We start from the raw sequence: 57018 nt of genomic DNA, 5'->3' as shown, positions 1-57018 counted from the left end.
GTCCTCCAGGCCAATCACCTGCACCTGGAGATTGCCCAGCGGCACGTCATACACCGACTCGAATTTGCTTTCGATCTTCAGCTCGCCGCCTGCCGGGCACACGGCAACACTGGAAGCAAAGTCGGTGTCGGTCAGGCTTACCGACACCTGGGAATCACCGACCCGCAGCACCCGCTCCATGCCCAGCAGCGACGGCAAATCCGTGGCGTGGCTGACCTTGTCCAGGGCCTGCGCGTACCAGCTTGTTACCTGCTGGCGATACAGCGCCAGGCTCTGGTGAAAGCCATCCAGCTCGTATTCGATCAGGTCGATGCGCGATGAATCAGGGGCAGGGGCTGGCATCCATGACGTCTCTGCAAAAGAAAGGCGTCGGAGAATGCCGCAGGAAAAGGGCGCTTGGAGGTGTGGTCTGTTAAATCAGAATGGGCTTACGGACAGGGGGAGTTTTTCAGTTGGAATCGGCGCTTATGCCCACATCAACTAGCGATCAGTCTTAAAGAAAGACACAGGGTTTACGGCTATGGAGCGGCGCGTAATCGCTTGTATAAGGTATTGCGGCTGACCCCCAACTCCCTCGCCAAGTGGGAGATATTGCCGCCGACCGCTGCCAGTCGTTGCTGAAGGTTTTGCCTATCGTCCAGATCGTCCATGACCACCGGCGCGCTGGGTGCGGCTTGCCTCAGGTCGACAAAAAAATCATCCGGCAGGTGCTCCGGGCGAATCGGTTGATCTTCGGCCATGACCAGCGCCACCTGCATTACGCTGCTGACCTGGCGCAGGTTGCCCGGCCAGGGGTGTTGCTCGAATAACGCCAGCACTTCAGCACTGAGCCCGGCCCATTGCGTGGGTTCGCGGTGCTGTTGCCACAGTTGCTTGAACAGCGCCTGCTTGTCACTGCGCTCGCGCAGGGGCGGCAGTTCCAGGGTCAGGCCGCCGATGCGGTAGTACAAATCCTCCCGAAACCGTCCGATCAGCACCTGTTCGCGCAGCGAACGGTTGGTCGCCGAGATAATCCGCAGGTCCACCGGGAACAATTCGCTGCTGCCCACCGGCTGTACGCAGCGCTCCTGCAATACCCGCAGCAGCCGGGCCTGGGTGGGTAAGGGCATGTCACCGATTTCATCGAGAAACAGCGTGCCTTTGTCCGCCTTGCGGATCAGGCCAATGCTGCCTTTTTGATTGGCGCCGGTGAACGCGCCTTTTTCATAGCCAAACAGCTCCGATTCCACCAGCTCCGCCGGAATTGCCGCACAGTTGACCGCGATAAACGCCTGCTGGCTGCGGGAACTGGCCTGGTGCAGGGCTTTGACGAAAACTTCCTTGCCGACACCGGTTTCACCGTGGATCAGCAGCGGAATGTCTTTTTCCAGTAGGCGTTCGGCCTGGCGCACAGCCTTTTCCACGCGGCTGTCGCCAAAGTGCAGGGTCTTGAGGCCGATGGGCGCGGGGGCTGGTTCACTAAAGACCCTGGCCTGCACCGGCGCCTGTTTGGGGCGTTTGAGCAGGCACTGGAAACGGTTGCGCCCCGCAGCCTGCAGGGCAAAGGGCAGGCCTTCGGGCTGGTTGAGCAACTCCAGCAGCGAGACCTTGAACAGGCTGTCGATCATCACCCGCGACAGGCTGATGCCCAGCAAGTTGTCGGCGCGGCGATTGGCTGACAGCACCTGGCCACTTTCATCGAAGATCAGCAGGCCGGCCCATTGGCTGTCGAGGTTGTTCAGGCCGGTGTTGAAGGTCAGTTGGAAGTGTTCGCCACCGAACAGGTTAAGGATCAGCCGGTTTTCCACGGTCTGGCTCATCATCTTGACCATGCCCAGGGTGTGGGAGGGCGGCAGGTAGCTGTCGCTGGACACATCCAGTACCGCAATGATCTCGCGGTTGGCATCAAAGATCGGCGCGGCTGAACCGGTCATAAAACGGTTGGCCTTGAGGAAGTGTTCGTCATGTTCGATATGCACCGCCTGGGCGCAGGCCAGCGCGGTGCCGATGGCGTTGGTGCCGGTGGCGCGCTCCATCCAACTGGCTCCGGCGTTGAAGCCACGGGCCAGCTTGGGGTCGATAAAGCGTTGGGTGCCCCACGAGGTCAGGACCTGGCCCTGATTGTCGGCCAGCATGATCAGGCAGTTGGAATTGCTGAGGATGTTCTCGTAATAAGGCAGTACTTCCTGGTGGGTGGTCTGGACCAGCGCGTGCTGGCTCTCCAGCAGTTGGCTGATGCCCTCGGCGGGCAGTTGGTCGAAGCTGGGTGCGCTCTGGTGATCCAGGCCGAACGCACGGCAGCGGCGCCAGGAGTCCTGGATGATGGTGTCGTGGGGCAAAAGCGGGGCTGGTGCGGCCATGGCGGTGACCTTCTTTTTATTGTTGTTATGAACCCTATGCAATTCCAATGTGCGAGCGGGCTTGCTCAGTGTTGTTCAGAACTGTTCATTGTCAACCTGGAGGTTGTTCAATTGTTCAGTTGTGAATGTTCATTTCTGTTCAGCACTGAGCAGTGGTTTTGCTCAAGTCTTTGGCAAATCGACGGTTTTTATTATTGGCACGAAACTCGCTCTGCCCCTGGAAGAACAATTCCAATAAGAAAAAGGGCGTGTCATGTCATTGACCCTGGAACATGTGACCCGTGTCGTCGAAGGCCAGACCTGGATCGACGACGCCAACCTGCGCTTTGAAGCCGGTTCTTTCAATGTGTTGCTGGGCCGTACGCTGTCCGGCAAGACCAGCCTGATGCGCCTGATGGCCGGCCTGGACAAGCCTGACAGCGGACGCATCCTGATGAACGGCGTCGACGTCACCCATAAGCCGGTGCGCTTGCGCAATGTGTCGATGGTGTACCAGCAGTTCATCAACTACCCGACCATGACCGTGTTCGAGAACATCGCCTCGCCGCTGCGCCAGGCCGGGGCCTCCAACGAACTGATCCACAGCAAAGTGCTGGAAACCGCGAAGATGCTGCGCATCGAGAAGTTCCTGCAACGTCACCCTCTGGAGCTGTCCGGTGGCCAGCAGCAACGCACGGCGATGGCCCGGGCGCTGGTCAAGGATGCCGAGCTGATTCTGTTCGACGAACCCTTGGTCAATCTGGACTACAAACTGCGCGAAGAGCTGCGTCAGGAAATGCGCGAGCTGTTCAAGGCCCGCAACACCATTGCCATCTATGCCACCACCGAGCCCAACGAGGCACTGGCGCTGGGCGGCACCACCACCATTCTCCACGAAGGCCGGGTGATCCAGAGCGGCAAGGCCGCCGAGGTCTATCACCAACCGCAGACCGTGCTGGCGGCCGAACTGTTTTCCGAACCGCCGATCAACCTGATGCCGGGGCGCATCAGCGGCAATGAAGTGAGTTTCGCCAGTGACGTGCACTTTCCGTTGAATGTCGACCTGCGCCCCATCGGCGAGGGCGAATTCCGCTTTGGTGTGCGCCCCAGCCATATCAGCCTGGTGCCCAGCAACGACGATGACCTGGAACTGGCAGTAACCGTGGAAGTGGCGGAGATCAGCGGCTCGGAAACCTTCCTGCACGTGCGCAGCGAGCATTTTTTGCTGGTTTTACACCTGCCGGGAGTACACGAGTACGACGTGGATGCGCCGATCCGCATCTATATTCCGACCCATAAACTGTTTGTGTTCGATGGTCAGGGCCGTTTGGTCCAGGCTCCCGGGCGCCGTGTCGCGAGGGTTGCCTGATGGCCGAGATCCATTTGCAGAACCTGGCACATAGCTACAGCCCTACACCCGCCGGGCCTGAAGACTACGCCATTCGCGAAATGAACCACATCTGGGAGCAGGGCGGTGCCTACGCGTTGCTCGGGCCGTCTGGCTGTGGCAAGTCAACCTTGCTCAACATCATCTCCGGCCTGCTCAGCCCTTCGGAAGGCCAGGTGCTGTTCGACAACAAGGTGGTGAATGAGCTGACCCCGGAAAAGCGCAATATCGCCCAGGTTTTCCAGTTTCCGGTGGTCTACGACACCATGACCGTGTTCGATAACCTGGCATTCCCCCTGCGCAACCAGGGCATGGCCGAGGCCAAAGTGCACAGCAAGGTGCAGGAAATTGCCGAAGTGCTCGACCTGCAGAACCTGCTGGGAAAAAAGGCCCGCAACCTGAGTGCCGATGAAAAGCAAAAGGTCTCGATGGGCCGTGGGCTGGTGCGCGATGACGTCTCGGCGATCCTGTTCGACGAGCCGCTGACGGTAATCGACCCGCACCTGAAGTGGAAACTGCGGCGCAAGCTCAAGCAGATCCATGAGCAGTTCAATATCACCATGGTTTACGTCACCCACGATCAGTTGGAGGCCTCGACCTTTGCCGACAAGATCGCGGTGATGTACGGCGGGCAGATTGTGCAGTTCGGCACGCCGCGGGAATTGTTTGAGCGTCCCAGCCATACCTTTGTCGGCTATTTCATCGGCAGCCCAGGGATGAATCTGATTGAAGTGCGGGCCGAAGCTGGTGGGGTGCGATTTGCCGGGACACATCTGGCGTTGTCCGAGGTGCAGCAGCGGCAGATCGCGGAAAAGGACTACAAAAAACTTCAGGTCGGCATTCGTCCCGAGTTTATCCATGTGTGGGACGAGCCCAATCCTGATGCGTTGCAGGCCGACGTCATGCATATCGAAGACCTGGGCACCTACAAGATCCTGACCCTCAACCTCGACGGCGCGCCGTTGAAAGTACGCCTGGCCGAAGACAAACCGGTACCCGAGGGCCGGGCGTCGATCAGCTTCCCGGCGCAATGGTTGATGGTCTATGCCGATGATTACCTGCTGGAGGCACGGCCATGAACAAGGTGCAGAACAACAAGGCCTGGTGGCTGGTATTGCCGGTGTTCCTGCTGGTGGCGTTCAGCGCGGTGATCCCGATGATGACCGTGGTCAACTACTCGGTGCAGGACATTTTCGACCAGTCCAGCCGCTATTTCGTCGGTGCCGACTGGTACAAGCAAGTGCTGCTGGACCCGCGCCTGCATGACTCGCTGCTGCGCCAGTTCATCTATTCCGCGTGTGTGCTGTTGATCGAGATCCCGCTGGGCATTGCCATTGCCCTGACCATGCCCACCAAAGGCCGCTGGTCGTCCCTGGTGCTGATTGTGATGGCCATCCCGCTGCTGATCCCGTGGAACGTGGTCGGTACCATCTGGCAGATCTTCGGCCGTGCCGATATCGGCCTGCTGGGTTCGAGCCTGAATGCCATGGGCATCAACTACAACTATGCCGCCAACACCATGGACGCCTGGGTCACGGTGCTGGTCATGGATGTGTGGCACTGGACCTCTCTGGTGGCGCTGCTGTGCTACTCCGGGCTGCGGGCCATACCGGATGTGTACTACCAGGCGGCGCGGATTGATCGGGCATCAGCCTGGGCAGTATTCCGACATATCCAGTTGCCCAAGATGAAGAGCGTGCTGCTGATCGCCGTGATGCTGCGCTTCATGGACAGTTTCATGATCTACACCGAGCCGTTTGTCCTGACGGGAGGCGGGCCGGGGAATGCGACGACCTTCCTCAGTCAGACCTTGACCCAGATGGCTATCGGCCAATTCGACCTGGGGCCGGCGGCAGCGTTTTCCCTGGTGTATTTCCTGATCATCCTGTTGGTGTCCTGGCTGTTCTACACCGCCATGACCCACTCCGACGCCAACCGCTGAGGCCGCCAACATGAGCAAGCGCAAGGTCATCCCGCTGCTGATCTACATTCTGTTCCTGCTGGTGCCGATCTACTGGCTGCTGAACATGTCCTTCAAGAGCAACACCGAAATCCTCGGCGGCCTGACGCTGTTTCCGCAGGATTTCACCCTGGCCAACTACAAGGTGATCTTTACCGACCCCAGTTGGTACACCGGGTATCTGAACTCGCTGTACTACGTGAGCCTGAACACCGTGATTTCCCTGACGGTGGCGCTGCCGGCGGCCTACGCGTTTTCGCGCTATCGCTTCCTCGGCGACAAGCACCTGTTCTTCTGGTTGCTGACCAACCGCATGGCGCCGCCGGCGGTGTTCCTGTTGCCGTTTTTCCAGTTGTATTCGTCCATCGGCCTGTTCGACACCCATATCGCTGTGGCTCTGGCCCACTGCCTGTTCAACGTGCCGCTGGCGGTGTGGATCCTGGAAGGCTTTATGTCGGGGGTGCCCAAGGAGATCGACGAAACGGCCTATATCGACGGCTATAGTTTTCCGAAGTTTTTCGTGAAGATCTTTATCCCGCTGATTGGCTCGGGGATCGGTGTCACGGCGTTTTTCTGCTTTATGTTTTCCTGGGTCGAACTGCTGCTGGCGCGCACGCTGACGTCCGTGAATGCCAAACCGATTGCCGCCGTGATGACCCGCACCGTGTCAGCGTCCGGGATTGATTGGGGCGTACTGGCGGCCGCCGGGGTGCTGACCATCCTGCCGGGCATGCTGGTGATCTGGTTTGTTCGCAACCATGTGGCCAAGGGCTTTGCCCTTGGCCGGGTCTGAGGAAACGATGATGGAATGGATGGCCTGGACCACCCCGACTGCACTGTTCTTTGCGGCGATTGCCCTGTTGCTGGCGGGCATGACCACGTGGGAGCTGCGTTCGCCGAGCATTCCCCGGCGCGGGTTGTTACCGATCAGCACCACCCGTGGTGATCGTTTGTTTATCGGTCTTCTCGGGAGCGCCTACCTGCATCTGCTGGTGATTGGCGTAACCGGCTGGAGCATCTGGGTGGCGTCCGCGCTGTCTGTGGTGTGGCTGTTGTCTGTGATGCGTTGGGGATAGCCACAGGCATCCCTTTTGATCCCAACCAGGAGGTCTCTATGTTCGATAAAAACAATAAGCTGCGACATAGCATTTCATTGGCCGCTGTCTTGGCCCTCAGTGGCCTGAGTGCTGCGGCCTGGGCTGATGCCTATGAGGATGCCGCGAAAAAATGGATTGGCAGCGAGTTCAAACCGTCCACTCTCACCGAAGCCCAGCAACTTGAAGAGTTGAAGTGGTTTATCAAGGCCGCCGAGCCGTTTCGTGGGATGAAGATCAATGTGGTGTCGGAAACCCTTACCACCCACGAGTACGAATCCAAGGTGCTGGCCAAGGCCTTCAGTGAAATCACCGGGATCAAGCTGACCCACGATCTGCTGCAGGAAGGCGATGTGGTGGAAAAACTGCAGACCCAGATGCAGTCGGACAAGAATATCTATGACGGCTGGGTCAACGATTCCGACCTGATCGGTACGCACTTTCGCTATGGCAAGACCGAATCCATCACCGACCTTATGGCCAATGAAGGCAAGGACTTCACCTCGCCGACCCTGGACCTCAAGGACTTTATCGGCATCTCCTTTACCACTGCGCCGGATGGCAAGATCTACCAGTTGCCCGACCAGCAATTTGCCAACTTGTACTGGTTCCGCGCCGACTGGTTCGAGCGGGCTGATCTCAAGGCCAAGTTCAAGGAAAAGTACGGCTATGAGTTGGGCGTCCCGGTGAACTGGTCGGCCTATGAAGATATCGCCAAGTTCTTCAGCGAAGACGTCAAGGAAATCGACGGCAAACGCGTGTATGGCCATATGGACTACGGCAAGAAGGATCCGTCCCTGGGCTGGCGTTTTACCGATGCCTGGTTCTCCATGGCCGGGGGCGGCGACAAGGGCCTGCCCAACGGCTTGCCGGTGGACGAGTGGGGCATTCGGGTCGAGGACTGCCACCCGGTGGGTTCCAGCGTGACCCGTGGCGGCGATACCAACGGCCCGGCCGCGGTGTTTGCCACGCAGAAATATGTCGACTGGATGCGCGCCTATGCGCCACCGGAAGCGGCGGGCATGACCTTCTCCGAGTCCGGGCCGGTACCGTCCCAGGGCAACATCGCGCAGCAGATTTTCTGGTACACCGCCTTTACTGCCGATATGACCAAGCCGGGCTTGCCGGTGATGAACGCCGATGGCACGCCGAAGTGGCGCATGGCACCGTCACCACGCGGTCCATATTGGGAGGAGGGTATGAAGCTGGGGTATCAGGACGTGGGCTCCTGGACCTTCCTCAAATCCACGCCTGAGAAGCAAAAACTGGCGGCCTGGCTGTATGCGCAGTTCGTCACCTCGAAAACCGTGTCCTTGAAGAAAACCATCGTCGGCCTGACGCCAATCCGCGAATCGGACATCAACTCCCAGGCCATGACTGACCTGGCACCGAAACTCGGCGGCCTGGTGGAGTTCTATCGCAGCCCGGCGCGGGTGCAATGGACGCCGACCGGCACCAACGTGCCGGATTATCCGCGCCTGGCGCAGCTGTGGTGGAGCCATATCTCGGAAGCCGCCAGCGGCGAGAAAACCCCACAACAGGCGCTGGATGGCCTGGCCAAAGATCAGGACGCCATCATGACGCGCCTGGAGCGCTCCAAGGTGCAGCCGATCTGCGGGCCGAAGATGAACCCCGAGCGCGATGCCCAGTACTGGTTCGACCAGCCGGGTGCACCGAAGCCGAAACTGGCGAACGAAAAGCCCAAGGGTGAAACCGTGAACTATGCCGACTTGCTCAAGTCGTGGGAGGCGGCGCGTAAGTGAGGTAGGGCAGATAGCACAACGGCACCGTGAGGTGCCGTTTTTTGTGGTGTCGCTGCTACCGCCATCGCGGGCAAGCCCGCTCCCACATTGATCCGGTTTCATCATGAGAGCACGGTCATGTGTGGGAGCGGGCTTGCCCGCGATGGCGACAGCGGTGGCACCGCATATCTCCCCCCAGAAACGCAAAACGGCACCCAAGGGTGCCGTTCTGTTTACTGCTTGAGCCTAAGCGATCAACCCGCCATCACCGCATGCTGCACCAGGGTGAGCAACGGTTGTGGGTAGACACCCAGGAAGAACGCCAGCAGGGCAATAGCCAGCAGCATCACGCCACCGGCTTTTTGCTCCCAGTGCAGCTCGGCGTCCACACGGCGCAGGTTTGGCTCGATCAGGTACAGGGTGACCATCACGCGCAGGTAGTAGAACACGCCGATGGCGCTGCCCAGTACCAGGGAGGCTACCAGCCACCATTCGTGGGCTTCAACACCGGTCGCGACGATGTAGAACTTGCCGATAAAGCCGGCGGTCAGCGGGATACCGGCCAGGGACAGCATCATCACGGTCAGCACGGCGGTCAGGTACGGACGGCGCCAGAACAGGCCGCGGTATTCGTACAGGGCGTCGGCGTCACGGCCTTTGTAAGGCGAGGACATCAGGGTGATGACGCCGAACGCACCGAGGCTGGTGATCACGTAGGTGACCAGGTACACGCCGATGGCTTCCACGGCCAGACCCTTGCTCGCCACCAGGGCGATCAGCAGGTAGCCGAAGTGGGCGATGGACGAGTAACCCAGCAGACGCTTGAGGTTGTTCTGGGTCAGGGCCAGCAGGTTACCGAACAGGATCGACGCAATGGCGATCACGGTCAGCACGTCGCTGAGTACGCCGGTGTTGGCGGCAGGGGAGATCTGGAACAGACGCACCATCACCGCAAACACTGCAACCTTCGACGCAGTAGCCAGGAACGCGGCTACCGGCGCCGGGGCGCCTTCGTACACGTCCGGGGTCCACAGGTGGAACGGTACCAGCGACAGCTTGAACGCCAGGCCGATCAGCATCATGGCTAGGCCCAGTTGGGCAAGCGGCGCAGGCATGCTGGTGGTGGCCAGTGCGTGGCCGATACCGCTGAAGCTCAGGCTACCGGCTTCGGCGTAGAGCAGGGCCATACCGAACAACAGGAACGCGGAACCGGCGGCCGACAGCACCATGTACTTGATGCCGGCTTCCAGGGAGCGCTTGTTGAAGAAGGCGTAGGCCACCAGGCCGTAGGTCGGGATCGACAGCAGTTCCAGGCCGATGAACAAACCGGCCAGGTGCTGCGCGCTGACCAGTACGATACCGCCGGCCGCAGCCAGCAGGATCAGCAGGTACAGCTCTTCGCGGTTGCCCGGGTAGCCGGTGCCGCCTTCGCCGAGGTAAGCGTGGGCGAGGGTGACGCAGGCCAGTGTCGCAACCAGGATCAACGCGGTATACAGCAGCGCGAAGTCATCGATCATCACCAGCGGGGTCACCGCCAGTGGGGCGACCTTGAGTGCCGGGATAATCGACAGCAAGGCCAGGTTCAGACCTGCGGTAGACAGCAGGAACGTCTGTGAGTGATTGCGGCGCCAGGCGATTGCCAGCATCACCACCACAATGGTGAGGCTGGTAATCAGCAGCGGCGCAAGCGCGATAAAGTGTTGGATCGTGAATTCCATAGCGCTCTTACCGGGCCGAAGCGAGTTGAGTGAAGGCGGTGCTCAACCACTGCTGCACGCCATGCATCGTGGCGGCAGAGGTGTCGAGGAACGGTTGCGGATACACGCCGATATACACCAGCAATGCCGCAAGGCCGAGCACCATGATCAGTTCGCGAGCATCCATCCCTTTAAGGACAGCGTCCGACTTGGTCGGGCCGAAGTAGGCGCGGTGGATCATGATCAGCGAGTAGACCGAACCGAACACCAGGCCGGAGGTGGCAATCGCGGTGATCCATGGCGCACTGACGAAGCTGCCCATCAGGATCAGGAACTCGCCGACAAAGTTACCGGTGCCCGGCAAGCCCAGGGAGGCGGCTGCAAAGAACAGGCTGATCGCCGGCAGGTAGGCGATACGCGACCAGATGCCGCCCATTTCACGCATGTCACGGGTGTGCAGGCGCTCGTACAGTTGGCCACTGAGGATAAACAGTGCGGCTGCCGAAACACCGTGAGCCAGCATCTGGATCACCGCGCCTTGCAACGCCAGCTGGCTGCCGGAGTAGATGCCGATCAGTACGAAACCCATGTGGGAAACGGACGAGAAGGCAATCAGACGCTTGATGTCGGTTTGTGCGAAGGCCAGGAACGCGCCGTAGAAGATCCCGATCAGACCCAGGGTCATGGCAATCGGCGCGAACTCGGCCGAAGCATTCGGGAACAGCGGCAAGGCGAAACGCAGCAGGCCGTAGGCCGCCGTCTTCAACAGGATACCGGCCAGGTCCACGGAACCTGCGGTGGGTGCCTGGGCGTGAGCGTCAGGCAACCAGGAGTGGAACGGTACCACTGGCAGCTTCACCGCGAAGGCGATGAAGAAACCGAGCATGAGAATGTACTCGGTGGTCATCGACATCTTGGTTTTCAACAGGTCGGCGTAGTTGAAGGTAATCACGCCGGTGTTGTTGAAGTTGACCAGGACCAGGCCCAGGATCGCCACCAACATGATCAGGCCGGAAGCCTGGGTGAAGATGAAGAACTTGGTCGCCGCGTAGATCCGGGTTTTCTTGCCGTCCGAAGAACTGTGACCCCAGAGCGCGATGAGGAAGTACATCGGCACCAGCATCATTTCCCAGAAGAAGAAGAACATGAACAGGTCCAGCGCAAGGAACACGCCGACAACGCCGCCCAGGATCCACATCAGGTTCAGGTGGAAGAAGCCCACGTGACGCTCGATTTCTTTCCAGGAGCAGAGTACCGAGAGGATACCCAGCAGGCCGGTCAGCAGGATCATCAACAGCGACAGGCCATCGAGGGCCAGGTGCACGTTGATGCCGAAGCGTTCGATCCAGACGTGCTTGAATTCAAGCGCGAAGGTTGGATCGACACCCGGTGCCGGAGCAAATGAATAGTCGCCATGGGCCCACAGCCAGAGGCCGAGTGCGAGTTCCAGGGACATGGTCAGCAACGCAATCCAGCGGGGCAGGGTAGCGCCGAAGCGCTCGCCCATCCAGCAGAGCAGGCCGCCGATAAAAGGGATCAGGATTAGCCAGGGCAGAATCATGACGGGCTCGTTTCCTTTCGCAAGTTCGCAAAGTTCATATCAGACCGCTACCACTACGATGGCGCCGATCACCAGCACGGCACCGGCCGCCATGGAAGCTGCATACCAACGCAATTGGCCGGTCTCGGTGCGGCTCAGGGCGGTGTGACCGGCCTTGGCGGCACGCGGGATCAAACCAATGGTCTGGTCGAGCGGGTCTTTGCGCAGTACATGGCTGATCGCAAGGTAAGGCTTGACGAACAGTTTGTCGTAGATCCAGTCGAAGCCCCAGGCAGCGAACCACCAGGCCGAAAGGAAGCGGCCAATGCCACTGTTGGCCACGGCAGTGACGAAGCGACGCTTGCCGAGGAACAACATGGCCGCCAGCAGGATACCGGCGATGGCGATGGCGCCCGAGGCGATTTCCAGGCTGTGCTTGGCGTCGCCGCCGGCATGCCCGACGCTTTGTGGCAGTACGCCAGCCAGTGGCGGGGTGATCATGGCGCCGACGAAGGTCGACAGGATGATCAGCACCGACAGTGGCAGCCAGTGGGAAATGCCGTGACCTGCGTGGGCTTCGGTCTTGGCTTCACCGTGGAACGTGATGAAGATCAGGCGGAAGGTGTACAGCGAGGTCATGAATGCGCCAACCAGACCGGCGTACAGCAGGCCTTGGTTACCGCTGGCAAAGGCTTCCCAGAGGATTTCGTCTTTGGAGTAGAAACCTGCGGTCACCAGTGGCAGGGCTGCAAGCGCCGCGCCGCCGACGATGAAGCTGGCGTAGGCCAATGGCAGTTTCTTCCACAGGCCGCCCATCTTGAAGATGTTCTGCTCGTGGTGGCAGGCAACGATCACCGCACCGGACGCCAGGAACAGCAGGGCCTTGAAGAAGGCGTGGGTCATCAGGTGGAAGATCGCGCCGTCCCAGGCGCCGACGCCCAGGGCCAGGAACATGTAGCCGATCTGGCTCATGGTCGAGTAAGCGAGGATCCGCTTGATGTCGGTCTGCACCAGCGCGGCGAAGCCGGCCAGCACCAGGGTCACGCCACCCACCAGGCCCACCAGGTGCAGGATTTCCGGCGCCAGGGTGAACAGGCCGTGGGTACGGGCGATCAGGTAGACACCGGCGGTCACCATGGTGGCGGCGTGGATCAGTGCCGAAACCGGGGTAGGACCGGCCATGGCGTCTGCCAGCCAGGTTTGCAGTGGCAGTTGTGCCGACTTACCGACAGCGCCGCCCAGCAGCATCAGGGTTGCCAGGGTGATCCAGAAGTCGCCGACCTGGAATTTCTGCGGTGCCAGCACCAGCAGTTCCTGGATATTCAGCGTGCCCACCTGTTGGAACAGGATGAACAGGCCGATGGCCATGAACACGTCGCCGATCCGGGTCACGACAAACGCCTTGAGTGCCGCGTTACCGTTGTTGCGGTTGCTGTAGTAGAAACCGATCAACAGGTACGAGCACAGGCCCACGCCTTCCCAGCCGAAGTACAGGAACAACAGGTTATCGCCCAGCACCAGGAACAGCATGCTGGCGATAAACAGGTTGGTGTAGGCGAAGAAGCGCGAGTAACCGGCCTCACCGCGCATGTACCAGGACGCGAACAGGTGGATCAGGAAGCCCACGCCCACCACCACGCCGAGCATGGTGATCGACAGGCCGTCGACGTAGAGGGCGAAGTCAGGCTTGAAGCCTTCGACCGCCATCCACTGCCACAGCACCAGGGTGTAGTGACCCGCTTCTGGTGGCGCAACGTTGAATTGCCAGATGACGTAGGCGGCGACAATCGCCGACAGGCCAATGGAACCCACGCCGACCAGGGCCGAGAGGTTTTCCGACCAGCGTCCACGGGAGAACGACAGCAGCAGGAAACCGATCAGGGGAAATACGAAAGTCAGAAAGATCATGTTCATCCGCGCATCTCACTGGCAGCGTCGATATCAAGCGTGTGGAAGCGACGGTACAGTTGCAGCAGGATCGCCAGGCCAATACTGGCCTCGGCGGCTGCCAGGCTGATCACCAGGATGAACATCACTTGCCCATCCGGCTGGCCCCAACGCGCACCCGCCACGATGAAGGCCAGTGCAGCAGCGTTCATCATGATTTCCAGGCTCATCAACACGAACAGAATGTTGCGGCGAACCATCAGGCCGACCAGGCCAAGGCAGAACAGGATGCCGGCGACCGCCAGACCATGCTCCAAAGGGATAGCAGGCATCGTCATTGCTCCTTGGCTTCGTTGCGGCCCAAGTGGAAGGCAGTGATGGCTGCAGCGAGCAGCAGCATCGAAGCCAGTTCGACCACCAGCAGGTACGGGCCGAACAGGCTGATGCCCACGGCCTTGGCGTCCACGGTGGTGTGGCCGATGGCCTGGCCGCTCTGGTGAGCGAACAGTACATACAGCAGTTCAGCCAGCAGCAGCGCTGCCAGGATCACCGGGCCAAGCCAGATGCCGGGCTTGAGCCAGACGCGCTCCTGGGCGACCGAAGCCGGCCCCAGGTTGAGCATCATCACCACAAACACGAACAGCACCATGATGGCGCCAGCGTAGGCGATCACTTCCAGGACACCGGCAAACGGTGCGCCGAGGCTGAAAAAGGTCATGGCCACGGCGATCAGCGAAATGATCAGGTAGAGCAGGGCGTGCACGGGGTTGGTGTTGGTGATCACGCGAAGCGTGGACACCACTGCAATACCCGATGCGAAATAGAAAGCGAATTCCATCTTTCTTCCTTAAGGCAGCAAGCTCTTCACGTTGATCGGCTCGGCTTCGTTTTGTGCGGCGCCTTTGGGCTTACCGGCAACGGCCATACCTGCAACACGATAGAAGTTGTAATCAGGGTTTTTACCGGGACCAGAGATCAACAGATCTTCTTTCTCGTACACCAGGTCCTGACGTTTGAACTCGGCCATTTCGAAATCCGGTGTCAGCTGGATTGCGGTGGTCGGGCAAGCTTCCTCGCAGAGGCCGCAGAAAATGCAGCGCGAGAAGTTGATGCGGAAGAAGTCCGGGTACCAGCGACCGTCTTCGGTTTCAGCTTTCTGCAGGGAGATACAGCCAACCGGGCACGCCACGGCGCACAGGTTGCAGGCTACGCAACGCTCTTCGCCATCGGGGTCGCGGGTCAGTACGATACGGCCGCGATAACGCGGCGGCAGGTACACCGCTTCTTCCGGGTATTGCAGGGTGTCGCGTTTGCGAAAGCCATGGCCGAAAACCATCACCAGGCTTCGCAACTGGGTACCGGTACCCTTAACGATGTCGCCAATATATTTGAACATGGGTCAAATCCTCACTGAACCGCGCCCGCTGGCGTGTTCAACAACACAACGGCAGCAGTCACCAGCAAATTGATCAGGGTCAGCGGCAGGCAGAAGCGCCAGCTGAAATCCATCACCTGGTCGTATCGTGGACGCGGAATGGAAGCGCGCAGCAGGATAAACAACATGATGAAGAACGCGGTCTTGAGGAAGAACCAGAAGAACGCCAACTGCGGCAGGATGCCGAACGGACCGTGCCAGCCGCCGAAGAACAGCGTGACCAGCAGGGCCGAGATCAAGATGATGCCGATGTACTCACCGACGAAGAACATGCCCCATTTCATGCCGGCATATTCAATGTGGTAACCGTCGGCCAGTTCCTGTTCCGCTTCGGGCTGGTCGAAAGGGTGACGGTGAGTCACGGCCACGCCAGCGATGAAGAAGGTACAGAAGCCGAAGAACTGCGGAATGATGAACCACAGGTTCTGTGCCTGGTACTCGACGATGTCGCGCATGTTGAACGAGCCCACCTGCACCACGATGCCCATCAGCGCCAGGCCCATGAACACTTCGTAGGACACAGTCTGGGCCGAGGCCCGCAAGCTGCCCAGCAGGGCGAACTTGTTGTTACTGGCCCAGCCGGCGAACAGCACCGCGTAGACCGACAGACCGGCCATGGCGAAGAAGAACAGCAAGCCGATGTTCAGGTCCGCCACGCCCCAGGTCGGGGTGATCGGGATGATCGCGAAGGCGATCAGCAAGGCGCTCATGGCCACGACCGGTGCCAGGGTGAAGATCACCTTGTCGGCAAACGGCGGGGTCCAGTCTTCCTTGAAGAACATTTTCAGCATGTCGGCAGCGATCTGGAACATACCAAATGGGCCAACGCGGTTCGGACCGTAACGGTCCTGCCACCAGCCCAGCAGGCGACGTTCGACGAAGCTGAGCAGGGCGCCCGCGACGACCACGGCCAACAGGATCACGATGGCCTTGACGACCGAGATGATCACGTCGATCACTTCAGGGGTGAACCAGGTCATTGCGCTGCCTCCTGCAGACCGTCAACGGTTTGGCCAAAGATCGCAGGAGGAATCCCGGCGAGGCCTTTTGGCAGTGCAACCAGGCCAGCACCCAGCTCGTCGTTGATGCGCAGCGGCAGACGCAGGGTCTGGCCGGCTACGTTCACGCTGAGCAGGGCACCGTCGTTGACGCCCAGGCGATCGGCTTCGGACTTGGCCACGGACACGTAGGCTTGTGGAATGCGCTCTTGCACCGGTGCGGCTTTGGAAGAGGTCTCTTCGCTGCCGAACAGGTGGAAGAACGGCACAACCTGCCAGGTGCCCGGGGCCGGGTTGAACGGACGCGGTACTGCAGCGAACCAGTTCAGCGAATCGCCGGTGCTTTCGATCAGGCGGGTGCCCGGGTCGCCAGCGCGGATATGACCACCGACTTCGTCCTGGAACTTGTTCCAGGCCTGCGGCGAGTTCCAGCCCGGCGACCAGGCAAATGGCACCTGCTGACGGGGCTCGACCGAACCCGAGTAGCCTTCCATGGAGAAGGCGAACGCGGTGTCGTTGTCTTGCGGGGTACGCGGTTCGTGCACGCTGATATCAGCGCGCATGGCGGTACGCCCGGAGTAACGCAGCGGTTCACGGGCCAGCTTCATGCCCTTGATGCGGAACGCGGCGGACGGTGCGGCATCGACGATACGCGCCAACTGCGGTGCGCTCGCGGCGACGGCTGCGGTGACGTGGTCGAGCTGGGTCCAGTCGATCGGCTGGTTCAGCAGGGTTGCGCGCAGGGCATGCAGCCAGCGCCAGCCTTCGTGAACCAGGATGCTGGCGTCCATGTACTTTGGATCGAACACCTGGAAGAAGCGCTGGGCGCGGCCTTCCTGGCTGACCAGGGTCCCGTCGCCTTCGGCGAAGGTGGCGGCTGGCAGCACCAGGTGGGCGCGGTCGCTGGTGGCGGTCTTCTGGTGATCGGCGACGATCAGCACTTTGGCAGCATTCAGCGCGGCATCGACCTTGGTCGCATCGGTGCGGGTGTACAGGTCGTTTTCCAGTACCACGATGGCGTCCGCAGTGCCGTCGATTACGGCCTGCAGGGCGCTGTCCAGGGACTCGCCACCGAGCATGGCCAGGCCAAGGCTGTTGGCTTCCGGCACGACCAGGCTGATGGAGCCGTTCTTCTCGCGCAGCTTCAAGGCTTTGGCGATGTTGGCGGCGGCCTCGATCAGCGCCTTGGAACCCAGCGAGGTACCGGCAATGATCAGTGGACGCTTGGCCGCCAGCAGGGCATCGGCGATGCGCTGGGCCAGGGCTGCAGCTTCTGCATCCAGGCCTTCGACGGCAGGGGCGCTGGCGTCGAGGGCGTGGGCCACGGCGAAACCGATGCGAGCCAGGTCGTCGGGTGCTGCGTGTACGCATTCTTCGGCGATATCGTCGAGCTTGGTTTCAGCCAGGCTGGCGATAAACAGCGGGTTCAGCGCGTGCTGGCCGATGTTTTTCACCGCGGCGTCGAGCCACGGCTGGACGCGCATGGCGTCGGCCATTTCTTCGGCCTTGCCTTTGACCGACTGGCGCAGCGACAGGGCGATACGTGCGGCGGTCTGGGTCAGGTCTTCACCGAGCACGAAAATCGCGTCGTGGTCTTCGATGTCGCGCATGTTCGGTACTGGCAGCGGGCTGTCATTGAGCACTTGCAGGACCAGGCGAATGCGCTCCAGCTCACCGGCTTCAATACCGCTGTAGAAGTGCTCGGCGCCTACCAGCTCGCGCAACGCGTAGTTGCTTTCGAGGCTGGCGCGTGGCGAACCGATACCCACGATGTTGCGCCCGCGCAGCAGGTCAGCGGCTTTATCCAGCGCCGCGTCCAGGCTCAGCTTGGCGCCATCGGCCAGCAATGGCTGGCGAGGGCGGTCTTCGCGGTTGACGTAGCCATAGCCGAAACGGCCACGGTCGCACAGGAAGTACTGGTTGACCGAACCGTTGAAGCGGTTTTCGATGCGACGCAGTTCGCCGTAGCGCTCGCCCGGGGAGATGTTGCAACCGCTGGAGCAGCCATGGCAGATGCTCGGCGAGAACTGCATGTCCCACTTGCGGTTGTAGCGCTCGGAGTGGGTCTTGTCGGTAAACACACCGGTCGGGCAGACCTCGGTGAGGTTGCCGGAGAACTCGCTTTCGAGCACGCCGTCTTCAACGCGACCGAAGTACACGTTGTCGTGGGCGCCGAATACGCCCAGGTCGGTGCCGCCGGCGTAGTCTTTATAGAAGCGCACACAGCGATAGCAGGCGATGCAGCGGTTCATTTCGTGGGAAATGAACGGGCCGAGGTCCTGGTTCTGGTGGGTACGCTTGGTGAAGCGATAACGGCGCTCGTTGTGGCCGGTCATCACCGTCATATCTTGCAGGTGGCAGTGACCGCCTTCCTCACAGACCGGGCAGTCGTGGGGATGGTTGGTCATCAGCCATTCGACAACGCTGGCGCGGAACGCCTTGGATTCATCATCGTCGATGGAAATCCAGGTGTTGTCGGTGGCCGGCGTCATGCAGGACATAACGATACGACCACGGGTGTCGTTTTCGTCGGTGTACTGCTTGACCGCACACTGGCGACAGGCACCGACGCTACCAAGCGCGGGGTGCCAGCAGAAATAAGGGATGTCGAGGCCTAGTGACAGACACGCCTGTAACAGGTTGTCCGCCCCATCGACTTCGAGCGCTTTGCCGTCTACGTGGATAGTGGCCATGGTTCAAAGTTCTTCGTTGGCCCGTTGTCAGCGGGCGTGGCTAATGGAATCTTGTTATTCATGTGCATCAACACAGCCTTCAAGGCGTCAGCACATGACAAGGCGAAGGGCACGGACCCTTCGCCTATTGAAGCGTTACGCGCCGACTACGATCGGCTTTGCCAGAGGCGGGACGGCGGCGCTTTTGGGCGCGATGCCGGCTTCGAACTCCGAGCGGAAGTACTTGATTGCGCTGCCCAGTGGCTCCACGGCGCCCGGTGCGTGAGCACAGAAGGTCTTGCCCGGGCCGAGGAAACCCACGAGGCCCAGCAGGGTCTCGATATCCCCCGGCTGGCCTTCGCCTTTCTCGATCGCCATCAGGAGCTTGACGCTCCATGGCAAGCCATCGCGGCACGGGGTGCAGAAGCCACAGGATTCGCGAGCGAAGAACTGCTCCATGTTGCGCAGCAGCGAGACCATGTTCACGGTGTTGTCCACCGCCATCGCCAGGCCGGTACCCATCCGGGTGCCCACCTTGCCGATGCCGCCGGCATACATCTGTGCGTCGAGGTGCTCGGGCAACAGGAAACCGGTGCCGGCGCCGCCTGGCTGCCAGGCCTTGAGGGTGTAGCCGTCGCGCATGCCGCCGGCGTAGTCCTCGAACAGCTCACGGGCGGTCACGCCGAATGGCAGTTCCCACAGGCCAGGGTTCTTGACCTTGCCGGAGAAGCCCATGAGCTTGGTGCCCATGTCTTCGCTGCCTTCGCGGGCCAGGGATTTGTACCAGTCCACGCCGTCGGCGATGATCGCCGGCACGTTGCACAGGGTCTCGACGTTGTTCACGCACGTAGGCTTGCCCCACACGCCAACGGCGGCAGGGAAGGGCGGCTTGGAGCGTGGGTTGGCGCGGCGGCCTTCGAGGGAGTTGATCAGGGCGGTTTCTTCACCGCAGATATAACGCCCGGCGCCGGTATGCACGAACAGTTCGAAGTCAAAACCCGAACCGAGGATGTTCTTGCCCAACAGGCCTGCGGCCTTGGCTTCGGCCACGGCACGGTTCAGGTGCTTGGCGGCGGTGGTGTATTCGCCACGCAGGAAGATGTAGCCCCGGTAGGTTTTCAGCGCACGGGCACTGATCAGCATGCCTTCGATCAGCAGATGGGGCAGTTGCTCCATCAGCATGCGGTCTTTCCAGGTGTTGGGCTCCATCTCATCCGCGTTGCACAGCAGGTAACGGATGTTGATGGATTCGTCTTTAGGCATCAGGCCCCACTTCACACCCGTGGGGAAGCCTGCACCACCGCGACCTTTAAGGCCTGCGTCCTTCACGGTCTGGACGATATCGTCCTGGGCCATGTCGGCAAAGGCTTTGCGCGCTGCGGCGTAACCGTTCTTGGCCTGGTACTCGTCAAGCCATACCGCCTCGCCGTCGTCACGCAGGCGCCAGGTCAGCGGGTGAGTCTCGGCCGAACGCTTGATCAGGTTGGCGGGACCAAAGGAAGTCAGGGTCATGGGTAGCCCTCGAGCAATTGGGTGACGCCAGCAGCCTGGACGTCGCCGAATGTGTCGTCGTCGATCATCAACGCCGGCGCCTTGTCACAGTTGCCCAGGCAGCACACCGGCAGCAGCGTGAAGCGACCGTCTGCAGTGGTTTGGCCCAGGCCGATGCCCAGCTTGCTCTGGATCGCGTCGACCACCGACTCGTGGCCACCGATGTAGCAGACCATGCTGTCGCACACGCGAATGATGTGGCGGCCGACCGGCTGGCGGAAGATCTGGCTGTAGAACGTCGCCACGCCTTCCACATCGCTGGCCGGGATGCCGAGGATCTCGCCGATGGCGTAGAGGGCACCATCGGGCACCCAGCCACGTTCCTTCTGGACGATCTTCAAGGCTTCGATAGACGCCGCGCGCGGGTCTTCGTAGTGATGCAGCTCGTGCTCGATGGCCGAGCGCTCGGTTTCACTCAAGGTGAAACGGTCTGTCTGGATAAGCGTGCTGTTCATGCTTAGCGGTCCACGTCGGCCATAACGAAATCGATACTACCCAGGTACGCAATCAAGTCCGCGACCATCTCGCCTTTGATCACCGAAGGGATCTGCTGCAAGTGGGCAAAGCTTGGGGTACGAATCCGGGTGCGGTAGCTCATGGTGCCGCCATCGCTCGTCAGGTAATAACTGTTGATACCCTTGGTCGCTTCAATCATCTGGAAGGACTCGTTGGCCGGCATGACCGGGCCCCACGAGACTTGCAGGAAGTGCGTGATCAGGGTTTCGATGTGCTGCAGGGTGCGCTCTTTAGGCGGCGGCGTGGTCAGCGGGTGATCCGCCTTGTACGGGCCGGCCGGCATGTTGCGCATGCACTGCTCGATGATTTTCAGGCTCTGGCGCATTTCTTCGACGCGCACGATGCAACGGTCGTAGGCATCGCCGTTGGCCGCCAGCGGGACTTCGAACTCGAAGTTCTCGTAGCCGGAGTACGGGCGCGCCTTGCGCAGGTCGAAATCGCAACCGGTCGAACGCAGGCCAGCACCGGTGACACCCCACTCCAGGGCCTCCTTGGTGTTGTACTGGGCGACGCCGATGGTCCGGCCCTTGAGGATGCTGTTATCCAGCGCAGCCTTTTGGTACTCGTCCAGACGCTTGGGCATCCAGTCGATGAATTCCTTGACCAGGCGCTCCCAGCCGTTCGGCAGGTCGTGGGCCACACCGCCGATGCGGTACCAGGCCGGGTGCAGGCGGAAGCCGGTGATGGCTTCGATGACCTTGTACGCACGCTGACGGTCGGTGAAGGTGAAGAACACCGGGGTCATGGCGCCGACGTCCTGGATATAGGTACCCAGGAACAGCAGGTGGCTGGTGATCCGGAAGAACTCGGCCATCATGATGCGGATGGTGTCGACGCGGTCCGGAACCTTGATGCCGGCCAGCTTCTCGACCGAGAGCACGTACGGCAGGTTGTTCATCACGCCGCCGAGGTAGTCGATACGGTCGGTGTACGGGATGAAGCTGTGCCAGGACTGGCGTTCGGCCATTTTCTCGGCACCACGGTGGTGGTAGCCGATGTCCGGTACGCAGTCGACGATTTCTTCGCCGTCCAGTTGCAGGATGATGCGGAAGGCACCGTGGGCCGAAGGGTGGTTCGGGCCCAGGTTGAGGAACATATAGTCCTCGTTGGTGCCGGAGCGTTTCATGCCCCAGTCTTCCGGACGGAAGCGCGCCGCTTCTTCTTCAAGCTGCTGCTTGGCCAGGTTGAGGCTGAACGGATCGAATTCGGTGGCGCGGGCAGGGAAGTCCTTGCGCAGCGGGTGACCTTCCCAGGTTGGCGGCATCATGATGCGCGTCAAGTGCGGGTGGCCCGGGAAGTCGATGCCGAACATGTCCCAGACTTCGCGTTCGTACCAGCTGGCGTTCGGCCAAATACCGGTCACGGTCGGGATGCTCAGGTCGCTTTCCGACAGGGCGACCTTGATCATCACGTCGCTGTTACGTTCCAGCGACATCAGGTGATAGAACACGGTGAAATCAGCGCCGCTCGGCAGCCCCTGGCGCTTGGTGCGCAGACGCTCGTCCACGCCATGCAGGTCATAGAGCATGACGTACGGCTTGGGCAGGTTGCGCAGGAAGGTCAGGACTTCGACGAGCTTGGCACGCGCCACCCACAGCACCGGCATACCGGTGCGTGTGGCCTGGGCAGTGAAGGCGTCAGGGCCAAAACGGTTATTGAGTTCGACGACCACATCCTGGTCGTCTGCCTTATAAGGCGGGATGTACAGAGCACTGCCTGTAGTCATGGTTTTTTATCGCTTTCGGTCAACGTAAAGAATGAAGCCAGGTTTTCGTTCTATAAAAGAAGCGGTTCTGGATCAGACTTCGTCGGGGCTGCGCAGGTTGGTGACTGCGATTCGCTGTTCGCGGCGCTGTTCCTTTTGTGACGGCATCTCGGCGCGGTACACGCCTTGATCGCCGACAACCCAGGACAGTGGGCGACGCTCCTTGCCAATCGACTCCTGCAGCAGCATCAAGCCTTGCAGGAAAGCTTCAGGGCGGGGCGGGCAGCCAGGCACGTAGACGTCCACGGGCAGGAACTTGTCGACCCCCTGAACCACGGAGTAGATGTCGTACATGCCACCGGAGTTGGCGCACGAACCCATGGAGATAACCCACTTCGGCTCGAGCATTTGCTCGTAGAGACGCTGGATGATCGGCGCCATCTTGATAAAGCAGGTACCGGCGATAACCATGAAATCCGCCTGACGCGGCGATGCCCGGATAACCTCGGCGCCAAAGCGCGCGATGTCGTGGGGCGCCGTGAAGGCGGTGGTCATTTCCACGTAGCAGCACGAAAGGCCGAAGTTGTACGGCCACAGGGAGTTCTTACGCCCCCAGTTGACCGCGCCACTCAGCACGTCTTCCAGCTTGCCCATGTAGATGTTTTTGTGGACTTGGTCTTCTAACGGATCGGAGACGGTTTCCCGCTCGCCGATGGGGTACTGATCGTTAGGAGCATCCGGGTCGATCCTGGTGAGATTGTATTGCATCGCCAAAGCCTCATTGTTTCAGCTTCGCTTGCCGCTTGCGACGAGCTTCCGGAGCCCAGTCAAGGGCGCCCACTCGGAACAGGTAGACAAGACCTGCCAACAGAATTGCTATGAAAACGAGAGCTTCGACGAATCCGGTCCAGCCGCTTTCGCGGACGGACACAGACCAGGCAAAGAGAAAGAGGGCTTCGATATCGAAGATCACGAACAGCATCGCGACCAGATAGAATTTGGCTGAGAGCCGCAAGCGGGCGCCACCTGTAGGTAGCATGCCGGACTCGAACGGTTCGTTTTTGCTGCGGCCCCAGGCTTTTGACCCGAGGAGGCTGGAAACACCGAGCATGAAGGCGCAGAGGCCGACAACACCGAGGAGGAAAATGGCAAAGCCCCAGTTGTGGGCCATGAGTCCTGTCGCTTCGGTCATGCTGGAAATCCTTAACAGAGAGCAAAGGTCTCTGAGCTCGAAAAAGTAACGACGCAGTGACGATATGTCGCAGCGCAATCAATCGCGGTGATTTTATGGCTAAACACCTAGCAAGTAAAATTCCTGTGGCTAAATTATTCGCTGAAATAAGGACATAGTGCACCTTTGTGGGGCTGTAGCCCAGACGCTGCGGGCATTAGCTTGATTTTAATCAATTGTGTTTTGTTTAGGGTGTAACGAAGTTTTATTGCTCTAAATGATAATGAATATTGTTTGCGAGAGTTTTAAGCGGGTGTTGAGTGCGTCGCGGGGAAAGTTGTTGTTACTTGCCCGTATGGCGCAAGTTGCCAGCGCGCAACTTTTAACTGATTTTTCCTAAGCCAATACCGCTCTGGATCAAGGTTTTGCTCAAAAAGTCGTTTTGACTCGGTTTCTGTGGGAGTCGGGCTTTTCGGATCGCCGCATCGCCGCGATGGCGGTGGGGCATTAGGCAAATGGGTGGCTGAAACGCCGCTACCGCAGGCAGGCCAGCTCCCACATTGGGTTTCGGGAGGGGGGGCAGTAACCTTTCGCCCAGGCAAAAAAACGCCCCGAACCAGTCGGGGCGTCAGATCGTGCGGCACTGCGGTTAGCTTTCTATCGGGCCCGCAATGGCCGTGTACTCAGGTCACTTAGTGAAACTGTTCTTCTTCGGTCGAGCCGGTCAGCGCGGTCACGGACGAGGTGCCGCCCTGGATCACGGTGGTCATGTCGTCGAAGTAGCCGGTGCCCACTTCCTGCTGGTGCGCCACGAAGGTGTAGCCTTTGGCGGCGTCAGCGAATTCCTGCTCTTGCAGCTTCACGTAGGCAGTCATGTCGTTGCGGGCGTAGTCGTGCGCCAGGTTGAACATGCTGTGCCACATGTTGTGAATGCCGGCCAGGGTGATGAACTGGTGCTTGTAGCCCATGGCGGACAGTTCGCGCTGGAACTTGGCGATGGTCGCGTCGTCCAGGTTCTTCTTCCAGTTGAAAGAAGGCGAGCAGTTGTAGGACAGCAGTTGGTCCGGGTATTCCTTCTTGATCGCCTCGGCGAAGCGACGGGCTTCGTCCAGGTCTGGCTTGGCGGTTTCGCACCAGATCAGGTCGGCGTACGGTGCGTAGGCCAGGCCGCGGGCAATTGCTTGATCCAGGCCAGCGCGTACCTTGTAGAAACCTTCCTGGGTGCGCTCGCCAGTCACGAACGGCTGGTCGTACGGGTCGCAGTCCGAAGTCAGCAGGTCAGCAGCGTTGGCGTCGGTACGGGCCAGGATGATGGTCGGCGTGCCGGCAACGTCCGCTGCCAGACGGGCAGCGGTCAGCTTCTGTACGGCTTCCTGGGTCGGAACCAGTACCTTGCCGCCCATGTGGCCGCATTTTTTCACGGAAGCCAGTTGGTCTTCGAAGTGCACGCCGGCGGCGCCTGCTTCGATCATGCTTTTCATCAGCTCGTAGGCGTTCAGTACACCACCGAAACCGGCTTCGGCGTCAGCCACGATTGGCGCGAAGTAGTCGATGTAGCCTTCGTCGCCCGGACCTTTACCGGCTTTCCACTGGATCTGGTCGGCGCGGCGGAACGAGTTGTTGATGCGCTTGACCACGGTTGGCACGGAGTCCACCGGGTACAGCGATTGGTCAGGGTACATGGACTCGGCGGAGTTGTTGTCCGCAGCCACTTGCCAGCCGGACAGGTAGATCGCCTGGATACCGGCCTTGACTTGTTGCACAGCCTGGCCGCCGGTCAGGGCGCCCATGCAGTTGACGAAATCTTTCTCGGGGCGGAAGGACGGCTTGGCGCCCTGGGTAACCAGCTTCCACAGCTTCTCGGCGCCCAGTTTTGCAAAGGTGTGCTCGGGTTGAACCGAGCCGCGCAGGCGGACGACGTCAGCAGCGGAGTAAGCGCGAGTCACGCCTTTCCAGCGTGGGTTTTCAGCCCAGTCTTTTTCAAGGGCTGCAATTTGCTGTTCGCGTGTCAGTGCCATGGGGAAAAACCTCGTCGCGTCTTTTGTGGAAAAACTACTGGGTTGAAAATTCCGTTTTGCCAGCCACGCATTCAGTACGTGGTTATGGCTGCTCGCTGACCAGAAGCTTAGGCGGTCAAGTTGGGCTTGGCGGGGAAGGCGACGGGATGAACGATAGGCTCAAGGGAGAAAGTGAGCAGGTAGAGGCGAACCGAGAACAGTCTTCGGGCGTCGTGGGCCTTTGTACGATCCAACAGTGTGTTGCCGGGTTACCTGGTTAGCTTCCGTCCCTCGGGACAACTTCGTTCCAGTCGCAACCTCGTCAAACACGCCTTGTGGGCGGTACAGACACGAATCGGCTCAGGTGGGTAACTTGGAGCGACGATCCGAAGGCCCTTGCCAGGGCCCCTGATTAGCGGGAGCGAGGCCATCATGCCCATGCTTTTTTGGATCGTCAAATGTTTTGTAGTGCTTTTTTTATGGCACTACATCTTTGGTCTAATACGACTAATCAGTCAGTTTTTGGTGCTTCAGTTCAAGGTGTCGACTTTGACCCGCACTGTCAGGTCATCCCGACCCTGAGTCGAGTAGGTGCGGGTTGCGCCCTGTTTGTCGGCCTGGGTCTGGCGATTGATGCCGGCTAGGGTGATCCACTCACCCAGGCGCCCGCTGACGGTTGTGTCGGTACTTTGCACGTTCACTACATCGGGACGCTCCTGGCTCATGCGGTCACGATTGGTGCTGATGCTCAGGTGCACGGTCTCGCCGGTGACGCTGGCGGTGACATAGAAGCCCTGGGTGACGTTGCGGTACTGGGTCTGGTTTTGTGGGCGGCCATAGGCGTCGGGCTGGGTGGTGGTCAGTGGCACGCTCTGGCCGACCTGGATCAGTGCGGGCACGCCTTCGCTGGCCTGGATCTGCTGGATCCCGCCGTCACGGCTTTCGGTGCTGTAGGTGATGACCTGGCGGTTGGCCTGCTGATTGTTTTCGTTGGTGTCGACGGTGATCAGCAAGCGTTTGGAGGGTGTATCCAGTTGTGCGAGCAGGGCGCGCAGGGCCTGGATCCTGTCGGGCTCGGCATTGACGATCAACTGATTGCCGTAGGCGCTGACAGTGCCGTCCTTGCCAATGAAATTCTGCGCCACGGGTAACAGGTCGGCGCTGGTGCGGTTGTTCAAGGGTACGACTTCGGTGGCTGCCATTGCCGAAAAGCTGACGGCCATGAGCAGGCTGGCGACTAGGGTGCGTAGGGACATGTCCGTTATCTCTGCAAGTCATTTGGGCTTGATGGTGCCAGTTTATCGGCCCGGCGGGGCGCAAGTTGAATCGTAGACGGCAAAAGGCCCTGGCATCGGTGGATGGCAGGGCCTTTTTGGGGGGCTGCTAATGACGCCTTCGCGAGCAAGCCCGCTCCCACTTTTGACCGCATTTCAGGGGTCGAGCTCGATCAAGTGTGGGAGCGGGCTTGCTCGCGAAGGGAGCGACTGGGTCTAAAGTCAGCCCTCGCGCTCCATATCAACATGGGGAATCCCGACTTCCAGGAATTCCCCGCTGACGATCTTGAACCCCAACCGCTCATAGAACGGCGCGGCATACACCTGTGCACTGAGGAACTGCCGGGTCTGGCCGCGTTTCTCGGCCTCGCCAATCACCGCTTCCATCAGTTTGTCGCCGACCTTCAGCCCGCGCCAGTCCTTGAGGACTGACACGCGACCGATCTCGCCGCTGGGCAGCAGGCGCGCCGTGCCAATGGGGAAGTCGCCTTCGAACGCGAGGAAATGCATGGCCCCGGCGTCGTCTGCGTCCCATTCCAGCTCAGGTGGAACCGATTGTTCAGCGATAAATACCGCTTCACGAATGCGCCGAATCTCGGCGATATCCTTTTGCCAGTCCGCGACACTTACGTGAATTTTATTCATCGGCAAACCCCAGGCTTCCTTGCTTGACCAGTTCGCACAGCAGGTCGCGGCCATCTTCATCAACCAGCCACGGGCCCAGGTTGTCGACGTGCAGGGCGTCGGCCGCGCAGATCAACTTCAGCAGTTCGCGCAGTTTGCCCGGCAGGTAACGGCTCTGGCCGCTGGCGAACAGCAATACATCGTCGTCCACTTCCGACCAGGCCAGGCGCGCGCTCGGGTTGCGGATCAGGACTGCACCGTCTTCCAGGCTGCTGATCACTTCATCCTGCGCCAGCTCTTCGGGGCCGGCGACCAGTTCCGGGTAGCGCGGCTCGGTCATGAATTGGCCGAACCAGGTCAGCAGCATGCGCTCGTCGCTCATGTGCTCGGCCAGCAGGCTTTTCAGGCGGTCGAGGGCGTCGCTCTGGATCTGGTGCGGGTCACTGACGGGCTGGACGTCGGCGTCGGTGTAGCGCTCTTCATCCGTCAGGTACTGGCTGAGGAAGTCGGTGAAGTGGGTCAGCACTTCGGCGGCGCTCGGTGCGCGGAAGCCGACCGAGTAGGTCATGCAGTCATCTTCGGCGATGCCGAAGTGCGCCAGGCGCGGCGGCAGGTACAGCATGTCGCCAGGCTCAAGTACCCATTCGGCGCTCTCTTCGAATTCGGCGAGGATGCGCAGGTCGGCGTGTTGCAGCAGCGGGCTCTCCGAGTTGCACATCTGGCCGATCTTCCAGTTGCGCTTGCCATGGGCCTGCAGCAGGAACACATCGTAGTTATCGAAGTGCGGGCCTACGCTGCCACCAGGGGCGGCAAAGCTGATCATCACGTCGTCGATGCGCCAGCTTGGCAGGAAGCGGAACTGCTCCAGCAGCTCGGCCACTTCCGGTACGAACTGGTCGACCGCCTGCACCAGCAGGGTCCACTCGCGCTCGGGCAAGGTGCTGAAGGCATCTTCGGCAAATGGGCCGCGACGCAACTCCCACGGGCGCTCACCGTGCTCGATCACCAGGCGCGACTCGACTTCTTCTTCCAGCGCCAGGCCGGCCAGTTCGTCGGCGTCGATCGGGCTTTCGAAATCAGGGATGGCCTGGCGGATCAGCAGTGGTTTTTTCTGCCAGTAGTCGCGCAGGAATTCCCTTGCCGTGATGCCGCCCAGAAGTTGAAGAGGAATATCAGGATTCATGTGTAACCTATTGAAAAAAAGCACTTTTCAGACGGGAATAAAAACGCCCGGCGCTGCCGGGCGTCTTAAGGGGTCAAGCCGCAATCAGATACGTTTGGCTTGGTCTACAGCGTTGCCGATGTAGTTGGCCGGGGTCAGCAGTTTCAGCTCGGCCTTGGCCGCAGCTGGCATGTCCAGGCCGTCGATGAAAGTTTGCAGTGCTTCAGGGCTGATGCCCTTGCCGCGTGTCAACTCTTTCAGCTTCTCGTACGGGTTTTCGATGTTGTAGCGGCGCATCACGGTCTGGATCGGCTCGGCCAGGACTTCCCAGCAGGCGTCCAGGTCAGCGGCGATTTTCTGCGCGTTGAGCTCCAGCTTGCTGATGCCTTTGAGGCTGGCTTCGTACGCGATCACGCTATGGGCAAAGCCCACGCCGAGGTTGCGCAATACGGTGGAGTCGGTCAGGTCGCGCTGCCAGCGGGAAATCGGCAACTTGCTGGCGAGGTGCTGGAACAAGGCGTTGGCGATGCCCAGGTTGCCTTCGGAGTTTTCGAAGTCGATCGGGTTGACCTTGTGCGGCATGGTCGACGAGCCGATTTCGCCTGCGATGGTGCGCTGCTTGAAGTAGCCCAGGGAGATGTAGCCCCAGATATCGCGATCGAAGTCGATCAGGATGGTGTTGAAGCGCGCAATGGCGTCGAACAGCTCGGCGATGTAGTCGTGGGGTTCGATCTGCGTGGTGTACGGGTTGAAGCCCAGGCCCAGTTCGTCTTCGATGAAGGCGCGGGCGTTGGCTTCCCAGTCGATCTCAGGGTAGGCCGACAGGTGGGCGTTGTAGTTGCCTACGGCGCCGTTGATCTTGCCCAGCAATGGCACGGCAGCCACTTGCGCGATCTGGCGCTCCAGGCGGTACACCACGTTGGCCAGTTCTTTACCCAGGGTGGTCGGCGAGGCCGGCTGGCCGTGGGTGCGCGACAGCATCGGCACGTCGGCGAAGCGGATGGCCAGTTCGCGGATGGCGTTGGCGGTCTGGCGCATCAGTGGCAGCATCACGTCATCACGGCCTTCGCGCAGCATCAGGGCGTGGGACAGGTTGTTGATGTCCTCGCTGGTGCAGGCAAAGTGGATGAACTCGCTGACCTGGGCCAGTTCCGGCAGCTTGGCCGCTTGTTCTTTGAGCAGGTACTCGATGGCTTTGACGTCGTGGTTGGTGGTGCGCTCGATCTCTTTCACACGCTCGGCGTGCTCCAGGGAGAAGTTTTCCGCCAGGGTGTTGAGTACCGCGTTGGCTTGCGCAGAAAACGCCGGCACTTCGCTGATGGCGGGGTGAGCGGCCAGGCGCTGGAGCCAGCGCACTTCAACCAGTACACGAGCACGGATCAGGCCGTATTCGCTGAAAATAGGGCGCAGGGCCTGGGTTTTGCCGGCGTAGCGGCCGTCAACAGGGGAAACCGCAGTGAGCGAAGAGAGCTGCATGGGGTGTTCTCGGACAGTCGGGCAACGAAATGGGGCGCGTATCATACATGAAAAAATCCGCCGGTCCGTTGCCAACTGACCGGCGTATTACGCGTAACGGCTTGAAAATAGCCCGTGGCTGCGACTTATTCGTTGCGCATCAACGGGTAAAGCTCTTTGAGCAATTTGCGACGGCTGATGACCAACTGCCAACGATGACCGCCCAACTGCCGCCACAACCGCGCCGAACGGATACCGGCCAGCAGCAGGGCGCGGATTTTCGAGGCGTTGTTGGGCTGTTGCAGGTTGCGCATGTCGCCGTGGACCTGGATCCGCTGGCGCAAGGTGCTCAAGGTGTCCTGGTACAAAGCGCCACAGGCGGCGATCACGTTCTCGTGGGCCGGGCCGAAGTGCTCGACCTGGGACTGGATCTGCGGCAGGCGCTTGCCGATGGTTTCCAGCAGGTCGTCGCGCTTGGCCAGTTGCCGCTCAAGGCCTAGCATCGACAAAGCATAGCGCAGCGGCTCGCGTTGCAGGGTGCTGGGGTCGCGTTCGAGGGCGCCGATCAGCGCCCGATAACCTTCACGCAGGCTCAGGTCGTCGCCGCCGTACACATCCAGGGTGTCCTTCGGGTCGACCACCAGCAGGCTGCCGAGCATGCAGGTCAGGCCGGCCTCGGTGACCTGGCCGGTCTTGGCGATCTTATCCACCAGCACTGCGGCGAGAAACACGCCGCCCAATGCCGTCAATTGCTCCTGGGTCGGGCTCATGCCGGGGTGCTCCAGGGTTCGGCGACTTCAATCACGCCGCCTCCCAGGCAGATCTCACCGTCGTAGAACACCACGGACTGGCCGGGCGTGACCGCACGTTGCGGGTCATCGAAGGTGGCACGGTAGCCATTGGCGGTTTTTTCCAGGGTGCAGGGCTGGTCGCTCTGGCGATAGCGCACCTTGGCGGTCAGGCGGCGCGGAGCGCTCAGGTCGATCGGGTTGACCCAATAGATCTCCGAGGCCAGCAGCGCGCCGGAGAACAGCAGGGGATGCTCGTTGCCCTGGCCGACGATCAGCACGTTATGTTGCAGATCCTTCACCAGCACGTACCACGGCTCTTCACCGGCGTCCTTCAAGCCGCCAATACCCAGGCCCTGGCGCTGGCCGATGGTGTGGTACATCAGGCCGTGGTGACGGCCGATGACTTCGCCTTCGGTGGTCTTGATCTCGCCCGGTTGCGCCGGCAGGTACTGCTTGAGGAAGTCGCTGAAGCGGCGTTCGCCGATAAAGCAGATCCCGGTGGAATCCTTCTTCTTGGCGGTGGCCAGGCCGTGTTTCTCGGCAATCTTGCGCACTTCGGGCTTTTCCAGTTCGCCCACCGGGAACAGGGTCTTGGCGATCTGTTCACCGCCGACGGCGTGCAGGAAGTAGCTCTGGTCCTTGTTAGGGTCCAGGCCCTTGAGCAATTCGGTGCGGCCATCAACATCGCGACGGCGCACATAGTGGCCAGTGGCGATCAGGTCGGCGCCGAGGATCATGGCGTAGTCGAGGAACGCCTTGAACTTGATTTCGCGGTTGCACAGGATGTCCGGGTTCGGCGTGCGACCGGCCTTGTATTCGGCCAGGAAGTGCTCGAACACATTGTCCCAGTACTCGGCGGCGAAGTTGGCGGTGTGCAGCTTGATGCCAATCTTGTCGCACACGGCCTGGGCGTCCGCCAGGTCGTCCATGGCGGTGCAGTATTCCGTTCCATCGTCTTCTTCCCAGTTCTTCATGAACAGGCCTTCCACCTCATAACCCTGCTCCATGAGCAGAACGGCGGAAACGGAAGAATCCACGCCGCCGGACATACCGACGATGACGCGCTTCTTTTGTGTGTCAGAAGGGGCTGGATCACGCATAGGATTTCAACGGGTGTCTTTAAAAAGGACGCGATTCTAGCAGGCCCGAGCCCGCAAGGCTAAAGAGAAGGACGGATCAATTCGAGACTGTGGCAGTGGCCGGCCAGATAATCGTCAATACAACGCATGATCAGCTCGCTGCGCCAGTCATCGCGCAAGGCCATCAACTCATCACGGGTCAGCCAGCGGGCGCGCACGATGCCGTCGTCCAGTTGATAGTCCGGGTGGTGTTGCAAGGCCTTGGCGATAAAGCACACGCGCTGGTAGGTCACGCCATTGCTGGGAGCGGTGTACAGATAGATACCGACGATGCCGGTGGCTGCGACGTCCCAGCCGGTTTCCTCGAGGGTTTCGCGCACGGCGGCTTCGGTCAGGGTTTCGTGCGGGTCGAGATGGCCGGCAGGCTGGTTGAGCACGGCGCGGCCGCCCTTGAGCTCTTCGACCATGAGGAAGCGGCCATTGTCTTCGACGATGGTGGCGACGGTGATGTGGGGTTGCCAGGTCATAGTGGCCTCGAATTCGGTGGGGGTTGGGCCTAATCAGTGTGGGAGCTGGCTTGCCTGCGATGGCGGTGGCTCGGCTACATCTGTACCGACTGGCAGACTGCTATCGCAGGCAAGCCAGCTCCCACATTTGCTCGGTTTTTTCATTAAAACGGTGTTGGCCACAAAGAGAAACCCCGGCACATGGCCGGGGTTTGTGATGTCGCCCTACAGCATTACTTCAATGCAGCAATCGCCGCATTGAGGGTAGCGCTCGGACGCATAGCCTTGCTGGTCAGCTCAGGATTCGGCGCGTAGTAGCCGCCGATGTCCACTGGCTTGCCCTGCACGGCGTTGAGTTCGGCAACGATGGTTGCCTCGTTCTCGGCCAGGGTTTTTGCCAGTTGAGCGAACTGCGCCTGCAGCGCGGTATCTTCAGTCTGGGCGGCCAGGGCTTGTGCCCAGTACAGCGCCAGGTAGAAGTGGCTGCCGCGGTTGTCGATGTTGCCGACTTTGCGCGATGGCGACTTGTTGTTATCGAGGAATTGGCCGGTGGCCTGGTCCAGGGTCTTGGACAGTACCAGGGCTTTCGGGTTGTTGTAGTTCACACCCAAATGCTCAAGGGAGGCTGCCAGGGCCAGGAACTCGCCCAGGGAGTCCCAACGCAGGAAGTTTTCTTCCAGCAGTTGCTGCACGTGTTTTGGAGCCGAACCGCCAGCGCCGGTTTCGAACAGGCCGCCACCGTTCATCAGCGGCACGATCGACAGCATCTTGGCGCTGGTGCCCAGTTCCATGATCGGGAACAGGTCAGTCAGGTAGTCGCGCAGTACGTTGCCGGTCACCGAGATGGTGTCCAGGCCCTTGCGGGTGCGTTCCAGGGTGAACTTCATCGCGTCGACCGGCGACATGATGCGGATGTCCAGGCCTTCGGTGTTGTGGTCTTTCAGGTAGGCCTGAACTTTCTCGACCACGACGCCGTCGTGGGCGCGCAGCGGGTCCAGCCAGAAAATTGCTGGCGTGTTGCTGGCGCGGGCGCGGTTGACGGCCAGTTTGACCCAGTCCTGGATCGGCGCGTCTTTGGTCTGGCACATGCGGAAGATATCGCCGGCTTCAACCGACTGTTCCATCAGCAGCTTGCCCTTGCTGTCGGTGACGCGGACTACGCCGTCAGCCTTGATCTGGAAAGTCTTGTCGTGGGAACCGTACTCTTCGGCTTTCTTCGCCATCAGGCCAACGTTTGGCACGCTGCCCATGGTGGTTGGGTCGAAGGCGCCATTAGCCTTGCAGTCTTCGATGACCGCCTGGTAGATGGTGGCGTAGCAGCGATCCGGGATCACGGCCTTGGTGTCGTGCAGCTGGCCGTCGGTGCCCCACATTTTGCCGGAGTCACGGATCATGGCTGGCATCGAGGCGTCGACGATCACGTCGCTCGGCACGTGCAGGTTGGTGATGCCTTTGTCGGAGTTGACCATCGCCAGGGAAGGGCGAGCGGCGTAGACCGCCTGGATGTCGGCTTCGATCTGCGCTTGCTGGTCGGCCGGCAGGGCCTTGATGCGAGCGTACAGGTCGCCGATGCCGTTGTTCAGGTTGAAGCCGATCTGTTCCAGCACGGTAGCGTGCTTGGCCAGGGCGTCTTTATAGAACTCGGCAACGATCTGGCCGAACATGATCGGGTCGGAGACCTTCATCATGGTGGCTTTCAGGTGAACCGACAGCAGTACGCCTTGTTTCTTGGCGTCTTCGATTTCGGCGGCGATGAAGCTGCGCAGGGCGTTCTTGCTCAGCACGGCGCTGTCGAGGATCTCGCCGGCCAGTGCGGTGGTCTTTTCTTTCAGGACGGTGGTGCTGCCATCCTTGCCGATCAGTTCGATCTTGACCGCATCGGCGGCTTCGATCTGTACGGCTTTTTCGCTGCCGTAGAAGTCGCCGTTGCTCATGTGAGCGACGTGGGACTTGGAGTCAGCAGCCCAGGCACCCATTTTGTGCGGGTGCTTGCGCGCATAGTTCTTGACCGACAGTGGGGCGCGGCGGTCGGAGTTGCCTTCGCGCAGGACCGGGTTTACGGCGCTGCCCTTGACCTTGTCGTAACGTGCACGGGTTTCTTTTTCCGCGTCGGTGGTTACGGTTTCCGGGTAGTCCGGCAGGGCGTAGCCCTGGGCCTGCAGTTCCTTGATCGCGGCTTGCAGCTGCGGGGTCGAGGCACTGATGTTAGGCAGCTTGATGATATTGGCTTCGGGGGTCACGGCCAGGGCGCCCAGTTCGGCGAGGTGGTCCGCAACGGCCTTGGTGCCCAGTTGCTCGGGGAAGCTTGCGAGGATGCGCCCTGCGAGGGAGATATCGCGGGTTTCCACTTCAATATCAGCGGAAGCGGTGAAGGCCTCTACGATAGGCAGCAGTGAATAGGTGGCGAGGGCTGGGGCTTCGTCGGTGAAGGTATAGATGATCTTCGAGCGGGTGGGCATATTCGGATTAACTCTCTTCTTTGCTAAAAGCGTGCGCGGAAACTCGAGATGCGCCGGGTAAAGCGCGTTCGTTCAAAGTCATCCATGAGCCGAATGTCGATGTTTCTTCGCGGTGATGTTGGGTTGCATCAGTCGAGCGTCAAGCGGGTGGGCTACGGTGGCAGCCCGGCTTTTTCAGGCGCAGGTGCTCGATATAGAGCGGTCGGCCGTCGTGACTCTTTGGTCAGCGGCGGCATTATACATAGGTCGCTATGCTTACGCCGAGCCTTCATACAAAAGGTGGATCGTCCATTGGTCTAAAGGTCGCATGGACCGGATTGCGCCTAAAGTCGCACGCAGTGCTCAAGTTTGGCGTTTTTCCCTTTTGTTTCAAGGTTGTAGGCGACTAAATCTACCGTTTTCGCAGCAAATGTACCGGGCGCAAGGTTCCAGTCCACATTCAACTGGAGTAGGCTCGGGCACAGCCAGATGTTCAATCCACAAACGGAGTTCAGCATGGGATACAAGAAGATTCAGGTTCCGGCAGTCGGCGACAAAATCACCGTCAACGCAGACCATTCTCTCAATGTTCCTGACAACCCGATCATTCCCTTCATCGAAGGTGACGGTATTGGCGTCGACATCAGCCCGGTGATGATCAAGGTGGTCGATGCAGCTGTTAACAAGGCTTACGGCGGCAAGCGCAAAATCTCCTGGATGGAGGTGTATGCCGGCGAGAAGGCGACTCAAGTTTACGACCAGGACACCTGGCTGCCCCAGGAAACCCTGGACGCGGTCAAGGACTACGTGGTTTCCATCAAGGGCCCGCTGACCACGCCGGTCGGTGGCGGTATCCGCTCGCTGAACGTTGCCCTGCGCCAGCAGCTGGACCTGTATGTCTGCCTGCGTCCGGTGCGTTGGTTCGAAGGTGTGCCAAGCCCGGTCAAGAAGCCCGGCGATGTGGACATGACTATCTTCCGTGAGAACTCCGAAGATATTTACGCCGGTATCGAGTGGAAGGCCGGTTCGCCCGAAGCAACCAAGGTCATCAAGTTCCTCAAAGAGGAAATGGGTGTCACCAAGATCCGTTTCGACCAGGATTGCGGGATTGGCATCAAGCCGGTTTCCAAAGAGGGCACCAAGCGCCTGGCGCGCAAGGCCCTGCAATATGTAGTGGATAACGACCGTGAGTCGCTGACCATCGTGCACAAAGGCAACATCATGAAGTTCACCGAAGGTGCCTTCAAGGAGTGGGCCTACGAAGTGGCGGCCGAAGAGTTCGGCGCGACCCTGCTCGATGGCGGGCCGTGGATGCAGTTCAAGAACCCGCGCACCGGCCGCAATGTGGTGGTCAAGGATGCGATTGCCGACGCCATGCTCCAGCAGATCCTGCTGCGCCCGGCCGAATATGACGTGATCGCCACCCTGAACCTCAATGGTGACTACCTCTCCGATGCCCTGGCGGCAGAAGTGGGCGGTATCGGTATTGCACCGGGCGCCAACCTGTCCGACACCGTGGCGATGTTTGAAGCCACCCACGGTACTGCGCCTAAATACGCGGGCAAGGACCAGGTCAACCCGGGTTCGCTGATTCTGTCGGCGGAAATGATGCTGCGCCATATGGGCTGGACCGAGGCGGCCGACTTGATCATCAAGGGCACCAACGGGGCGATTTCGGCCAAGACCGTGACCTATGACTTCGAGCGCCTGATGGACGGCGCCAAGCTGGTGTCGTCGTCGGGCTTCGGCGATGCGTTGATTTCGCATATGTAAGTCGAAGGCTATGAAAAACGGCCATCCTGATTGCTCGGGATGGCCGTTTTTTTATGCGTGGTATCTGCTCGGTGGCGGATCAGGCCGTTTGTTTGTTTTTCGAATGAGCGGATTTATCTGCCTTGTCGTGCCTGTCTTCGTTGGTTTTTCCAGGCTCGGCTGCGCAGATGGCGACAGCATGCAGGCCCTTGGGTCCCTGGACGATTTCAAAGGACACTAATTGACCTGCTTTAAGGGTCTTGTATCCGTCCATCGTGATCGCCGAGTAATGCGCAAAAAGATCATCCTCTTTGCCGTCTTCGTTAATGAAGCCGTAGCCCTTGGCATTGTTGAACCATTTGACCTTGCCACTGATCTTGACGCCAGACATACCCATATCCCTCTGCACCAGACTCCATCACTGGAGTATCATCCAGTTTATCCGTCCTAACCCGAATAAATAAGGTTGACTGCGCGGACCTTTTTTACCCACTGTGGGTTCTATTGGTTGTAACACCGTTTTGCCGATAGTCAAGGTGACCAGTCGGTCGGAGTTGAATTTCTGACAGGTCGCCCCCATCACTGTAAATGCACAACAGACGAACCTTTCTTTCATGCATGCATTCAGCCAGATTCGACTAACATTCAATCAGGATCGCCCGGATCATCTAGAAGACGATGACGGTTCTGCAGGCATCGCTGTTCAAGAGGCCAGGCCTGCTTTACAGGCGCCGCCGATGTACAAGGTGGTTTTGTTCAATGATGACTACACGCCGATGGATTTCGTCGTCGAAGTACTCGAGGTGTTTTTTAATCTGAACCGCGAGTTGGCGACCAAGGTAATGCTGGCCGTTCACACAGAAGGACGGGCAGTATGTGGAGTGTTTACCCGCGACATCGCCGAGACCAAGGCCATGCAGGTCAACCAGTACGCCAGGGAAAGCCAGCATCCGCTACTCTGTGAAATCGAGAAGGACGGTTAACTCCGACCACTTGGGTATGAGGTGAAGCTATGTTAAACCGCGAGCTCGAAGTCACCCTCAATCTTGCCTTCAAGGAGGCCCGTTCGAAGCGTCATGAATTCATGACCGTCGAACACCTGCTGCTGGCACTTTTGGATAACGAAGCTGCCGCCACCGTTCTGCGTGCGTGCGGCGCCAACCTCGACAAACTCAAGCATGACCTGCAGGAGTTCATCGACTCCACCACGCCACTGATCCCCGTGCATGACGAGGACCGTGAGACCCAGCCAACCCTGGGCTTCCAGCGGGTGTTGCAGCGTGCTGTCTTCCATGTGCAGAGCTCCGGCAAACGCGAAGTGACGGGCGCCAATGTCTTGGTTGCCATCTTCAGCGAACAGGAAAGCCAGGCCGTGTTCCTGCTCAAGCAGCAGAGCGTGGCGCGCATTGATGTCGTCAACTACATCGCCCACGGCATCTCGAAAGTGCCAGGGCATGGCGATCATTCCGAGGGTGAGCAGGATATGCAGGACGACGAGGGCGGTGAGTCTTCTTCTTCAAGCAACCCGCTGGATGCCTACGCCAGCAATCTCAACGAACTGGCGCGCCAGGGGCGGATTGATCCGCTGGTGGGGCGTGAGATGGAAGTTGAGCGTGTGGCGCAGATCCTCGCGCGTCGTCGCAAGAACAACCCTTTGCTGGTGGGCGAGGCGGGCGTGGGCAAGACCGCGATTGCCGAAGGCCTGGCCAAGCGCATTGTTGATAATCAGGTGCCTGACCTGCTGGCCAACAGCGTTGTCTACTCCCTGGACCTGGGCGCGCTGCTCGCCGGGACCAAGTACCGTGGCGACTTTGAAAAGCGTTTCAAGGCGTTGCTTGGCGAGCTGAAAAAGCGTCCGCAGGCGATCCTGTTCATTGATGAAATCCACACCATTATTGGCGCCGGTGCGGCTTCCGGTGGGGTGATGGATGCGTCCAACCTGCTCAAGCCGCTGCTGTCTTCGGGTGATATCCGTTGCATCGGCTCGACCACGTTCCAGGAGTTTCGCGGGATCTTCGAAAAAGACCGTGCACTGGCGCGTCGCTTCCAGAAAGTCGACGTGTCCGAGCCTTCGGTCGAAGACACTATTGGCATCCTGCGGGGCCTGAAAGGGCGTTTCGAAGCGCACCACGGCATCGAGTACAGTGATGAGGCGCTGCGTGCGGCCGCCGAGCTGGCCTCGCGCTACATCAATGACCGGCATATGCCCGACAAGGCCATCGACGTGATCGACGAAGCCGGGGCCTACCAGCGCCTGCAGCCGGTAGAGAAGCGCGTGAAGCGCATCGAAGTGCCGCAGGTCGAGGATATCGTGGCGAAAATCGCGCGAATTCCGCCAAAACACGTCACCAGCTCCGACAAAGAGCTGCTGCGTAACCTGGAGCGCGACCTCAAGTTGACAGTGTTTGGCCAGGATGCGGCGATTGACTCGCTGTCGACGGCGATCAAGCTGTCCCGGGCTGGCCTCAAGTCGCCGGACAAACCGGTGGGTTCGTTCCTGTTTGCCGGGCCTACCGGCGTCGGCAAGACCGAAGCGGCGCGGCAGTTGGCCAAGGCCATGGGCATTGAGCTGGTGCGGTTCGACATGTCCGAATACATGGAGCGGCACACCGTGTCGCGCCTGATCGGTGCGCCTCCGGGCTATGTCGGCTTCGATCAGGGCGGCCTGTTGACCGAGGCGATTACCAAGCAGCCGCACTGCGTACTGCTGCTCGATGAAATCGAAAAGGCCCACCCGGAAGTCTTCAACCTGCTGCTGCAGGTCATGGACCACGGGACCCTGACCGACAACAACGGGCGCAAGGCGGACTTCCGCAACGTGATCGTGATCATGACCACCAACGCCGGTGCCGAGACGGCCGCGCGGGCTTCCATTGGCTTTACTCATCAGGATCACTCTTCCGACGCCATGGAAGTGATCAAGAAGAGCTTCACGCCGGAATTCCGCAACCGCCTGGACACCATTATCCAGTTTGGTCGCCTCAGCCATGAGGTGATCAAGAGCGTGGTGGACAAGTTCCTTACCGAGCTTCAGGCGCAGTTGGAAGACAAGCGCGTGCAGCTGGAGGTGACGGAAGCGGCACGCAGCTGGATCGCCGAGGGCGGCTACGACGCGGCAATGGGCGCCCGCCCAATGGCGCGTCTGATCCAGGACAAGATCAAGCGGCCATTGGCCGAAGAGATCCTGTTCGGCGAGCTCTCCGACCATGGTGGCGTGGTGCATATCGACTTGAAGGATGGCGAGCTGACCTTCGACTTCGAGACCACTGCTGAAATGGCCTGATCGCAACACAACAAAAAGGCGCTTCGGCGCCTTTTTGCTATTTCTCAAGCGCTGCAATCAAAATGTGGGAGCGGGCTTGCCCGCGATAGCGGTGTATCGGTGCCAGATGTATTGCCTGACACACAGCTATCGCGAGCAAGCCCGTTCCCGCATTAATTTTATAGCGCGCACAAAAACGCCCGGCATAACCGGGCGTCTTGTATTGACTTGTTTAGCGAGCGCGGTAAGTGATGCGCCCTTTGCTCAAGTCATAGGGCGTCAGCTCGACGCGCACTTTGTCACCGGTAAGAATACGAATGTAGTTCTTGCGCATCTTGCCGGAGATATGCGCGGTTACGACGTGCCCATTTTCCAACTCCACACGAAACATGGTGTTGGGCAGGGTGTCGACGACAGTGCCTTCCATTTCGAAGCTGTCTTCTTTCGACATGCAGTAAAGCCCTCGGTATCCAGTGAATGGCCCGGTGCAACTGCGCCAGGCAAAAGCGGCGTGCATTGTGCCCGAAAAAGGGTGTTTAAGCCAAGGGGTTCTAGTTAAGCGTGACCCATCTTTGATTAATTAGCAGCTCAATGGGCCGATATTGGGTCTTGTAATTCATCTTTTTGCAGTTTTTTATCCAGTATCCGAGGTACACCGCGTCCAGGTTTTGCCGGGAGGCTTCACTGATTTGCCACAAAATCGCAAAGCGCCCGAGGCTGCGGCGCTCTTCGGCGGGTTCGTAAAAGGTGTAGACCGCCGATAAGCCATTGGGCAGCAGGTCGGTGACCGCGACCGCCAGCAGCCTTCCCTCAAGGCGGAATTCGTAAAAACGCGAGAACGGCAGGTCGCGCACCAGGAACGTGGAAAACTGGTCACGACTCGGTGGGAACATGTCGCCGTCGGCGTGGCGTTGTTCGATATAGCGCTGGTACAGGTCGAAGTACTCTTCGCTGAAGCCGGGCTTGGCGGGGGTCACGATCAGGTCGGCATTGCGCTTGAGGATGCGTTTTTGATTGCGGTCGGCTAAAAATTGCGCCACGGGGATACGCGCCGGCACACAGGCGTTGCAGTTCTGGCAGTGCGGCCGGTACAGGTGGTCGCCACTGCGCCGAAAGCCCATCTCTGACAGGTCGGCATACACATGCACGTCCATCGGCTGGCTGGGGTCGAGGAACAGCGTAGTGGCCTGTTCTTCGGGCAGGTAGCTGCAAGAGTGGGGTTGAGTGGCATAAAACTTCAAGCGCGCCAACTCGGTCATGATCAACCCTCGGATAAGCTTTGAAATAAGTGTAAGCCAGGTGCGCGCATGTCGCCTAAGAAACCCACGGCCCACTGCTGGCTTGATCAAGATGGTCGCGCAGGTAACCGGCAAAGTCGCTGCGGGGAATGGCGCGGGCGCCGAGGCTGTGCAGGTGATCGGTGGGCATCTGGCAGTCGATCAGCACAAAACCCCAGGCCTGCAATTGCCTGACGAGCGTGGCAAAGCCATATTTCGAGGCATTGTCTGCGCGACTGAACATCGACTCGCCAAAAAACAACTGGCCCATGGCCAGGCCATACAGGCCGCCGACCAGTTCGCCCTGGTCCCAGACTTCAACGGAATGGGCGTAGCCCCGTTGGTGCAGTTGCAGATAGGCGTTCTGCATGGCTTCGGTGATCCAGGTGCCGTCTGCATAGCTGCGTGGCGCAGCACAGGCCTGTATGACAGCGGCGAAGTCCTGGTCGAAGGTGACCTCGTAGCGTTGCTGGCGCAGCAGCTTGGCGAGGCTGCGGGACACGTGCAGTTCGGCGGGGAACAGCACCGTGCGTGGGTCTGGCGACCACCACAGGATGGGCTGGCCTTCGGAGAACCAGGGGAAGCAGCCGTGGCGATAGGCCTGGACCAGGCGGTCGGCGGACAGGTCGCCACCGGCAGCCAGCAGGCCGTTGGGTTCACGCATGGCTTTGGCCAGCGGTGGAAACGTCAAGGTGTTGCGTTGCAACCAGGTGAGCATGGTATTCAGGCTTACAGAAGGGGAGGGCGGTGACAGGCCGGGGCCCGCCGCGTTAAGCAGTGATTATTGTCGAGCCGGCGCCACTCGGCCAGCCCGATCATGTAATCCGTACCCTGATGCATGAGCGGGTGTTTCTGCAACTCTATAGCGGTGATGCGGTCGTAATCGCGTCATGTCGCCATCCGTTGAGCGGGAATGCTGGGTAAAGCTTGTCCAGTCTGATAAAAACAGCTCATAAGCCTTTGTCAGTAAAGACAATGCATGCTCAAATTGAAACCCATGGGCAATGCGCCGGATGATGCTCCATGAGCGAAGCCGGCAGCGTGGCAACGGGCACACAAACCCGTACAATGGCGGCACTATGTCCTTGTGGGCTGGCGTTAACGTCGGCGCATGATTGAATCTCGGAGTGTTAAAGGACGCTTGACGACGCTCATTCACTTTTCACCTGTCCGGATTGGGCAGTATTTTTATAGTCATTCAACTGTTGGACGCGCTTAAGGCGCAGGAAAATACCCGTTTTGAAGAAATCCGCCGCAGCACCCAAAACAGCAGTAGTACCGGCCTGGCGCCAGCACCTGCACTATCGGCTCAAGGAAGGCGCGCTGATTGCCATCGGTGCTTTATGCCTGTTCCTGATGATGGCCTTGCTGACCTATGGCAAGGACGATCCGGGCTGGAGCCATAACAGCAAGATCGACGATGTGCAGAACTTCGGCGGGCCTGTGGGCTCCTACAGCGCCGATATCCTGTTCATGATCCTGGGCTATTTCGCCTATATCTTCCCGTTGTTGCTGGCGATCAAGACCTGGCAGATCTTCCGCCAGCGCCATGAGCCGTGGCAGTGGAGTGGCTGGCTGTTCTCCTGGCGCCTGATCGGCCTGGTGTTCCTGGTGCTGTCGGGCGCGGCCCTGGCGCATATTCACTTCCATGCACCGACCGGCCTGCCGGCTGGCGCGGGCGGTGCCTTGGGCGAAAGCCTGGGTGACCTGGCCCGCAGGACCCTGAATATCCAGGGCAGCACGCTGACGTTCATTGCCCTGTTCCTGTTTGGTCTGACGGTATTTACCGACTTGTCGTGGTTCAAGGTCATGGACGTGACCGGCAAGATCACCCTCGATCTGTTCGAGTTGTTCCAGGGTGCCGCCAACCGCTGGTGGGCCGCCCGTGTGGACCGCAAGCGCATGGTCGCGCAATTACGTGAAGTCGACACCCGGGTCAACGAAGTGGTGGCCCCGAGTACGCCGGATCGCCGTGAGCAGGCCAAGGTCAAGGAGCGCCTGATCGAGCGCGAGCAGGCCCTGACCAAGCACATGTCCGACCGCGAGAAGCAAGTGCCGCCGGTTATCGCCCCGGCGCCGGTCAAGGCGCCCGAGCCAAGCCATCGCGTGCAAAAGGAAAAGCAGGCGCCGCTGTTTATCGACAGCGCCGTCGAGGGCACTTTGCCGCCGATCTCGATCCTCGATCCGGCGGAAAAGAAGCAACTCAACTATTCCCCGGAATCCCTGGCGGCCGTCGGCCATCTGCTGGAAATCAAACTCAAGGAGTTTGGCGTCGAAGTGTCGGTGGATTCGATCCACCCCGGCCCGGTGATTACCCGTTACGAAATCCAGCCGGCCGCAGGGGTCAAGGTCAGCCGTATCGCCAACCTGGCCAAAGACCTGGCGCGCTCCCTGGCGGTTACCAGCGTGCGGGTGGTGGAAGTGATCCCCGGCAAAACCACCGTGGGTATCGAGATTCCCAACGAAGACCGGCAGATCGTGCGCTTCTCCGAAGTGCTGTCGACCCCGGAATACGACAACTTTAAGTCGCCGGTCACCCTGGCCCTGGGGCACGACATCGGCGGCAAGCCGGTGATCACTGACCTGGCGAAAATGCCCCACCTGCTGGTTGCCGGTACCACCGGTTCTGGTAAGTCGGTGGGTGTGAACGCGATGATCCTGTCGATCCTGTTCAAGTCCGGCCCGGAAGACGCCAAGCTGATCATGATTGACCCGAAGATGCTCGAACTGTCGATCTACGAAGGCATCCCGCACCTGCTGTGCCCGGTGGTGACCGACATGAAGGACGCCGCCAACGCCCTGCGCTGGAGCGTGGCCGAGATGGAGCGGCGCTACAAACTGATGGCGAAGATGGGCGTGCGTAACCTGTCCGGCTTCAACGCCAAGGTCAAGGAAGCCCAGGACGCCGGCACGCCGCTGACCGACCCGCTGTACAAGCGCGAAAGCATTCACGATGAAGCGCCGCTGCTGACCAAGTTGCCGACCATCGTGGTGGTGGTCGACGAATTTGCCGACATGATGATGATCGTCGGCAAGAAGGTTGAAGAACTGATCGCGCGTATCGCGCAGAAGGCCCGTGCGGCCGGGATCCACTTGATCCTCGCGACCCAGCGGCCGTCGGTGGATGTGATCACCGGCCTGATCAAGGCCAACATCCCGACCCGCATGGCGTTCCAGGTGTCGAGCAAGATCGACTCACGGACCATCATCGACCAGGGCGGTGCCGAGCAACTGCTGGGCCATGGTGACATGCTCTACATGCCGCCCGGCACCAGCCTGCCCATCCGCGTTCACGGTGCATTTGTGTCCGATGACGAGGTGCACCGCGTGGTCGAGGCGTGGAAACTGCGGGGTGCGCCGGAATACAACGACGATATCCTGGCGGGTGTCGAAGAAGCCGGCAGCGGTTTCGACGGTGGCAGCGGTGGCGGCGACGATGATGCCGAGACTGACGCGCTGTACGACGAAGCGGTGGCATTCGTGCTGGAAAGCCGTCGCGCCTCGATCTCGGCGGTGCAACGTAAACTGAAGATCGGCTACAACCGCGCCGCGCGTATGATCGAGTCCATGGAAATGGCCGGCGTCGTTACGGCCATGAACACCAACGGCTCGCGCGAAGTCATCGCGCCAGGGCCGATGCGCGACTGACCTCGTGCCGCGTGGCAGCACGCGGCGCGCCTTTCACATCATTCTATGAGGACTCCCATGCGTCTTATCCGCATGCTGTTGTTGCCGGCATTGGCCCTGACCGCGTTTTCGGCCCACGCCGACCAGGCATCCGTCGCGAGCCTGACCAACTTGCTGGACAAATCCAAGACCCTGACCGCGCGCTTCTCCCAGCTGACCCTGGACGGTGGCGGTACGCAGTTGCAGGAAACGGCCGGTGAAATGGCCGTGCAGCGTCCTGGCCTGTTCTTCTGGAAAACCGACGCGCCCAATGAGCAGACCATTGTCTCCGATGGCAAGAAAGTCACGCTGTGGGACCCGGACCTGGAGCAGGCGACCATCAAGACCCTCGACCCACGCCTGAGCCAGACCCCGGCCTTGCTGCTGTCGGGTGATGTGTCGCAGATCAGCGAGAGCTTCGAGATTACCTCCAAGCAACAAAGCAACGTGATCGACTTCACCCTCAAGCCCAAGTCCAAGGACACGCTGTTCGACAGCCTGCGCCTGTCGTTCCGCAATGGGGTGATCAACGATATGCAACTGATCGACAGTGTCGGCCAGCGCACCAATATCCTGTTCACCGGGGTCAAGGCCAATGAGTCGGTCCCGGCCAAGACGTTCAAGTTCGACATCCCCAAGGGTGCCGATGTGATCCAGGAGTAAAACGCAGCCCATGGACCTGTTTCGCAGTGACCCGATTGCCCAGCCATTGGCCGCGCGCCTGCGCTCGACCAACCTGGATGAGTATGTCGGGCAGGAGCACTTGCTGGCTCGTGGCAAGCCGCTGCGCGAAGCTCTGGAGCAGGGTGCCCTGCACTCGATGATCTTCTGGGGGCCGCCGGGCGTGGGCAAGACCACCCTGGCGCGGCTGCTGGCGAAGGTCTCCGATGCACACTTTGAAACGGTCTCGGCGGTATTGGCCGGGGTCAAGGAAATCCGCCAGGCGGTGGAAGTCGCCAAGCAACAGGCCGGGCAATACGGCCGGCGCACTATCCTGTTTGTCGACGAAGTGCATCGCTTCAACAAGTCGCAGCAGGATGCGTTCCTGCCTTACGTGGAAGACGGCACGCTGATTTTTATCGGTGCGACCACGGAAAATCCCTCGTTTGAGTTGAACAACGCTTTGCTCTCGCGAGCGCGGGTGTATGTGCTCAAAAGTCTCGATGAAGCGGCGATGCAGAAGCTGTTGCAGCGGGCGCTGAGCGAGGACAAGGGGCTGGGCAAGCGCCACCTGAGTCTGGGTGACGAGGGTTTCAAGATCCTGTTGGCGGCGGCAGACGGCGATGGCCGGCGGTTTCTCAACCTGCTGGAAAACGCCTCCGACCTTGCCGAAGACAATAGTGAGATTGGCGTCGACCTGCTGCAAAGCCTGTTGGGCGATACCCGGCGGCGTTTCGACAAGGGCGGCGAAGCCTTTTACGATCAGATTTCCGCGTTGCACAAATCCGTGCGCGGCTCTAACCCGGACGGCGCGCTGTACTGGTTCGCCCGCATGATCGACGGCGGCTGCGACCCGCTGTACCTGGCCCGGCGCGTGGTGCGCATGGCCAGCGAGGACATCGGCAACGCCGACCCACGGGCCCTGAGCCTGTGCCTGGCGGCCTGGGAAGTCCAGGAGCGCCTGGGCAGCCCGGAAGGTGAGTTGGCGGTGGCGCAAGCCATCACCTACCTGGCCTGCGCGCCGAAAAGCAATGCGGTGTATATGGGCTTCAAATCGGCATTGCGCGCCGCGGCCGAGCACGGCTCGCTGGAAGTCCCCTTGCACCTGCGTAATGCACCGACCAAGCTGATGAAACAATTGGGTTATGGCGATGAGTACCGCTACGCCCACGATGAACCGGATGCCTATGCCGCCGGTGAAGACTACTTTCCCGACGAGCTTGCCCCGCAACCGTTCTACCAGCCGGTGCCCCGTGGCCTGGAGTTGAAGATCGGGGAAAAGCTCAACCACCTGGCGCAACTTGATCGCCTGAGCCCCAAACAACGGAGAAAACTATGATTCCCTTGGTGGTCGCAGTCTCTGTTGGCGGTGTGGCCGGTACCTTATTGCGCTTTGCCACCGGTAATTGGATTAACGCCAATTGGCCGAAACACTTCTATACCGCGACGCTGGCCGTTAATATCGTGGGCTGCCTGTTGATCGGCGTGTTGTACGGCCTGTTTCTGTTACGCCCGGAGGTGCCTGTTGAGGTGCGCGCCGGGTTGATGGTGGGCTTCCTTGGCGGCCTCACCACCTTTTCATCCTTTTCACTGGATACCGTGCGCCTGCTGGAAAGTGGGCAAGTGCCGCTGGCGATAGGCTATGCGGCCATCAGTGTATTCGGCGGGCTGCTCGCCACCTGGGCCGGCCTGTCCTTGACCAAACTTTGATAAACGAGAGACCGACATGCTCGATTCCAAACTGTTACGTAGCAACCTTCAGGACGTAGCGGACCGCCTGGCATCCCGTGGCTTTGCCTTGGATGTTGCGCGCATCGAAGCGCTGGAAGAACAGCGCAAGACCGTCCAGACCCGCACCGAAGCACTGCAGGCTGAACGCAATGCGCGCTCCAAATCCATCGGTCAGGCCAAGCAGCGTGGCGAAGACATTGCGCCGTTGATGGCGGACGTCGAGCGTATGGGCAGCGAGCTGTCTGACGGTAAGGTCGAGTTGGACAAGATTCAGTCCGAGTTGGATTCCATCCTGCTGGGCATTCCCAACCTGCCGCATGAGTCGGTACCGGTCGGCGAAGATGAAGACGGCAACGTCGAAGTGCGCCGCTGGGGTACGCCAAAAGCCTTTGATTTCGAGATCAAGGACCACGTCGCCCTGGGCGAATTGACCGGCGGCCTGGATTTCGAAACCGCCGCCAAGATGTCCGGTGCGCGCTTTGCCTTGCTGCGCGGCCCGATCGCGCGCATGCACCGTGCCCTGGCGCAGTTCATGCTCAACCTGCACACCGGCGAACACGGGTACGAAGAGGCTTATACCCCGTACCTGGTTCAGGCGCCGGCGCTGATGGGCACCAGCCAGCTGCCGAAGTTCGAGGAAGACCTGTTCAAGATCAGCCGCGATGGTGAAGCCGATCTGTACCTGATTCCGACTGCCGAAGTGTCGCTGACCAATATTGTGGCCGGCGAGATCCTCGACGCCAAACAGCTGCCGATCAAGTTCGTGGCCCACAGCCCGTGCTTTCGCAGTGAAGCCGGTGCCTCGGGGCGTGACACCCGCGGCATGATCCGCCAGCACCAGTTCGACAAGGTCGAGATGGTACAGGTGGTCGAGCCGTCGACCTCCATGGAAGCCCTGGAAGGCCTGACTGCCAACGCCGAGCGCGTCCTGCAACTGCTGGAGCTGCCGTATCGCGTATTGGCGCTGTGCACTGGCGACATGGGTTTCAGCGCGGTGAAGACCTACGACCTGGAAGTGTGGGTGCCGAGCCAGGATAAATACCGCGAGATTTCTTCGTGCTCCAACTGCGGTGATTTCCAGGCCCGACGCATGCAGGCGCGTTTCCGTAACCCGGAAACCGGCAAGCCGGAGCTGGTCCACACCCTTAACGGTTCGGGCTTGGCGGTAGGTCGCACCCTGGTTGCCGTTCTGGAGAACTACCAGCAGGCCGACGGTTCGATCCGTGTACCTGAAGTGCTCAAACCTTACATGGCGGGCGTTGAGGTCATCGGCTAAATGGAATTTCTGCCACTGTTTCATAACCTGCGCGGCAGCCGTGTGTTGGTCGTCGGTGGTGGGGAGATTGCCTTGCGCAAGTCCCGGCTGCTGGCCGATGCCGGCGCGGTATTGCGGGTGGTTGCTCCCCTGATTGAAGATCAGTTGCGTGAACTGGTGCAGGGCAGTGGCGGTGAACTGATTGTGCGCGGTTATCAGGAGGCGGACCTTGATGGCTGCACCCTGATCATCGCTGCAACCGACGACGAGCCGCTGAACGCGCAAGTGTCCAGCGATGCCCGGCGGCGGTGTGTGCCGGTCAATGTGGTGGACGCGCCAGCCTTGTGCAGCGTGATCTTCCCGGCGATTGTCGACCGCTCGCCCTTGGTGATTGCGGTGTCCAGTGGCGGCGACGCGCCGGTGCTGGCGCGTTTGATCCGCGCCAAGCTGGAAACCTGGATTCCGTCCACCTACGGTCAATTGGCCGGGCTGGCCGCGCGCTTTCGTGCCCAGGTCAAGGGCTTGTATCCCGATGTTCAGCAACGCCGGGCTTTTTGGGAAGAGGTTTTCCAGGGCCCGATTGCCGATCGGCAACTGGCGGGGCAAGGTGATGAAGCCGAGCGGTTGCTGGTGGAAAAAGTCAACGGCAAGCCGCCCCATGCACCAGGTGAGGTGTATCTGGTGGGCGCAGGCCCCGGTGATCCGGACCTCCTGACCTTTCGCGCGCTGCGTTTGATGCAGCAAGCCGATGTGGTGCTGTATGACCGCCTGGTGGCCCCCGCGATTCTTGAGCTGTGCAGACGGGATGCCGAGCGGGTTTATGTAGGCAAGCGCCGCGCCGATCACGCGGTACCGCAAGAGCAGATCAACCAGCAACTGGTGAACCTGGCCAAGCAAGGTAAGCGTGTGCTGCGCCTCAAGGGCGGCGACCCGTTTATTTTTGGGCGCGGCGGCGAAGAGATCGAAGAGCTGGCGGCCCATGGCATCCCGTTCCAGGTGGTGCCGGGCATTACCGCGGCCAGTGGTTGCGCGGCTTACGCTGGCATCCCTTTGACCCATCGCGACTATGCGCAATCGGTACGCTTCATCACTGGCCACCTCAAAGATGGCACCTCGGATTTGCCCTGGAATGACCTGGTGGGGCCGTCGCAGACCCTGGTCTTCTATATGGGGTTGGTGGGCTTGCCGGTCATCTGCGAGCAACTGATTCGCCATGGTCGTTCGGCGGACACCCCGGCTGCGCTGATCCAGCAAGGCACCACGTCCAACCAGCGTGTGTTTACCGGCACCCTGGCCGACCTGCCGCGCCTGGTGGCGGAGCATGAAGTGCATGCGCCGACCCTGGTGATCGTAGGCGAAGTGGTGGTGTTGCGTGAGAAATTGAAGTGGTTTGAAGGCGCCCAGTCCCAGGTATAACCTGTTCGCCCGGCTGCACACAGACCCACTGTGGGAGCCGGGCTTGCCCGCGATGAGGCTGGCGCATCAGCGCCAGATCTCTTTACCGCTTAATCCTTCTCGATCATGTTTGCTATCAAACGCCTGCAATGGCCCCTTCGGCACAATCCCTGTCGGATTGATCGTCCGGTGGCTGGCATAGTAATGCCCCTTGATATGCGCAAAATCCACGGTCTCGGCCACCCCCGGCCATTGATACAGCTCTCGCAACCAATTCGACAGATTCGGATAATCTGCTATCCGCCGTAGGTTGCATTTGAAGTGGCTGTAATACACCGCGTCAAACCGAATCAGCGTGGTAAACAGCCGCACATCGGCCTCTGTCAGGTATTCACCGGCCAGGTAGCGCTGCTGGCCCAGGTGTTGTTCCAACTTATCCAGCTCGGCAAACACCTCATCAAATGCGCTTTCATACGCCTGCTGCGAGGTGGCGAAGCCTGCGCGATACACGCCATTGTTCACGGCGGGATAGATCTGCTCGTTCAACGCGTCGATGGTCGGGCGCAGCGGTTCGGGGTAGAAGTCCAGGGTGTTGCCGGTCAGCCCGTTGAATGCGCTGTTGAACATGCGGATGATCTCTGCCGATTCATTGCTGACGATGCGATTGAGCTTCTTATCCCATAGCACCGGCACCGTGACACGCCCGGTGTAGTCGGCGGTATCGGCGGTATAGCGCTGGTGCATGAAGGCAAAGTCGTCGAGCTTGTCGCCAGTGGAGCCGTGGGCCTTGTCGAAGGTCCAGCCATTCTCCAGCATCAACCAACTGACCACCGACACGTCAATCAGGCTTTCCAGGCCCTTGAGCTTGCGCAGGATCAGGGTGCGGTGCGCCCACGGGCAGGCGAGGGAAACATAGAGATGGTAGCGGCCAGCCTCGGCCTTGAAGCCGCCATCCCCGCTCGGGCCAGGTTGGCCATCGGCGGTGACCCAGTGCCGGCGTTGCGCCTGTTCCCGTTGGAAGGCGCCATCTGCGCTACTTTCGTACCACTGGTCGTGCCAGTGTCCTTCAATCAGCAAACCCATGACTGACTCCTTGGCTAGTAAGCGTTGGAGTGCAGTCTAATCGTCTGGGTTCGAACAAATAGCGCAAAGGGTCGGGGTTAATTATCGACTAGTTCGATGTGTTGCGCGCATCCCAATACTGTTGGGCCAGTTCGAAGGCCTGTTCCCGTGGGTGCCCCAGGCCGCGCAGGGCCAAGGCCATGGTGGCGATCAGCGCTAATTGCGGGTAGCTGTCTTGCACCTCACCACGCCACAGGGCCTTTAAATGTTCGGGGTCGAGACTGGCTGGCTTGACGTGGCGCTGGGTGGAGAGGGCAGGCCACTCCTCGTCCCAGCTTGCGCCGCCGGTGGTGCCGTACAAGTGGCTGGTGGTGTCGGGATTGATCTCGATCTCGCCGCCATCGCCCTTGATCACAATGGTGTTGTCACCCAGCAGGCCACTGGCATCGCGGTGTACCCCCTGGTAGCCGGGATGGAAGATGCTTTGCAGGCCGCAGCGTGCGCCCAGCGGGTTGAGGATGCGGGCCAGGGAGTGAATGGGCGAGCGCAGGCCGAGGATATTGCGCAGGTCAATCATGCGTTGCAACTGCGGGGCCCAGTCGCCCAGTGGCATAAATGCCAGGTTGCCTTGTTCCAGAGCGGTCTCGACCTGTTGCCAGTTGCGGCACAGTGGAATCTGCAGCTCACCCAGCAACTGTTCGGTGTACAGCCGGCCGGCCGTATGGGCACCGCCGCCGTGCATGAAAATCCGCACGCCGTTCTGCGCCAGGCACTTGGCGGCCAGCAGGTACCACGGCAGGTGGCGTTTTTTCCCGGCATAGGTGGGCCAGTCGAGATCCACCGTCAGCGCTGGAGGGTTGAGCCGCTCGCGCAGGGCCTCGGTGAAGCCGGCGAGCTCCTCCGGGCTTTCTTCCTTGTGGCGCAGCAGCATCAGGAACGCACCGAGCTGGGAGTCCTCGACTTTCTCGTCGAGCAGCATGCCCATGGCTTCCCGGGCTTCTTCGCGCGTCAGGCTGCGGGCGCCGCGCTTGCCTTTGCCGAGGATCCGCACAAACGGCGCAAAGGGGTGTTCGGCGGGAGTTTCGGTGATCAACGGGGCAAAGTCGGTCATAAGCAATTCGTCGGCCTGGGCAGGCCCGCCAGCTTGGCGGCAAGTTTGGCGGGAGTGCCTTTGAACAGTCGGTTGAGGTGCAGGCTGTTGCCCTTTTCCGGGCCCAGCTTCAAGGCGGTGTACTTGATCAGGGGGCGGGTGGCCGGGGACAACTGGAACTCCTGGTAAAAACCCCTGAGCAGCTTGAGGATTTCCCAGTGTTCGTCGGTCAGTTCCAGCGCTTCGGCGCTCGCCAGGGCATTGGCCACCTCGACTGACCAGGCATTCAGGTCAACCAGGTAGCCGTCCTTGTCCAGCTCAAGGGTGTGGGTGCCTACAGTCAGGGTGTTCATAGCCAGGTGTTGACCTTGTCATGGTCGATCGACAGCTGCACAAAACCTGGGTAGTCGACACTCCTGGCCCACTGCGGCAACGCCAGGCCGCGGGCCTGGGCATCTTCGGCAAGCACGAAGATGGCCAGGGCCTTGGCTTGCAGGGCCTGGAAGGGGGCGCTACCGGGTTGCAGGGCATAGATTGCATCGCCGCACAGCAGGATCGCATCTTGCGCGCCACACAGGCGTAGGCAACTGCCGAGGCGGCTGTCGGTAAACGGGGAGTGGGACAACACATGCAAGGTCGACATCAGAGGGTCATCACCTGATCGTAACGGTCAATCATCTGGGAAATCTGTTCGCTGCTCAGTGGCTGCGCGCTATCAGGGGCGGTCAACCCACGCTCCGCCAGGCTGTGGCTGCATGCGAACACGTCGTCGATGCCAAACAGCGAGAGGGCCTGCAGGTTGGCCGTCACATCCTTTTGTTGCAAGGCCTTGGCATCTTGGGCGGTTGCCAGTTGAAACACCCCGTCATCGAGAAACAGCAGCCCGATCGGCAAGTCGAATGCGCCGCCGGCCAGCACCACATCCAGTGCTTCCCGCGCACTGGGCCCGGACCATGGCGCCTGGCGGCTGATGACTAACAAGGATCTGGACATTTCATGGCCCTCCAAAGCAGATCAGGCGGTCGGCGTCCTGAATGGCGTCGTGCAACTGCCCCAGGCCTGACAGCGCCCACGGCGCGTCCAGATTCACCGCACTGCGCTGGTAGCGCGCAGCTTCCTCGGCATTCAACACCCCTCGGCGCAGCGCCGCCGCAATGCAGACCACGCCGTCAAGCTGATGCTCGCTGACGAAGGCGCGCCATTGTTGGGCGATATCCTGCTCATCCTGGGGCGTGACCACCGAATTGGCAGCGCTGTAGACGCCATCCTGATAGAAAAACAGCCGCACAATCTCATGCCCGCCGGCCAACGCCGCCTGGGCAAACTGCAGGGCGCGGCGCGAGGAGGGCGCATGGGCGGCGGAAAAAAGCGCAATCGCGAACTTCATGGAACACTCTGTAGGCAAACCTTTGCCAATGATAAAGCCGCAGGCAACAAAAAGCCCGCCGAAGCGGGCTTTTTGATGAGGCTGGGATCAGTCGTCGCGGCTCATGATGCCGAAGATCTGCAGCAGGCTGACAAACAGGTTGTAGATCGATACATACAGGCTGATGGTCGCCATGATGTAGTTACGCTCGCCGCCATGGATGATGGCGCTGGTCTGGAACAAAATGCAGACCGAGGAAAACAGCACAAAACCGGCGCTGATCGCCAATTGCAGGCCGCTGATCTGGAAGAACATGCTCGCCAGCACGGCCGCCAGCAACACGAAGAAGCCAGCCGTGATGAAACCGCCGAGGAAGCTCATGTCCTTACGGGTGATCAGCACATAGGCCGACAGGCCACCAAACACCAAGGCCGTCATGGCGAATGCCGAGCTGACCACTTCCGCGCCGCCCTGCATACCCAGGTAACGGTTCAGGATCGGGCCCAGCAGGAACCCCATGAAACCGGTCAGGGCAAACGCCGACACCAGGCCCCAGGCCGAGTCGCGCAGCTTGTTGGTGAGGAAAAACAGGCCGTAGAAGCCGATCAATACCACGAAGATATTCGGGTAGCCGACACGCATCTGCTGCGCCACATACGCCATCACGCCGCTAAATGCGAGGGTGAGGGCGAGCAAGCCGTATGTATTGCGCAGGACGCGGCTAACCTCTAGCTGCTCAGCCTGCACGTTGCTATTAACTGCGTAATCCTGTTCGCGCATGGCGACACTCCTTCAGTTTTGAAACGTTCAGTCGCAAAGATCATAACAGACGCTCTGTAACAAGCTATGCAGAGAGTTTGACAGTGTGTTTCATTCGGGTATTATGGCGCCCGCTGAGACAGGATGGGCTATTATAATCCTGTGTTGCGCAAGGGAAATTGGCAGAGTGGTTGAATGCACCGGTCTTGAAAACCGGCGAACGTTAATAGCGTTCCCAGGGTTCGAATCCCTGGTTTCCCGCCAAGATTCATACAAAAGCCCCGCGATTGCGGGGCTTTTGTGTTTCTGGGGGTTGGCCATGGCGGGCTTGTATTTGCTCGGTGTTCCATAACTATTATGGAACCGTTCCATAACTTTTCTATGTTGACGGCTTCGTAGTGGCGCCGAGCCTTCTGTAAGCGCGCTTTGTGATTTCCTGATTGCTGTGCCCCAGCAGCAGACTTGCGTCGCCGATATCCACGACTCCAGAGGTGATTCAATCTTGCAGCCGGACCTTATCTAAAGGCACCCACCCAGTTGCACCGTCTGAAATCCGTACCGCCCATAACCAACCGTTCAATTGACGATTACCTTGCAGTACTTGTCCCTCGACAACATCCAACTCTCTGTTAGTGAAGTCCTCCAGCATCTTTGCGGAGCCGTCCACGTGGCGATCAAGGAGTTGCGCTGGTACAAAGCCAGGTTCTTGGTCCGGGGCAGTGCAAAAATACCAGTCAGGCCAGCCTTCGGGACCATCATATCGCTCCCCAACCAAAACGCCGTCCCCAGTTCGGAGGGTCATAGGTTCAGGAAATTCGCTGACATGTGAGTGAATTACCACATAGCTTGATTCGATCACTATCGCCTCCTTGGGTGGTGTTCGCACGGAGCAGCAGTTGCTCTCCATCGATACAGTTTCCACTCGCTCGACCAGTGCGCCAAGCTCGTTCAGGCAGCCTGGCTACGATAAGGCGAATCCAGAGATTGTTGCCGGTGAGCCCGACACTGGACGACCCACAGAAACCCCGCTCCCGAAGACCGCTGTGGCGAGCGAAATCGCGCACGGCTGGGTTCATTCGCATGTTCTCTCTAGATATGACCTGGGTCATCTCCCTATTTCAGTAGCCTGCTAACGTATCAGGCCGCTGACGGCTTCAGGGAGGATGAGGTTCAGCCTGCGACACCATATTCATAACGGGAGCGTTCACGGTGAAGAGCTGGCACTGCATACTCGGTATCTTAGTGATTACGACACTAACGCTGCTGATTGAAATACCTGTTGATACCTGGCTCACTTCGGCAACTCTCAGCCTGATACTTGGAGCTTGCGCACTGGTTTATATGGCGGTTTCCTGCCTGTTGGCCAGTCGCTGGAGGGTAGTTGAGAATCTATTCGGCGGCTTGGACCGGGTCTATGAGTCACACAAGTGGCTAGGTATCTGGGCGCTTGTATTTGCCACGTATCACTTTGTATTCAAGGCAAATCTGGATGCCTGGAACAGCGTGCCTATTCTGGAGTTGCCAAAATACTGGACGCGGCTAGTGCGCCAGTTGAGCTATGTAGCACTAGGTCTGATCGTACTTCTTGCGTTGAACCGCAATATTCCTTACAGCCTGTGGCGGTGGTGGCACAAGCTCTCCGGGCCATTGTTTCTGGTCGTGATTTTACATTGGTTAAGCTTCAAGTCGCCGATCACTTTGTTCAGCCCTTCAGGTCTCTGGTTGGCGCTGTCCTGCGGGTTGGGTGTGCTGGCAGCCCTTTACAAACTGGTTCTTTACCCCTTTTTTGCCCGTGCTGGCGAGTACAGGGTGAAAACCGTCAATAGGGGCAACAGGGCGCTGCATTTGACGCTGGAGCCCATCCATAAAGGATTTGACTTCAGTGCCGGGCAGTTTGCGTTTCTGGCCATGCAGCAAAAAGGGTTGCGTGAGCCTCACCCTTTCACGATCGCTAGCGCCAACGGTCCGAATGGGCAAATTGAGTTCATTATCAGAGGGCTTGGGGATTACACCAAAAAGCTCTGCGAGTGCGCGAAAACCGGAATGCTTGCCACTGTCTACGCCCCTTATGGGAGATTTAAACGGGCCTCTCACGCCGAGCGGGAAATCTGGATCGGCGCGGGTGTGGGGATTTCGCCTTTTATTTCCTGGTTGCAAGATCCGAATGCCAAAGACTTCGAAAAGGCAACGCTGGTCTATTGTTTCACCCCCTCGCGCGCCTTCCCTCCGTCCGAAGAGTTGGAAAGTATGGCCACCATGCGTGGTGCGCAATTTGTTCGTAATACGGGGGGGACTGAGCAGTTGGCTGAAACCTTGAGTGACGCGGTGGCTCAAACCAAACCGGACCAAATTCATGTCAGTTTTTGCGGCCCCAAAGGACTACTAAGCAAGGTGTATGAACTAATGGATCTCCATCGAATTCCGAAAGCTAATCTTCACTTCGAACTTTTCGACTTCCGTTGATTCGATAGACTGCCTACTGCAGGTCATGCCAGCTGGTCATCCAGCTCCTGGGGGAGCAGCTAGGCTGCAATCCCTGGAGCCTGTTAGATGATCCGTAAAAACCAGCCTCTACGAAGCGCGCGTGTTGTTCTCTCGACGCGCCTTACTGCTGATTCATGAATCGCCCCGGGTTTCGTAGACACCTCCATGCCTTAAACTGAGGCCAATCAGGAGGTGCCATGAGCAACCCACGTTATCCCGAAGAATTCAAAATCCAAGCGGTCAATCAAGTGACCGAAAAG

The 57018-nt window shown here is 59.9% G+C and carries 52 protein-coding genes, 1 tRNA gene and 1 pseudogene (1 of these 54 only partly in view); 17 read left to right on the top strand and 37 right to left on the bottom strand.

From position 1 onward, the window contains the following. On the bottom strand, positions 1 to 342 hold part of the coding region annotated (locus HBR93_RS25225) for a DUF6531 domain-containing protein (protein ID WP_169961323.1) (this coding region is incomplete at its 3' end). Its footprint begins 2365 nt before the window's first position; 342 of 2707 annotated nt are visible. 176 nt (positions 343 to 518) lie between these two features. Then, positions 519 to 2339 carry a sigma-54-dependent Fis family transcriptional regulator gene (locus HBR93_RS25220; protein ID WP_169961322.1) on the bottom strand — a complete coding sequence of 607 codons (1821 nt, stop codon included), beginning with the start codon at positions 2337 to 2339 and terminating at the stop codon, positions 519 to 521. 253 nt (positions 2340 to 2592) lie between these two features. On the opposite strand from HBR93_RS25220, the gene HBR93_RS25215 reads away from it, so the two are divergent. Genes HBR93_RS25215 through HBR93_RS25190 form a run of 6 tightly spaced genes read left to right on the top strand, consistent with a single transcriptional unit; the run spans position 2593 to position 8522 of the window. After that, positions 2593 to 3687 carry an ABC transporter ATP-binding protein gene (locus HBR93_RS25215; protein WP_057445261.1) on the top strand — a complete coding sequence of 365 codons (1095 nt, stop codon included), beginning with the start codon at positions 2593 to 2595 and terminating at the stop codon, positions 3685 to 3687. Next, the gene (locus HBR93_RS25210; RefSeq protein WP_120733473.1) at positions 3687 to 4784 is read left to right on the top strand and encodes an ABC transporter ATP-binding protein; all 1098 of its coding nucleotides are present in this window, start codon (positions 3687 to 3689) and stop codon (positions 4782 to 4784) included. Before HBR93_RS25215 ends, HBR93_RS25210 begins: the two co-directional genes overlap by 1 nt. Continuing rightward, positions 4781 to 5647, top strand: a complete 867-nt coding sequence (locus HBR93_RS25205) for a sugar ABC transporter permease (protein WP_057441394.1) — start codon at positions 4781 to 4783, stop codon at positions 5645 to 5647. Before HBR93_RS25210 ends, HBR93_RS25205 begins: the two co-directional genes overlap by 4 nt. Positions 5648 to 5657: 10 nt before the next feature. Beyond that, on the top strand, positions 5658 to 6458 hold the full coding sequence (locus tag HBR93_RS25200; RefSeq protein WP_017735079.1) for a carbohydrate ABC transporter permease: 801 nt from the start codon (positions 5658 to 5660) through the stop codon (positions 6456 to 6458). Between the two features lie 10 nt (positions 6459 to 6468). After that, complete coding sequence (locus tag HBR93_RS25195) at positions 6469 to 6741, top strand: DUF2160 domain-containing protein (RefSeq protein WP_029293327.1); 273 nt, start codon at positions 6469 to 6471, stop codon at positions 6739 to 6741. Positions 6742 to 6779: 38 nt separating this feature from the next. Next, positions 6780 to 8522 (top strand): ABC transporter substrate-binding protein, encoded by a 1743-nt coding sequence (locus HBR93_RS25190; protein WP_029293329.1) that lies wholly within the window; start codon positions 6780 to 6782, stop codon positions 8520 to 8522. A gap of 233 nt (positions 8523 to 8755) precedes the next feature. Here HBR93_RS25190 and nuoN read toward each other — a convergent pair whose 3' ends face one another. The 22 genes from nuoN to HBR93_RS25080 form a co-directional block, all read right to left on the bottom strand. Next, complete coding sequence (nuoN, locus tag HBR93_RS25185; RefSeq protein WP_057441395.1) at positions 8756 to 10219, bottom strand: NADH-quinone oxidoreductase subunit NuoN; 1464 nt, start codon at positions 10217 to 10219, stop codon at positions 8756 to 8758. Positions 10220 to 10226: 7 nt separating this feature from the next. Next, positions 10227 to 11759 carry an NADH-quinone oxidoreductase subunit M gene (gene nuoM, locus HBR93_RS25180; RefSeq protein ID WP_057445263.1) on the bottom strand — a complete coding sequence of 511 codons (1533 nt, stop codon included), beginning with the start codon at positions 11757 to 11759 and terminating at the stop codon, positions 10227 to 10229. Between the two features lie 39 nt (positions 11760 to 11798). Next, on the bottom strand, positions 11799 to 13652 hold the full coding sequence (gene nuoL / locus HBR93_RS25175) for an NADH-quinone oxidoreductase subunit L (protein WP_029293339.1): 1854 nt from the start codon (positions 13650 to 13652) through the stop codon (positions 11799 to 11801). After that, on the bottom strand, positions 13649 to 13957 hold the full coding sequence (nuoK, locus tag HBR93_RS25170; protein WP_003174727.1) for an NADH-quinone oxidoreductase subunit NuoK: 309 nt from the start codon (positions 13955 to 13957) through the stop codon (positions 13649 to 13651). Before nuoK ends, nuoL begins: the two co-directional genes overlap by 4 nt. A gap of 2 nt (positions 13958 to 13959) precedes the next feature. After that, positions 13960 to 14463 carry an NADH-quinone oxidoreductase subunit J gene (nuoJ, locus tag HBR93_RS25165; protein ID WP_017476146.1) on the bottom strand — a complete coding sequence of 168 codons (504 nt, stop codon included), beginning with the start codon at positions 14461 to 14463 and terminating at the stop codon, positions 13960 to 13962. A 9-nt stretch (positions 14464 to 14472) separates the two neighbouring features. Beyond that, on the bottom strand, positions 14473 to 15021 hold the full coding sequence (nuoI, locus tag HBR93_RS25160) for an NADH-quinone oxidoreductase subunit NuoI (RefSeq protein WP_003174725.1): 549 nt from the start codon (positions 15019 to 15021) through the stop codon (positions 14473 to 14475). An 11-nt stretch (positions 15022 to 15032) separates the two neighbouring features. Further along, on the bottom strand, positions 15033 to 16040 hold the full coding sequence (gene nuoH / locus HBR93_RS25155; protein WP_017737147.1) for an NADH-quinone oxidoreductase subunit NuoH: 1008 nt from the start codon (positions 16038 to 16040) through the stop codon (positions 15033 to 15035). Further along, positions 16037 to 18751: an NADH-quinone oxidoreductase subunit NuoG gene (gene nuoG / locus HBR93_RS25150; RefSeq protein ID WP_115128481.1), complete on the bottom strand. Its 2715-nt coding sequence runs from the start codon at positions 18749 to 18751 to the stop codon at positions 16037 to 16039. Before nuoG ends, nuoH begins: the two co-directional genes overlap by 4 nt. Before the next feature lie 135 nt (positions 18752 to 18886). Continuing rightward, the gene (nuoF, locus tag HBR93_RS25145; protein ID WP_057441397.1) at positions 18887 to 20242 is read right to left on the bottom strand and encodes an NADH-quinone oxidoreductase subunit NuoF; all 1356 of its coding nucleotides are present in this window, start codon (positions 20240 to 20242) and stop codon (positions 18887 to 18889) included. Next, complete coding sequence (gene nuoE / locus HBR93_RS25140; protein ID WP_057441399.1) at positions 20239 to 20736, bottom strand: NADH-quinone oxidoreductase subunit NuoE; 498 nt, start codon at positions 20734 to 20736, stop codon at positions 20239 to 20241. The genes nuoF and nuoE overlap by 4 nt, the downstream gene beginning before the upstream one ends. A 2-nt stretch (positions 20737 to 20738) precedes the next feature. Next, positions 20739 to 22523, bottom strand: a complete 1785-nt coding sequence (gene nuoC / locus HBR93_RS25135) for an NADH-quinone oxidoreductase subunit C/D (protein ID WP_033896875.1) — start codon at positions 22521 to 22523, stop codon at positions 20739 to 20741. A 72-nt stretch (positions 22524 to 22595) separates the two neighbouring features. After that, positions 22596 to 23270: an NADH-quinone oxidoreductase subunit B gene (locus HBR93_RS25130; RefSeq protein ID WP_012724951.1), complete on the bottom strand. Its 675-nt coding sequence runs from the start codon at positions 23268 to 23270 to the stop codon at positions 22596 to 22598. 10 nt (positions 23271 to 23280) lie between these two features. Next, positions 23281 to 23694, bottom strand: a complete 414-nt coding sequence (locus HBR93_RS25125) for an NADH-quinone oxidoreductase subunit A (protein ID WP_003219575.1) — start codon at positions 23692 to 23694, stop codon at positions 23281 to 23283. Between the two features lie 671 nt (positions 23695 to 24365). Further along, positions 24366 to 25691 (bottom strand): isocitrate lyase, encoded by a 1326-nt coding sequence (aceA, locus tag HBR93_RS25120; RefSeq protein WP_003219577.1) that lies wholly within the window; start codon positions 25689 to 25691, stop codon positions 24366 to 24368. A 509-nt stretch (positions 25692 to 26200) separates the two neighbouring features. Beyond that, the gene (locus tag HBR93_RS25115; protein WP_169961321.1) at positions 26201 to 26926 is read right to left on the bottom strand and encodes a secretin N-terminal domain-containing protein; all 726 of its coding nucleotides are present in this window, start codon (positions 26924 to 26926) and stop codon (positions 26201 to 26203) included. Between the two features lie 240 nt (positions 26927 to 27166). Then, entirely contained in the window at positions 27167 to 27589 is a 423-nt protein-coding gene (locus tag HBR93_RS25110; RefSeq protein WP_029293368.1) for a GNAT family N-acetyltransferase, read from the bottom strand. Next, entirely contained in the window at positions 27582 to 28751 is a 1170-nt protein-coding gene (locus HBR93_RS25105) for a cupin domain-containing protein (RefSeq protein WP_057441404.1), read from the bottom strand. Before HBR93_RS25105 ends, HBR93_RS25110 begins: the two co-directional genes overlap by 8 nt. A gap of 84 nt (positions 28752 to 28835) precedes the next feature. Beyond that, positions 28836 to 30206, bottom strand: coding sequence for an adenylosuccinate lyase (gene purB, locus HBR93_RS25100; protein ID WP_038441746.1), 1371 nt, complete (start codon positions 30204 to 30206; stop codon positions 28836 to 28838). A 125-nt stretch (positions 30207 to 30331) separates the two neighbouring features. Next, positions 30332 to 30955: a high frequency lysogenization protein HflD gene (gene hflD / locus HBR93_RS25095; RefSeq protein WP_005789104.1), complete on the bottom strand. Its 624-nt coding sequence runs from the start codon at positions 30953 to 30955 to the stop codon at positions 30332 to 30334. Then, positions 30952 to 32076 carry a tRNA 2-thiouridine(34) synthase MnmA gene (mnmA, locus tag HBR93_RS25090; protein WP_057441406.1) on the bottom strand — a complete coding sequence of 375 codons (1125 nt, stop codon included), beginning with the start codon at positions 32074 to 32076 and terminating at the stop codon, positions 30952 to 30954. The genes hflD and mnmA overlap by 4 nt, the downstream gene beginning before the upstream one ends. 59 nt (positions 32077 to 32135) lie before the next feature. After that, the gene (locus tag HBR93_RS25085) at positions 32136 to 32582 is read right to left on the bottom strand and encodes an NUDIX hydrolase (protein WP_169961320.1); all 447 of its coding nucleotides are present in this window, start codon (positions 32580 to 32582) and stop codon (positions 32136 to 32138) included. Between the two features lie 212 nt (positions 32583 to 32794). Beyond that, positions 32795 to 35020: an NADP-dependent isocitrate dehydrogenase gene (locus HBR93_RS25080; protein WP_115128477.1), complete on the bottom strand. Its 2226-nt coding sequence runs from the start codon at positions 35018 to 35020 to the stop codon at positions 32795 to 32797. Between the two features lie 495 nt (positions 35021 to 35515). Between HBR93_RS25080 and icd the strand changes: the two genes are divergently transcribed. Beyond that, complete coding sequence (gene icd / locus HBR93_RS25075) at positions 35516 to 36772, top strand: NADP-dependent isocitrate dehydrogenase (RefSeq protein WP_057441442.1); 1257 nt, start codon at positions 35516 to 35518, stop codon at positions 36770 to 36772. 79 nt (positions 36773 to 36851) lie between these two features. On the opposite strand, the gene cspD is transcribed toward icd, so the two are convergent. Then, complete coding sequence (cspD, locus tag HBR93_RS25070) at positions 36852 to 37142, bottom strand: cold shock domain-containing protein CspD (RefSeq protein WP_169961319.1); 291 nt, start codon at positions 37140 to 37142, stop codon at positions 36852 to 36854. Positions 37143 to 37365: 223 nt separating this feature from the next. On the opposite strand from cspD, the gene clpS reads away from it, so the two are divergent. Both clpS and clpA read left to right on the top strand, forming a co-directional pair. Then, positions 37366 to 37734 (top strand): ATP-dependent Clp protease adapter ClpS, encoded by a 369-nt coding sequence (gene clpS, locus HBR93_RS25065; RefSeq protein WP_169961318.1) that lies wholly within the window; start codon positions 37366 to 37368, stop codon positions 37732 to 37734. 29 nt (positions 37735 to 37763) lie between these two features. Then, a complete protein-coding gene (clpA, locus tag HBR93_RS25060; RefSeq protein ID WP_057445275.1) occupies positions 37764 to 40034 on the top strand; it encodes an ATP-dependent Clp protease ATP-binding subunit ClpA in 2271 nt (756 codons plus the stop codon). Between the two features lie 211 nt (positions 40035 to 40245). Here clpA and infA read toward each other — a convergent pair whose 3' ends face one another. The 3 genes from infA to aat all read right to left on the bottom strand — a co-directional run bounded on the left by infA (position 40246) and on the right by aat (position 42008). Then, complete coding sequence (gene infA / locus HBR93_RS25055; protein ID WP_002553999.1) at positions 40246 to 40464, bottom strand: translation initiation factor IF-1; 219 nt, start codon at positions 40462 to 40464, stop codon at positions 40246 to 40248. A 100-nt stretch (positions 40465 to 40564) separates the two neighbouring features. Further along, positions 40565 to 41272 carry an arginyltransferase gene (locus tag HBR93_RS25050; protein WP_057441413.1) on the bottom strand — a complete coding sequence of 236 codons (708 nt, stop codon included), beginning with the start codon at positions 41270 to 41272 and terminating at the stop codon, positions 40565 to 40567. A 55-nt stretch (positions 41273 to 41327) separates the two neighbouring features. Then, the gene (gene aat, locus HBR93_RS25045) at positions 41328 to 42008 is read right to left on the bottom strand and encodes a leucyl/phenylalanyl-tRNA--protein transferase (protein WP_057441414.1); all 681 of its coding nucleotides are present in this window, start codon (positions 42006 to 42008) and stop codon (positions 41328 to 41330) included. A 521-nt stretch (positions 42009 to 42529) separates the two neighbouring features. Between aat and HBR93_RS25040 the strand changes: the two genes are divergently transcribed. Genes HBR93_RS25040 through cysG form a run of 6 tightly spaced genes read left to right on the top strand, consistent with a single transcriptional unit; the run spans position 42530 to position 50018 of the window. Next, on the top strand, positions 42530 to 44938 hold the full coding sequence (locus HBR93_RS25040; RefSeq protein ID WP_057441416.1) for a DNA translocase FtsK: 2409 nt from the start codon (positions 42530 to 42532) through the stop codon (positions 44936 to 44938). A gap of 57 nt (positions 44939 to 44995) precedes the next feature. Further along, entirely contained in the window at positions 44996 to 45619 is a 624-nt protein-coding gene (gene lolA / locus HBR93_RS25035) for an outer membrane lipoprotein chaperone LolA (RefSeq protein ID WP_057960009.1), read from the top strand. Between the two features lie 10 nt (positions 45620 to 45629). Continuing rightward, complete coding sequence (locus HBR93_RS25030; RefSeq protein ID WP_057960008.1) at positions 45630 to 46955, top strand: replication-associated recombination protein A; 1326 nt, start codon at positions 45630 to 45632, stop codon at positions 46953 to 46955. Next, positions 46952 to 47326, top strand: a complete 375-nt coding sequence (crcB, locus tag HBR93_RS25025) for a fluoride efflux transporter CrcB (protein ID WP_057441422.1) — start codon at positions 46952 to 46954, stop codon at positions 47324 to 47326. Before HBR93_RS25030 ends, crcB begins: the two co-directional genes overlap by 4 nt. Positions 47327 to 47342: 16 nt before the next feature. Next, a complete protein-coding gene (gene serS / locus HBR93_RS25020; RefSeq protein ID WP_057441423.1) occupies positions 47343 to 48623 on the top strand; it encodes a serine--tRNA ligase in 1281 nt (426 codons plus the stop codon). Further along, positions 48624 to 50018 carry a siroheme synthase CysG gene (gene cysG, locus HBR93_RS25015; protein WP_057960007.1) on the top strand — a complete coding sequence of 465 codons (1395 nt, stop codon included), beginning with the start codon at positions 48624 to 48626 and terminating at the stop codon, positions 50016 to 50018. A gap of 66 nt (positions 50019 to 50084) precedes the next feature. On the opposite strand, the gene HBR93_RS25010 is transcribed toward cysG, so the two are convergent. The 7 genes from HBR93_RS25010 to HBR93_RS24980 all read right to left on the bottom strand — a co-directional run bounded on the left by HBR93_RS25010 (position 50085) and on the right by HBR93_RS24980 (position 54295). Continuing rightward, positions 50085 to 51080 carry a glutathione S-transferase family protein gene (locus HBR93_RS25010; protein ID WP_169961317.1) on the bottom strand — a complete coding sequence of 332 codons (996 nt, stop codon included), beginning with the start codon at positions 51078 to 51080 and terminating at the stop codon, positions 50085 to 50087. 88 nt (positions 51081 to 51168) lie between these two features. Beyond that, the gene (locus HBR93_RS25005) at positions 51169 to 52170 is read right to left on the bottom strand and encodes a glycosyl transferase family protein (protein ID WP_057441426.1); all 1002 of its coding nucleotides are present in this window, start codon (positions 52168 to 52170) and stop codon (positions 51169 to 51171) included. Then, positions 52167 to 52502, bottom strand: a complete 336-nt coding sequence (locus tag HBR93_RS25000; protein WP_169961316.1) for a TusE/DsrC/DsvC family sulfur relay protein — start codon at positions 52500 to 52502, stop codon at positions 52167 to 52169. The genes HBR93_RS25005 and HBR93_RS25000 overlap by 4 nt, the downstream gene beginning before the upstream one ends. Next, a complete protein-coding gene (tusB, locus tag HBR93_RS24995; RefSeq protein WP_128593583.1) occupies positions 52499 to 52792 on the bottom strand; it encodes a sulfurtransferase complex subunit TusB in 294 nt (97 codons plus the stop codon). The genes HBR93_RS25000 and tusB overlap by 4 nt, the downstream gene beginning before the upstream one ends. Beyond that, the gene (gene tusC, locus HBR93_RS24990; protein WP_169961315.1) at positions 52792 to 53142 is read right to left on the bottom strand and encodes a sulfurtransferase complex subunit TusC; all 351 of its coding nucleotides are present in this window, start codon (positions 53140 to 53142) and stop codon (positions 52792 to 52794) included. Before tusC ends, tusB begins: the two co-directional genes overlap by 1 nt. Position 53143: 1 nt before the next feature. Then, positions 53144 to 53536, bottom strand: a complete 393-nt coding sequence (gene tusD / locus HBR93_RS24985; RefSeq protein WP_057960002.1) for a sulfurtransferase complex subunit TusD — start codon at positions 53534 to 53536, stop codon at positions 53144 to 53146. An 87-nt stretch (positions 53537 to 53623) separates the two neighbouring features. After that, complete coding sequence (locus HBR93_RS24980; RefSeq protein WP_029293588.1) at positions 53624 to 54295, bottom strand: Bax inhibitor-1/YccA family protein; 672 nt, start codon at positions 54293 to 54295, stop codon at positions 53624 to 53626. Positions 54296 to 54447: 152 nt separating this feature from the next. Between HBR93_RS24980 and HBR93_RS24975 the strand changes: the two genes are divergently transcribed. Continuing rightward, positions 54448 to 54538, top strand: a tRNA-Ser gene (locus HBR93_RS24975). Positions 54539 to 54653: 115 nt separating this feature from the next. On the opposite strand, the pseudogene HBR93_RS27105 reads toward HBR93_RS24975, so the two are convergent. Both HBR93_RS27105 and HBR93_RS24970 read right to left on the bottom strand, forming a co-directional pair. After that, positions 54654 to 54764: pseudogene (locus tag HBR93_RS27105) on the bottom strand (integrase); the annotation flags it as partial. A 6-nt stretch (positions 54765 to 54770) separates the two neighbouring features. Then, entirely contained in the window at positions 54771 to 55133 is a 363-nt protein-coding gene (locus HBR93_RS24970; protein ID WP_222932501.1) for an SH3 domain-containing protein, read from the bottom strand. A gap of 350 nt (positions 55134 to 55483) precedes the next feature. Here HBR93_RS24970 and HBR93_RS24965 point away from each other — a divergent pair, with 350 nt between their 5' ends. After that, a complete protein-coding gene (locus tag HBR93_RS24965) occupies positions 55484 to 56737 on the top strand; it encodes a ferredoxin reductase family protein (RefSeq protein ID WP_169961314.1) in 1254 nt (417 codons plus the stop codon). Positions 56738 to 57018 lie beyond the last annotated feature (281 nt).

Origin of the sequence: Pseudomonas sp. WS 5411 (genome assembly GCF_012985595.1) — a bacterium.
Classification (GTDB): domain Bacteria; phylum Pseudomonadota; class Gammaproteobacteria; order Pseudomonadales; family Pseudomonadaceae; genus Aquipseudomonas; species Aquipseudomonas shahriarae.
This window is presented reverse-complemented; position numbering and strand designations above follow the sequence as displayed.

Coding starts and splice junctions, on each gene's coding strand:
- HBR93_RS25030 (WP_057960008.1), top strand. CDS start 45,630: ATGGACCTGTTTCGCAGTGACCCGATTGCCCAGCCATTGGCCGCGCGC.
- nuoJ (WP_017476146.1), bottom strand. CDS start 14,463: ATGGAATTCGCTTTCTATTTCGCATCGGGTATTGCAGTGGTGTCCACG.
- clpA (WP_057445275.1), top strand. CDS start 37,764: ATGTTAAACCGCGAGCTCGAAGTCACCCTCAATCTTGCCTTCAAGGAG.
- lolA (WP_057960009.1), top strand. CDS start 44,996: ATGCGTCTTATCCGCATGCTGTTGTTGCCGGCATTGGCCCTGACCGCG.
- infA (WP_002553999.1), bottom strand. CDS start 40,464: ATGTCGAAAGAAGACAGCTTCGAAATGGAAGGCACTGTCGTCGACACC.
- HBR93_RS25195 (WP_029293327.1), top strand. CDS start 6,469: ATGGAATGGATGGCCTGGACCACCCCGACTGCACTGTTCTTTGCGGCG.
- tusB (WP_128593583.1), bottom strand. CDS start 52,792: ATGTCGACCTTGCATGTGTTGTCCCACTCCCCGTTTACCGACAGCCGC.
- nuoF (WP_057441397.1), bottom strand. CDS start 20,242: ATGACCCTGACTTCCTTTGGTCCCGCCAACCTGATCAAGCGTTCGGCC.
- tusD (WP_057960002.1), bottom strand. CDS start 53,536: ATGAAGTTCGCGATTGCGCTTTTTTCCGCCGCCCATGCGCCCTCCTCG.
- HBR93_RS25220 (WP_169961322.1), bottom strand. CDS start 2,339: ATGGCCGCACCAGCCCCGCTTTTGCCCCACGACACCATCATCCAGGAC.
- HBR93_RS25000 (WP_169961316.1), bottom strand. CDS start 52,502: ATGAACACCCTGACTGTAGGCACCCACACCCTTGAGCTGGACAAGGAC.
- HBR93_RS25080 (WP_115128477.1), bottom strand. CDS start 35,020: ATGCCCACCCGCTCGAAGATCATCTATACCTTCACCGACGAAGCCCCA.
- nuoC (WP_033896875.1), bottom strand. CDS start 22,523: ATGACTACAGGCAGTGCTCTGTACATCCCGCCTTATAAGGCAGACGAC.
- purB (WP_038441746.1), bottom strand. CDS start 30,206: ATGCAGCTCTCTTCGCTCACTGCGGTTTCCCCTGTTGACGGCCGCTAC.
- HBR93_RS25210 (WP_120733473.1), top strand. CDS start 3,687: ATGGCCGAGATCCATTTGCAGAACCTGGCACATAGCTACAGCCCTACA.
- HBR93_RS25005 (WP_057441426.1), bottom strand. CDS start 52,170: ATGACCGACTTTGCCCCGTTGATCACCGAAACTCCCGCCGAACACCCC.
- mnmA (WP_057441406.1), bottom strand. CDS start 32,076: ATGCGTGATCCAGCCCCTTCTGACACACAAAAGAAGCGCGTCATCGTC.
- HBR93_RS25105 (WP_057441404.1), bottom strand. CDS start 28,751: ATGAATCCTGATATTCCTCTTCAACTTCTGGGCGGCATCACGGCAAGG.
- nuoE (WP_057441399.1), bottom strand. CDS start 20,736: ATGAACAGCACGCTTATCCAGACAGACCGTTTCACCTTGAGTGAAACC.
- serS (WP_057441423.1), top strand. CDS start 47,343: ATGCTCGATTCCAAACTGTTACGTAGCAACCTTCAGGACGTAGCGGAC.
- nuoH (WP_017737147.1), bottom strand. CDS start 16,040: ATGACCTGGTTCACCCCTGAAGTGATCGACGTGATCATCTCGGTCGTC.
- HBR93_RS25115 (WP_169961321.1), bottom strand. CDS start 26,926: ATGTCCCTACGCACCCTAGTCGCCAGCCTGCTCATGGCCGTCAGCTTT.
- aceA (WP_003219577.1), bottom strand. CDS start 25,691: ATGGCACTGACACGCGAACAGCAAATTGCAGCCCTTGAAAAAGACTGG.
- HBR93_RS25010 (WP_169961317.1), bottom strand. CDS start 51,080: ATGGGTTTGCTGATTGAAGGACACTGGCACGACCAGTGGTACGAAAGT.
- clpS (WP_169961318.1), top strand. CDS start 37,366: ATGCATGCATTCAGCCAGATTCGACTAACATTCAATCAGGATCGCCCG.
- tusC (WP_169961315.1), bottom strand. CDS start 53,142: ATGTCCAGATCCTTGTTAGTCATCAGCCGCCAGGCGCCATGGTCCGGG.
- icd (WP_057441442.1), top strand. CDS start 35,516: ATGGGATACAAGAAGATTCAGGTTCCGGCAGTCGGCGACAAAATCACC.
- HBR93_RS25125 (WP_003219575.1), bottom strand. CDS start 23,694: ATGACCGAAGCGACAGGACTCATGGCCCACAACTGGGGCTTTGCCATT.
- aat (WP_057441414.1), bottom strand. CDS start 42,008: ATGCTCACCTGGTTGCAACGCAACACCTTGACGTTTCCACCGCTGGCC.
- cysG (WP_057960007.1), top strand. CDS start 48,624: ATGGAATTTCTGCCACTGTTTCATAACCTGCGCGGCAGCCGTGTGTTG.
- crcB (WP_057441422.1), top strand. CDS start 46,952: ATGATTCCCTTGGTGGTCGCAGTCTCTGTTGGCGGTGTGGCCGGTACC.
- HBR93_RS25215 (WP_057445261.1), top strand. CDS start 2,593: ATGTCATTGACCCTGGAACATGTGACCCGTGTCGTCGAAGGCCAGACC.
- HBR93_RS25130 (WP_012724951.1), bottom strand. CDS start 23,270: ATGCAATACAATCTCACCAGGATCGACCCGGATGCTCCTAACGATCAG.
- nuoL (WP_029293339.1), bottom strand. CDS start 13,652: ATGAACATGATCTTTCTGACTTTCGTATTTCCCCTGATCGGTTTCCTG.
- HBR93_RS25085 (WP_169961320.1), bottom strand. CDS start 32,582: ATGACCTGGCAACCCCACATCACCGTCGCCACCATCGTCGAAGACAAT.
- nuoK (WP_003174727.1), bottom strand. CDS start 13,957: ATGCCTGCTATCCCTTTGGAGCATGGTCTGGCGGTCGCCGGCATCCTG.
- hflD (WP_005789104.1), bottom strand. CDS start 30,955: ATGAGCCCGACCCAGGAGCAATTGACGGCATTGGGCGGCGTGTTTCTC.
- nuoI (WP_003174725.1), bottom strand. CDS start 15,021: ATGTTCAAATATATTGGCGACATCGTTAAGGGTACCGGTACCCAGTTG.
- nuoM (WP_057445263.1), bottom strand. CDS start 11,759: ATGATTCTGCCCTGGCTAATCCTGATCCCTTTTATCGGCGGCCTGCTC.
- HBR93_RS24980 (WP_029293588.1), bottom strand. CDS start 54,295: ATGCGCGAACAGGATTACGCAGTTAATAGCAACGTGCAGGCTGAGCAG.
- HBR93_RS25190 (WP_029293329.1), top strand. CDS start 6,780: ATGTTCGATAAAAACAATAAGCTGCGACATAGCATTTCATTGGCCGCT.
- cspD (WP_169961319.1), bottom strand. CDS start 37,142: ATGTCTGGCGTCAAGATCAGTGGCAAGGTCAAATGGTTCAACAATGCC.
- HBR93_RS25200 (WP_017735079.1), top strand. CDS start 5,658: ATGAGCAAGCGCAAGGTCATCCCGCTGCTGATCTACATTCTGTTCCTG.
- HBR93_RS25110 (WP_029293368.1), bottom strand. CDS start 27,589: ATGAATAAAATTCACGTAAGTGTCGCGGACTGGCAAAAGGATATCGCC.
- HBR93_RS25050 (WP_057441413.1), bottom strand. CDS start 41,272: ATGACCGAGTTGGCGCGCTTGAAGTTTTATGCCACTCAACCCCACTCT.
- nuoG (WP_115128481.1), bottom strand. CDS start 18,751: ATGGCCACTATCCACGTAGACGGCAAAGCGCTCGAAGTCGATGGGGCG.
- HBR93_RS25205 (WP_057441394.1), top strand. CDS start 4,781: ATGAACAAGGTGCAGAACAACAAGGCCTGGTGGCTGGTATTGCCGGTG.
- nuoN (WP_057441395.1), bottom strand. CDS start 10,219: ATGGAATTCACGATCCAACACTTTATCGCGCTTGCGCCGCTGCTGATT.